The sequence below is a fragment of the Streptomyces litchfieldiae genome, assembly GCF_031845365.1.
Taxonomy (GTDB): domain Bacteria; phylum Actinomycetota; class Actinomycetes; order Streptomycetales; family Streptomycetaceae; genus Streptomyces; species Streptomyces litchfieldiae.
In genome coordinates this window covers 173014-230684 of record NZ_JAVREL010000006.1, presented here as the reverse complement: position 1 = coordinate 230684, position 57671 = coordinate 173014, and the positions used below count along the sequence as shown (strand labels likewise).

Annotated in this window: 46 protein-coding genes and 2 pseudogenes (3 of these 48 cut by a window edge); 27 read left to right on the top strand and 21 right to left on the bottom strand. The window is 72.7% G+C overall.

Annotation, left to right across the window (positions count from 1 at the left end; all coding sequences use genetic code 11):
• A protein-coding gene (locus RM590_RS13340) for a metallophosphoesterase family protein (protein WP_311704725.1) crosses the window boundary here: on the bottom strand, window positions 1-405 show its beginning. 480 nt of this gene lie to the left of the window's left edge; the window shows 405 of its 885 coding nt (coding positions 1-405); it begins with the start codon at window positions 403-405; the stop codon falls past the left edge of the window.
• 161 nt (window positions 406-566) lie between these two features.
• On the opposite strand from RM590_RS13340, the gene RM590_RS13335 reads away from it, so the two are divergent.
• Window positions 567-1118 (top strand): NUDIX hydrolase, encoded by a 552-nt coding sequence (locus RM590_RS13335; RefSeq protein WP_311704724.1) that lies wholly within the window; start codon window positions 567-569, stop codon window positions 1116-1118.
• Window positions 1119-1121: 3 nt separating this feature from the next.
• On the opposite strand, the gene RM590_RS13330 is transcribed toward RM590_RS13335, so the two are convergent.
• Together RM590_RS13330 and RM590_RS13325 are read right to left on the bottom strand one after the other, a co-directional pair.
• Window positions 1122-1532 carry a VOC family protein gene (locus tag RM590_RS13330; RefSeq protein ID WP_311704723.1) on the bottom strand — a complete coding sequence of 137 codons (411 nt, stop codon included), beginning with the start codon at window positions 1530-1532 and terminating at the stop codon, window positions 1122-1124.
• 81 nt (window positions 1533-1613) lie between these two features.
• Window positions 1614-2006: an AraC family transcriptional regulator gene (locus tag RM590_RS13325; RefSeq protein WP_311704722.1), complete on the bottom strand. Its 393-nt coding sequence runs from the start codon at window positions 2004-2006 to the stop codon at window positions 1614-1616.
• Between the two features lie 300 nt (window positions 2007-2306).
• Between RM590_RS13325 and RM590_RS13320 the strand changes: the two genes are divergently transcribed.
• Window positions 2307-3443, top strand: a complete 1137-nt coding sequence (locus RM590_RS13320) for a class I SAM-dependent methyltransferase (protein WP_311704721.1) — start codon at window positions 2307-2309, stop codon at window positions 3441-3443.
• 22 nt (window positions 3444-3465) lie between these two features.
• Here RM590_RS13320 and RM590_RS13315 read toward each other — a convergent pair whose 3' ends face one another.
• Complete coding sequence (locus RM590_RS13315) at window positions 3466-4119, bottom strand: class I SAM-dependent methyltransferase (protein WP_311704720.1); 654 nt, start codon at window positions 4117-4119, stop codon at window positions 3466-3468.
• A gap of 288 nt (window positions 4120-4407) precedes the next feature.
• Here RM590_RS13315 and RM590_RS13310 point away from each other — a divergent pair, with 288 nt between their 5' ends.
• The 6 genes from RM590_RS13310 to RM590_RS13285 all read left to right on the top strand — a co-directional run bounded on the left by RM590_RS13310 (window position 4408) and on the right by RM590_RS13285 (window position 11555).
• Window positions 4408-6105, top strand: coding sequence for a cellulase family glycosylhydrolase (locus RM590_RS13310; protein ID WP_311704719.1), 1698 nt, complete (start codon window positions 4408-4410; stop codon window positions 6103-6105).
• A 182-nt stretch (window positions 6106-6287) separates the two neighbouring features.
• Window positions 6288-6518, top strand: a complete 231-nt coding sequence (locus tag RM590_RS13305; protein ID WP_311704718.1) for a hypothetical protein — start codon at window positions 6288-6290, stop codon at window positions 6516-6518.
• Window positions 6519-6663: 145 nt separating this feature from the next.
• Window positions 6664-9126, top strand: a complete 2463-nt coding sequence (locus tag RM590_RS13300) for a molybdopterin oxidoreductase family protein (RefSeq protein ID WP_311704717.1) — start codon at window positions 6664-6666, stop codon at window positions 9124-9126.
• Window positions 9127-9130: 4 nt separating this feature from the next.
• Entirely contained in the window at window positions 9131-9610 is a 480-nt protein-coding gene (locus RM590_RS13295) for a hypothetical protein (protein WP_311704716.1), read from the top strand.
• A gap of 113 nt (window positions 9611-9723) precedes the next feature.
• Window positions 9724-10851 carry a baeRF2 domain-containing protein gene (locus RM590_RS13290; RefSeq protein ID WP_311704715.1) on the top strand — a complete coding sequence of 376 codons (1128 nt, stop codon included), beginning with the start codon at window positions 9724-9726 and terminating at the stop codon, window positions 10849-10851.
• The gene (locus tag RM590_RS13285) at window positions 10848-11555 is read left to right on the top strand and encodes a DUF2267 domain-containing protein (RefSeq protein ID WP_311704714.1); all 708 of its coding nucleotides are present in this window, start codon (window positions 10848-10850) and stop codon (window positions 11553-11555) included. Before RM590_RS13290 ends, RM590_RS13285 begins: the two co-directional genes overlap by 4 nt.
• Here RM590_RS13285 and RM590_RS13280 read toward each other — a convergent pair.
• Window positions 11552-11734, bottom strand: a complete 183-nt coding sequence (locus RM590_RS13280) for a hypothetical protein (protein WP_311704713.1) — start codon at window positions 11732-11734, stop codon at window positions 11552-11554. The genes RM590_RS13285 and RM590_RS13280 overlap by 4 nt on opposite strands.
• 33 nt (window positions 11735-11767) lie before the next feature.
• On the opposite strand from RM590_RS13280, the gene RM590_RS13275 reads away from it, so the two are divergent.
• Window positions 11768-12277 (top strand): ATP-binding protein, encoded by a 510-nt coding sequence (locus RM590_RS13275; RefSeq protein ID WP_311704712.1) that lies wholly within the window; start codon window positions 11768-11770, stop codon window positions 12275-12277.
• A gap of 370 nt (window positions 12278-12647) precedes the next feature.
• Window positions 12648-12851: a cold-shock protein gene (locus tag RM590_RS13270; RefSeq protein WP_010040284.1), complete on the top strand. Its 204-nt coding sequence runs from the start codon at window positions 12648-12650 to the stop codon at window positions 12849-12851.
• A 342-nt stretch (window positions 12852-13193) separates the two neighbouring features.
• Here RM590_RS13270 and RM590_RS13265 read toward each other — a convergent pair whose 3' ends face one another.
• The 3 genes from RM590_RS13265 to RM590_RS13255 form a co-directional block, all read right to left on the bottom strand.
• Window positions 13194-14411 (bottom strand): TerD family protein, encoded by a 1218-nt coding sequence (locus RM590_RS13265; protein WP_311704711.1) that lies wholly within the window; start codon window positions 14409-14411, stop codon window positions 13194-13196.
• Between the two features lie 94 nt (window positions 14412-14505).
• Complete coding sequence (locus tag RM590_RS13260; RefSeq protein WP_311704710.1) at window positions 14506-15246, bottom strand: class I SAM-dependent methyltransferase; 741 nt, start codon at window positions 15244-15246, stop codon at window positions 14506-14508.
• Between the two features lie 396 nt (window positions 15247-15642).
• Window positions 15643-16152 (bottom strand): MarR family winged helix-turn-helix transcriptional regulator, encoded by a 510-nt coding sequence (locus RM590_RS13255; protein ID WP_311704709.1) that lies wholly within the window; start codon window positions 16150-16152, stop codon window positions 15643-15645.
• A gap of 163 nt (window positions 16153-16315) precedes the next feature.
• On the opposite strand from RM590_RS13255, the gene RM590_RS13250 reads away from it, so the two are divergent.
• From RM590_RS13250 to RM590_RS13235, 4 genes are all read left to right on the top strand, one after another.
• The gene (locus RM590_RS13250) at window positions 16316-17746 is read left to right on the top strand and encodes an MFS transporter (protein ID WP_311704708.1); all 1431 of its coding nucleotides are present in this window, start codon (window positions 16316-16318) and stop codon (window positions 17744-17746) included.
• Between the two features lie 385 nt (window positions 17747-18131).
• Complete coding sequence (locus tag RM590_RS13245) at window positions 18132-19712, top strand: right-handed parallel beta-helix repeat-containing protein (RefSeq protein ID WP_311704707.1); 1581 nt, start codon at window positions 18132-18134, stop codon at window positions 19710-19712.
• 140 nt (window positions 19713-19852) lie between these two features.
• Complete coding sequence (locus RM590_RS13240) at window positions 19853-20263, top strand: SgcJ/EcaC family oxidoreductase (RefSeq protein WP_311704706.1); 411 nt, start codon at window positions 19853-19855, stop codon at window positions 20261-20263.
• Between the two features lie 283 nt (window positions 20264-20546).
• Complete coding sequence (locus RM590_RS13235; protein WP_449657243.1) at window positions 20547-26264, top strand: SDR family NAD(P)-dependent oxidoreductase; 5718 nt, start codon at window positions 20547-20549, stop codon at window positions 26262-26264.
• Here the strand turns inward: RM590_RS13235 and RM590_RS13230 are convergent.
• Both RM590_RS13230 and RM590_RS13225 read right to left on the bottom strand, forming a co-directional pair.
• The gene (locus RM590_RS13230; protein WP_311704704.1) at window positions 26261-26602 is read right to left on the bottom strand and encodes a glyoxalase superfamily protein; all 342 of its coding nucleotides are present in this window, start codon (window positions 26600-26602) and stop codon (window positions 26261-26263) included. The two genes, RM590_RS13235 and RM590_RS13230, sit on opposite strands and share 4 nt — an antisense overlap.
• 49 nt (window positions 26603-26651) lie before the next feature.
• The gene (locus RM590_RS13225; RefSeq protein ID WP_311704703.1) at window positions 26652-27836 is read right to left on the bottom strand and encodes a cytochrome P450; all 1185 of its coding nucleotides are present in this window, start codon (window positions 27834-27836) and stop codon (window positions 26652-26654) included.
• A gap of 172 nt (window positions 27837-28008) precedes the next feature.
• Here RM590_RS13225 and RM590_RS13220 point away from each other — a divergent pair, with 172 nt between their 5' ends.
• A complete protein-coding gene (locus RM590_RS13220; protein ID WP_311704702.1) occupies window positions 28009-30255 on the top strand; it encodes a catalase in 2247 nt (748 codons plus the stop codon).
• A gap of 23 nt (window positions 30256-30278) precedes the next feature.
• On the opposite strand, the gene RM590_RS13215 is transcribed toward RM590_RS13220, so the two are convergent.
• The 3 genes from RM590_RS13215 to RM590_RS13205 form a co-directional block, all read right to left on the bottom strand.
• Entirely contained in the window at window positions 30279-32804 is a 2526-nt protein-coding gene (locus tag RM590_RS13215) for a polysaccharide lyase family 8 super-sandwich domain-containing protein (protein ID WP_311704701.1), read from the bottom strand.
• Window positions 32805-32897: 93 nt separating this feature from the next.
• Window positions 32898-34217, bottom strand: a complete 1320-nt coding sequence (locus RM590_RS13210) for an SGNH/GDSL hydrolase family protein (protein ID WP_311704700.1) — start codon at window positions 34215-34217, stop codon at window positions 32898-32900.
• Between the two features lie 175 nt (window positions 34218-34392).
• The gene (locus tag RM590_RS13205; RefSeq protein ID WP_311704699.1) at window positions 34393-35139 is read right to left on the bottom strand and encodes an SAM-dependent methyltransferase; all 747 of its coding nucleotides are present in this window, start codon (window positions 35137-35139) and stop codon (window positions 34393-34395) included.
• A gap of 400 nt (window positions 35140-35539) precedes the next feature.
• Here RM590_RS13205 and RM590_RS13200 point away from each other — a divergent pair, with 400 nt between their 5' ends.
• Window positions 35540-37096: a PQQ-dependent sugar dehydrogenase gene (locus RM590_RS13200; protein WP_311704698.1), complete on the top strand. Its 1557-nt coding sequence runs from the start codon at window positions 35540-35542 to the stop codon at window positions 37094-37096.
• A gap of 35 nt (window positions 37097-37131) precedes the next feature.
• On the opposite strand, the gene RM590_RS13195 is transcribed toward RM590_RS13200, so the two are convergent.
• Together RM590_RS13195 and RM590_RS13190 are read right to left on the bottom strand one after the other, a co-directional pair.
• Entirely contained in the window at window positions 37132-38286 is a 1155-nt protein-coding gene (locus RM590_RS13195; protein ID WP_311704697.1) for an AAA family ATPase, read from the bottom strand.
• Between the two features lie 52 nt (window positions 38287-38338).
• Window positions 38339-39103: a FadR/GntR family transcriptional regulator gene (locus tag RM590_RS13190; RefSeq protein WP_311704696.1), complete on the bottom strand. Its 765-nt coding sequence runs from the start codon at window positions 39101-39103 to the stop codon at window positions 38339-38341.
• 209 nt (window positions 39104-39312) lie between these two features.
• On the opposite strand from RM590_RS13190, the gene RM590_RS13185 reads away from it, so the two are divergent.
• The 6 genes from RM590_RS13185 to RM590_RS13160 are packed head-to-tail and all read left to right on the top strand — an operon-like array spanning window position 39313 to window position 45429.
• Window positions 39313-40701, top strand: a complete 1389-nt coding sequence (locus RM590_RS13185; RefSeq protein ID WP_311704695.1) for an MFS transporter — start codon at window positions 39313-39315, stop codon at window positions 40699-40701.
• Complete coding sequence (locus RM590_RS13180) at window positions 40698-42458, top strand: dihydroxyacetone kinase family protein (RefSeq protein WP_311704694.1); 1761 nt, start codon at window positions 40698-40700, stop codon at window positions 42456-42458. Before RM590_RS13185 ends, RM590_RS13180 begins: the two co-directional genes overlap by 4 nt.
• 1 nt (window position 42459) lies before the next feature.
• Complete coding sequence (locus RM590_RS13175; RefSeq protein ID WP_311704693.1) at window positions 42460-42936, top strand: ribose-5-phosphate isomerase; 477 nt, start codon at window positions 42460-42462, stop codon at window positions 42934-42936.
• On the top strand, window positions 42936-43742 hold the full coding sequence (locus RM590_RS13170; RefSeq protein ID WP_311704692.1) for a triose-phosphate isomerase family protein: 807 nt from the start codon (window positions 42936-42938) through the stop codon (window positions 43740-43742). Before RM590_RS13175 ends, RM590_RS13170 begins: the two co-directional genes overlap by 1 nt.
• Window positions 43742-44545: a sugar phosphate isomerase/epimerase family protein gene (locus RM590_RS13165; RefSeq protein ID WP_311704691.1), complete on the top strand. Its 804-nt coding sequence runs from the start codon at window positions 43742-43744 to the stop codon at window positions 44543-44545. The genes RM590_RS13170 and RM590_RS13165 overlap by 1 nt, the downstream gene beginning before the upstream one ends.
• A complete protein-coding gene (locus tag RM590_RS13160) occupies window positions 44545-45429 on the top strand; it encodes a phosphogluconate dehydrogenase C-terminal domain-containing protein (protein ID WP_311704690.1) in 885 nt (294 codons plus the stop codon). The genes RM590_RS13165 and RM590_RS13160 overlap by 1 nt, the downstream gene beginning before the upstream one ends.
• 70 nt (window positions 45430-45499) lie before the next feature.
• On the opposite strand, the gene RM590_RS13155 is transcribed toward RM590_RS13160, so the two are convergent.
• From RM590_RS13155 to RM590_RS13140, 4 genes and pseudogenes are all read right to left on the bottom strand, one after another.
• A complete protein-coding gene (locus RM590_RS13155) occupies window positions 45500-46294 on the bottom strand; it encodes an SGNH/GDSL hydrolase family protein (RefSeq protein WP_311704689.1) in 795 nt (264 codons plus the stop codon).
• A 143-nt stretch (window positions 46295-46437) separates the two neighbouring features.
• On the bottom strand, window positions 46438-49308 hold the full coding sequence (locus tag RM590_RS13150; protein WP_311704688.1) for a DUF5682 family protein: 2871 nt from the start codon (window positions 49306-49308) through the stop codon (window positions 46438-46440).
• Window positions 49305-50421: pseudogene (locus tag RM590_RS13145) on the bottom strand (ATP-binding protein). The gene RM590_RS13150 and the pseudogene RM590_RS13145 overlap by 4 nt, the downstream one beginning before the upstream one ends.
• A gap of 11 nt (window positions 50422-50432) precedes the next feature.
• Window positions 50433-50780, bottom strand: a pseudogene (locus RM590_RS13140) (VWA domain-containing protein); the annotation flags it as partial.
• A gap of 296 nt (window positions 50781-51076) precedes the next feature.
• Between RM590_RS13140 and RM590_RS13135 the strand changes: the two are divergent.
• The 3 genes from RM590_RS13135 (at window position 51077) to RM590_RS13125 (ending at window position 54616) form a co-directional block, all read left to right on the top strand.
• Window positions 51077-51598 (top strand): GNAT family N-acetyltransferase, encoded by a 522-nt coding sequence (locus RM590_RS13135; protein ID WP_311704687.1) that lies wholly within the window; start codon window positions 51077-51079, stop codon window positions 51596-51598.
• A gap of 65 nt (window positions 51599-51663) precedes the next feature.
• Window positions 51664-52239 (top strand): TerD family protein, encoded by a 576-nt coding sequence (locus RM590_RS13130; protein ID WP_311704686.1) that lies wholly within the window; start codon window positions 51664-51666, stop codon window positions 52237-52239.
• A gap of 157 nt (window positions 52240-52396) precedes the next feature.
• Window positions 52397-54616 carry an NADP-dependent isocitrate dehydrogenase gene (locus RM590_RS13125; RefSeq protein ID WP_311704685.1) on the top strand — a complete coding sequence of 740 codons (2220 nt, stop codon included), beginning with the start codon at window positions 52397-52399 and terminating at the stop codon, window positions 54614-54616.
• A gap of 68 nt (window positions 54617-54684) precedes the next feature.
• Here RM590_RS13125 and RM590_RS13120 read toward each other — a convergent pair whose 3' ends face one another.
• Window positions 54685-55524, bottom strand: coding sequence for a LamG domain-containing protein (locus tag RM590_RS13120; RefSeq protein ID WP_311704684.1), 840 nt, complete (start codon window positions 55522-55524; stop codon window positions 54685-54687).
• A 123-nt stretch (window positions 55525-55647) separates the two neighbouring features.
• Between RM590_RS13120 and RM590_RS13115 the strand changes: the two genes are divergently transcribed.
• Window positions 55648-56865: an ROK family transcriptional regulator gene (locus tag RM590_RS13115; protein WP_311704683.1), complete on the top strand. Its 1218-nt coding sequence runs from the start codon at window positions 55648-55650 to the stop codon at window positions 56863-56865.
• A 60-nt stretch (window positions 56866-56925) separates the two neighbouring features.
• Window positions 56926-57671, top strand: the 5' portion of a protein-coding gene (locus RM590_RS13110) for a class I SAM-dependent methyltransferase (RefSeq protein WP_311704682.1). It continues 1 nt past the right edge of the window; 746 of the gene's 747 nt are visible here — the first part of the coding sequence; the start codon lies at window positions 56926-56928; the stop codon is cut by the window's right edge — 2 of its three bases fall inside, at window positions 57670-57671.
• On the bottom strand, window positions 57632-57671 hold the end of the coding sequence (locus RM590_RS13105; RefSeq protein WP_311704681.1) for a glycoside hydrolase family 2 protein. The gene runs 1670 nt beyond the window's last position; the window shows 40 of its 1710 coding nt (coding positions 1671-1710); its start codon lies off the right edge, out of view; its stop codon occupies window positions 57632-57634. The two genes, RM590_RS13110 and RM590_RS13105, sit on opposite strands and share 41 nt — an antisense overlap.

Sequence of the window (57671 nt, the reverse complement as noted above, 5' to 3'; positions counted from 1 at the left end):
GAGCGAGTCCAGCGTGATGATCCGGTGGCCGCCGACCGTGCTGACGGCCGCCCGCTCGCCCTCCCCGGACGGCACGAACGCCTCGGCCCGGTCGCCGCCGTCCGGCCCGAGGTGGCCATGGCCCAGCACCTTGGCGAACGCCCGGCGCTCATCGTGGTTGCCGGTGCTGTAGATGACCGGGGCGTTCCGCTCGGCGGCGAACGCTCCCAGGAGTTCACGGGCGGCGCCGTAGGCCTCCGGTGATCCGTCGTCGGCGATGTCGCCGCTGACGACGACGGCGTCGACGGCTCGCAGATGCCGCAGGTCGGCGAGTATCCGGCGCAGGGACTCGGTGGCGTTGACGCCGAACTTGTTGGGCGCGTCGTCGCGATCGAGGTGGGTGTCCGACAGGTGGAGGATCCGCATGCGCCAGAGGCTAGAAGAGGCGACCGCACGGAACCAGGGAATTGAGGCCGCGCTCCCCCGCCGCCGACGGACCCGGCCTCCCTGATCGCCGGCCTGCTCGATGTCGTCCACACGGCGGCCACCGGCGCCGCGGGCGACCGCTTGGCATAGCGTTGCCCACCATGGTGCCGACCGAGCGATTCACCTCACGGGTCCTGATCGTCGACGAGGACGACCGGCTGCTCCTGCTGTGCGGACGCGATCCGCGTGCCCCGGGGGCGCGTTGGTGGTTCACCGTGGGAGGCGGGGTGGAGGACGGTGAGGACTACGCCGGGGCCGCGCTGCGGGAGATACACGAGGAGACCCGGCTCCGTCTGCCGGCCTCCCGCCTCGGCCCGGTGGCCTGGACCCGGCAGACGCTGTTCAGCGTTGACGGCCACCGGTTCGACCAGTACGAGGAATACCGTCTGGCTCGCGTCACCACGGCGGAGGTGAGCGCCATGCGCGTCGACAACCGGGAGGCTCGTTACGGCCACGCCTGGTGGACGGCTGCCGCGCTGGCCGCCACCACCGAAACGGTGCGGCCGAAGAGGATGGGCGCCCTGCTGCCCGCCGTGCTGGCCGGCGGGCCCGTTGAACGGCCGCTGCATCTCGGCGACTTCGACGAGGACACCGATCCGGACTGGGGCCCGTCCGTGTCGTCCGACGGGCCCGCCACCGGGTCGTTCCGCTGAGCCTCAGTCCTTCGGCTGGGTGAGGCGGATGCTGTTGCCGAAGGGGTCGCGGAGGCCGCAATCGATGCCGTACGGACGGTCGGTGGGCTCCTCGGTGAACTCGACGCCCCGGCTCAGCAGCGTCTCGTACGTCTTGCGGCAGTCGTCCGTGCTGAGGATGAGCGAGCCGCCCATCGCGCCCTTGGTGACCAGTTCGCGGACCTGGCGCGCCGTGTCCTCGGACATCGCCGGCGGGCCCGGCTTCTCCAGCAGGATCTGGCGCTCCGGGTGGCCGGGGACGCTGACCGTGAGCCAGCGCATGAAGCCCAGGTCGACGTCCGCGCCGACCTCCAGCCCCAGCTTGCCGACGTAGAAGTCGAGGGCCTCGTCCTGGTCGAGGACGTATATCTGCGAGTGCGTGATGGCGGTGAACATGTGCATCACGCTACTGGTCCGGCCGGACGAAAACTTATCCAGAACTGCTCAGTCGACGGGCGGTTCCGACAGCCCGAACGGTCAGGCGCTCGGCCGCGTCCAGGCCTTCGTGAAGCACGTCGGAACGCGGGTGGCCGCGGCCTCCCTGGCGTACTCCCTCGGCGACCGGCCGACGATGTCGCGGAACGTGCGGCTGAAGGTGCCCAGGCTGCCGAAGCCGACCTCGAAGCAGATGTCCGTCACGCTGCGGTCGGTCTCCCGCAGCAGGAACATCGCGCGCTCGACGCGGCGGCGCTGGAGGTAGCGGTGCGGTGTCTCGCCGAACGTGGCCCGGAAGGTCCGCGTGAAGTGCGCCTCCGACACATGGGCGATCCGGGCCAGGGCCGGGATGTCCAGCGGCTGCGCGTAGGCGCGGTCCATGGCGTCCCGTGCCCGCAGCATGCGGCGGTTGCTGTCTTCCACGGCGCGGCTCACGGCGTCATCACACCACAGTTCGCCGCCCGCCGGGCAGTGGCAATGGTCTCCCGCCGAGCGGAACTTGGCCGCGTTTGCGGACGAGCGGACGACTGTGCGAACCTCATGGCCCACCTTCTGGAAAGGGCTGGTCGTGACGCTCGGCATGGTTCTCGGCGACTTCTCCTCTCGCGCTTCGACGCGGGAGCGGTAGCCCGGCCTGCCCTGATCCGCGCCCGTACCGCGGTACGGGCCGTTTCCCCTGCTCCTCGTTCGAAGTGCTCTTCGTGCCCCGCACGTTCGATCACGAGGAGTACCCCGGTGTCCACGATCCACTGGACCGAAGCCCGCACCACCCGATCCGCCCTGTGGCGTTCCGAGAGCGCGACACCGCCGCCCGCGCGGGTGGTCGTCGCGGACGACCGCGTGAAGGCGGCCACCGCCCACCGGCTGGCCCGCGAGGGCACCGCCCTGCTGTGGCGGGGCGACTTCCACAACGCGCGTCAGCTTCTGCACGCCATGCGCCGCCGCATCGACCGGACGGCCCCGCGCCCGGCGGGCGGCCCGGCCGAGACCTTCCGTCTGCACCGCCGGGCCCGAGGCCACCGGGCGCGCGTGCTGGGCAGGCTTCTGGTCCTGCTCGAGGCCGACTACTCGCTGGCCCTGCGCAGAGCTCCCGATGTGCGCCGGGCCTGCGCCGAGGCCTACGGTCCGCCGCCGCGCGAGCCGCTGGCGGTCTCGCTGACGGAGCTGCTGGGGGTGATCGGAGCCCGGCAGTGGCGCGAGAAGGGCGTGGACGTTCCGGCCCTCGGCGCGCGCGTTCACCCGCACTACGGCGTGTTCTCCCCGGTGCGGGGCGAGTACGTCGACCTGGTCGCACAGGCACCGCTCCCGCCGCGGGCGGGCCACGGCGCCGGTCGCCGCACCGCGTTCGACCTGGGCACGGGAACGGGGGTGCTCGCCGCCGTCCTGGCGCGCCGGGGGTTCGAGCGGGTCGTGGCGACCGACATCAGCCCGCGCGCGCTGTGCTGCGCCCGCGAGAACGTCCGCCGGCTGGGCGTGGCCGGACGCGTCGAGGTGGCGGGCCCCGCCCTGTTCCCCGAGGGCCGCGCCGGGCTCGTCGTCTGCAACCCGCCGTGGATTCCCGCCCGGCCGACCTCCGCCGTCGAGCGGGGCGTCTACGACCCGGGCAGCGGCATGCTCACCGGCTTCCTGAACGGGCTCGCCGCCCATCTCCAACCGGGCGCCGAGGGATGGCTCATCCTGTCGGACATCGCCGAGCACCTCGGGCTCAGAACGCGCCGCGAGCTGCTGGCCATGATCGAGGCGGCGGGCCTGCGCGTGCGCGGCAGGATCGACACCCGGCCCCGGCATCCGCGGGCCGGGGACACGGCCGACCCGCTCCACGCCGCGCGCGCCGCGGAGGTCACCTCGCTGTGGCGCCTCGCCACCGCCTGAACTCGCCCGCCCGGGCCGGGCTTCAGACGCGCGCGATCAGGGCGTACCGCTCGTCCGTGACCGGGCCGCCCCACAGGTCGGCGTGGTCGCCGAGGTCCTCGACGCGCAGGCCGGTCACCAGCGGGCGCAGCTCGGCGGCCAGATCGTCGGCGGCTATGCCCCCGTGCCAGGGCAGCGCCTCGGCCCCGGCCACATACGGTGCCGCGCTCCGGCCGGCCTCGCGCCACCGGCCCTCGACGAGGATCAGGATGCCGCCCGGCCGCAGCCGCCCGGTCCACTCCCGCAGCGCGGCGCGTGGATCGGGCAGCGTCCACACGAGGTGCCGGGAGAGCAGGACGTCGAAACGCCGGTCGCCGGTGGGCGGCGCCGCCGCGTCACCCACGAGGAACCGGCCCGCGAGCCCGGCCGCCGTCAGCTTGGCCCGGGCCAGCTCCACCATGCGCGGCGCGAGGTCCACGCCGGTGACCCGGTGTCCGGCCGCGGCCAGCAGCGCGGAGAGCGAACCGGTGCCGCAGCCGACGTCCAGCACGTCCGCCGGGCCGGGCGGCACCCAGGAGGCCAGCAGTCCGGCCCACGCCTCGCGGGTGGGTGCGGCCCGCAGACCGTGGTCCGGCTCGTCGTCGAAGGCGGGGGCGGCGGCGTTCCAGTAGGCGGCGATGGCGGCGGAGTCGGTCATGGGTTCGACCCTCTCACCCGGCACTGACAGCGCCCGCCGCACGGCTCCTTATGCGAACAACATTCGACAGTTAGCATCTGCGACACGCACCCCGGGAGTGCTCACTCTTACTTTTCCTCACCCTCACACCACCGCTTCGACCAGCGGCACGCCCAGTTCCGCATACCGGTGAAAAGTTCGGCGGCGGGGGACAGCACGGCGAACTGTCCGCGATGGGATGCCCATCGCTCCTGTCCGGAACAGACTCGAAAAGAAGGGACGACTGTGAAGAGCCGTTCACGAAGATTCTTGACCGCCCTGGTGATTTTCCTGGGGCTGGCGCTCATACCGCCCGGCGCCCTCGCCGCCGACGCCGGGTCGGCCGGGGGCCGGGGCGGGTCCGCGCCGTCCGCGTCCTCCGCACAGGCCACGGTCGCGGCCATGCAGCCCGGCTGGAACCTCGGCAACACCCTCGACTCCACCGGCTCCGACGAGACGTCGTGGGGGAACCCGCGGGTCACCCGGGACCTGCTGCGCAACATCCGCGCCCAGGGCTACAACAGCGTCCGGATCCCGGTGACCTGGAGCCAGCACCAGGGCCCGGCGCCCTCGTACACCATCGACCCGGCCTACCTGACCCGCGTCAAGGAAGTGGTGGACTGGGCGCTCGCCGAGGGCCTCTACGTCCTGATCAACGTCCACCACGACTCGTGGCAGTGGGTCATGAACCTGCCCACGCAGCACGACGCCGTGCTGGCCCGCTACACCGCGACCTGGAACCAGATCGCCTCCACCTTCCGCAACTCGTCGCGGAAGCTGCTCTTCGAGAGCATCAACGAACCGTTCTTCGAGGGCAGTTCCGGCGACGCGCAGAACGCCCAGCTCATGCACGAGCTCAACACCACGTTCCACTCGCTCGTACGCCGCTCCGGCGGCAACAACGCCACGCGCTACCTGGTCCTGCCGAGCGTGCGCTCCTCGCCCGAGCAGGCCCGGGTGGACGAGCTGGCCGACACGTTCGCCGCGCTGAACGACCCCAATCTGGTGGCCACCATCCACTACTACGGCTTCTGGCCGTTCAGCGTGAACGTCGCCGGCTACACCCGGTTCGACGCGACGACCCAGCAGGATCTGACCGACACCTTCGACCGTCTGCACGAGGTGTTCGTCGCCAGGGGCATCCCGGTGATCATCGGTGAATACGGACTGCTCGGTTTCGACCGCAGCACCAGCACCATCGAGCAGGGCGAGAAGCTGAAGTTCTTCGAATACCTGGGCAACCAGGCGCGTCTCCGGCAGCTCACCACGATGCTGTGGGACAACGGCCAGCACTTCAACCGCACATCGTTCCGCTGGAACGACCCCAGCCTGTACCGGCAGATGAGGTCGAGCTGGACCGTGGCCTCGGGCACCGCGGCCACCGACCAGATCTTCGTCCGCCGGGGGCAGACGCCGTCGGCCGCGACGATCAGGCTGAACCTCAATGGCAACAGCCTGAATTCGGTCGTGCACGGCTCGCGGACGCTGGTGCGCGGCCAGGACTACACGGTCAGCGGCGATCAGCTCACGATCTCGGCCGTCACGCTGGCCCGCCTGACCGCCTCCCAGCAGTACGGCGTCAACGCCGTCCTGTCGCTCCGGTTCTCCGCCGGAGTGCCGTGGGACGTGAACGTCATCACCCATGACACGCCCGTGCTGCGGAACGCCACCGGCAGCACCGGCTCCCTGGTGATCCCGACCGCGTTCAACGGTGACCAGTTGGCCACCATGGAGGCGGTCTACGCCGACGGCACCTACGCCGGCCCGCACAACTGGACGTCGTACAAGGAGTTCGGCGCCGCGTTCTCGCCGAACTACTCCTCCGGCGACATCACGCTGCCCTCGGCGTTCTTCAACGAGGTCAGGGACAATTCCACGGTGACGCTGACGTTCCACTTCTGGAGCGGCGCCACCCTGAAATACACCCTGACGAGGTCCGGCACCACCGTCACCGGCACCGTCGGCTGACCCACCGCCCGGGACCCGGCCGCCGCGCCGGGTCCCGGAGCGGACGCTCACGCGTTCGCGGCCGGGAACGGACACCCGGCCGGGTGAGACACCCGCCGGGGTCCACCGCATCCGTCGCCGCCCTCCCGCAGGCTGATGCTGTCAGCGCACGCCCGCGCCCTCACGTTCAGGAGACGACGGTCATGGCCATGGACCTGCTCGCCCACTTCCTGCGGCAGCTCAGCCCGGACAACCGGCAGTGGCTGGAGAGCCAGCCGCCGGACAAACAGCAGGCCATCGCCGAGCAGTGGCGGGCGACCGAGGGCAAGGCGGCGTCTCTGCTCAGCTCCGTCGACCTCGTCCCCGATCTGGTGGACGAGGGTGCTTCCGCGAACGCCTTCATCCGGAACGTGCGCGACGCCGAGAACTGGTGAGCGCGCCCGTGCGGGCGCGGCGCGCCTGCCCCGGCGGGGAGCGCGCCCCGGCTAGTTTGACGGCCCGTCGGCCGGCGGCGCCCGGGCTTCGCCGGCTCCCGCCCGGGGTACGCGGCAGGGCCCGTGCCGGAGGAGAGGCGAAGCGATGAACGACCGTATCGCGGACATCTGGGGCACCCGCACCCCGCATGGCAGCGGCACCGCCTGGCCGGCCCGCGTGGACAGTCACCTCGATCCCTCGGTGCGCGCGGACGAGGTCGACCGATGGGTGCCGTCGGCGTGTGTCCTGTGCAGCAACGGCTGCGGCTGCGAGATCGCGGTCAAGGACGGCCGGATGGTGGGCGTCCGGGGACGGGCCGACGACCCGGTCAACCGCGGCCGGCTCGGGCCCAAGGGGCTGTACGGCTCCTGGCAGTGGGAGCACGCCGACCGGCTCGGCCGCCCGCTGGTCCGCGACGCCCGGGGGGAACTGGCCGAGAGCGACTGGGACACCGCGATGGGCCGCGTCGCCGAACGGTCCCGGCGGCTGCTGGAGAGCGAGGCCGGCGGGCTCAGCCACGGCTTCTACACCAGTGGCCAGCTCTTCCTGGAGGAGTACTACACCCTCGCGGTGATCGGGAAGGCCGGGATCGGCACCCCCCACATGGACGGCAACACCCGGCTGTGCACGGCGACGGCCGCCGCCGCGCTGAAGGAGAGCTTCGGCTCCGACGGGCAGCCGGGCAGTTACCGCGACCTGGAGTCCGCCGACGCGGTGTTCCTGTACGGGCACAACATGGCCGAGACGCAGACCGTCCTGTGGGCTCGCGTCCTGGACCGGATCGAGGGCTCGGACCCGCCGCGCATCGTGGCCGTCGACCCGCGCCTCACCCAGGTGGCCGAGGCGGCCCGGCGGACCGGTGGGGTGCACCTGGCGCCGCTGCCGGGCACCAATCACGCGCTGATGAACGCGCTGACCCGCGAACTCGTCGTCCACGGCCGGCTCGACGAGGACTACATCGCCCGGCACACCCTCGGGTTCGACGACCTCAGGGCGACCGTCGAGCCCTACACCCCCGAGCACGTCGCGGACATCTGCCGCGTGCCCGCCGCCGACATCCGCCGGGCGGCGGAGATCTTCGGCACCAGCGACCGGGTGGTCTCGACCGTGCTCCAGGGCTTCTACCAGTCCCACCAGGCCACCGCCGCGTCCTGCGCGGTCAACAACCTCCATCTGCTGCGCGGGCTCCTGGGCCGGCCGGGCTGCGGCATCCTCCAGATGAACGGCCAGCCCACGGCCCAGAACACCCGCGAGTGCGGCGCCGACGGCGACCTGCCGGCCTTCCGCAACTGGAACAACCCCGATCATGTCCGGGAGTTGGCGGGGCTGTGGAACGTCGATCCCCTGACCATCCCGCACTGGGCCCCGCCGACCCACGCGATGCAGATCTGGCGGTACTGCGAGCAGGGATCGATCCGGCTGTTGTGGATCTCCGGCACCAACCCGGCCGTCTCGCTGCCCGAGTTGGACCGCGTCCGGAACATCCTGAGGCAGGAGTCCCTGTTCGTGATCGTCCAGGACGGTTTCCTGACCGAGACCGCCCGTTACGCCGATGTCGTGCTGCCCGCGGCCCTGTGGGGCGAGAAGCAGGGCACGTTCACCAACGCCAGCCGCACGGTCCACCTCTCGGACCGGGCCGTCGAGCCGCCCGGCCAGGCCCGCAGCGACCTGGACATCTGGCTGGACTACGCCCGGCGGATGGACTTCCGGGACCGGGACGGCGCCCCGCTGATCAAGTGGACCGATCCGCGGGGCGCGTTCGACGCGTGGCGGGAGTGCACCCGCGGCCGGCCGGTCGACTACACGGGGCTGTCCTACGACAAGCTGCGCGGCGGCGGCATCCCGTGGCCGGTCAACGAGCGGGCGCCGGAGGGCACCGAACGCCTCTACGGCGACGGCCGGTTCCCCACCGCCCCCGACGAGTGCGAGACCTACGGCCACGACCTGCTCACCGGAGGCGCGGTCGGCCCGGCTACCTACCGCGCGCTGCGACCCGACGGACGGGCGTTCCTCAAGAGCGCGCCCTATGTGCCGCCCCCGCAGCCGCCGGACGAGGTCCACCCCTATGTCCTGACCACCGGCCGGACCGCGTACCACTTCCACACCCGCACCAAGACGGGTCGGTCCCGGCCGCTGCGGCGCGCCGCGCCGGACGCGTGGGTGGAGCTGTCCGTCCCCGACGCCGCGCGGCTCGGCGTGACCGAGGGCGACATCGTGCGGGTGGAGTCCCCGCAGGGCGCCCTGGAAGCCCCCGCGCGGCTCGGCAGGGGCCGGGAGGGCGTGGTCTTCGTGCCCTTCCACTACGGCTACGGGGACCAGCCGGGCACCGACGGGGCCGTGCCGAACGGACACCCACGGGCCGCCAACGAGCTGACCCCAACGGAGTGGGACCCGGTCTCCAAACAGCCGGTCTACAAGATGACCGCCGCCCGGGTGGCCAAGGTCCGCGACGGATCGGGGCCGGCCCCCGCGCCCACCACCACGGCCTCCGCACCGGCGGATCCGTCGGGCGTCCCCGCGACCGCGGGCACCGCCGGTGACGAGGTCACCGAACGGATCGAGGACTGATCACATGCACCTCCCTCGCTACCTCGGCCTCCAGCACGACGCGTCCCGCACCCTGGCCGACTCCTTCCGCCGGGTCGGGGACGGACACGCCGCGGAGCCGGACGTCAACGTGCTGTGCCATCTCCTCGCGGGCATGAGCGACCGCCACGTCGAGCGGCTCGGCCCGTTGATCGGCCGGTACGGCGAACTCCAGGACCCGGAGCCGGAGCGCCTCCGCGCCCAGGGCCTCGCCGAGACCCGCTCCGGGCCGGTCGGGCTGCTCCGGGACCTGCAGGACCTCCACACCCTCGCCGGTTTCGTCGACATGACGTGGACCGTGCTGGGCCAGGCGGCACAGGGCCTGCGCGACCGGGAGCTCCTCGGCACGGTCACCGCCTGCCAGAAGGACACGAGCCGGCAGATGCTCTGGCTCACCACGCACATCAAACAGGCGGCGCCCCAGGCCCTCATCGCCGCCGGAGCCGCCGGAGCCTCCACCGGGTGAACGACGGATGTCCATTTAAGGAAGGAATGCAAGCGTTTCCGCCTATACGCACCGGGAACTCGCTCGCAGGACCGGCACCGACCGACCCCGACACAGGAGCACCGGGACCGTTCGTGAAGCTTTCCTTCCTTGATCCGTTGTACGCGAGCCCCGGCCCGTACGCCTCGGTCTATCTGGACACCTCCGGCGACATCGGCGATCCGGAGAAGGCGATCGAGCTGCGCTGGCGGCACGTGCGCGACGATCTCACCGGCCAGGGAGCCGACGCCGCGACCATTCAGGCCCTGGCCGAGGCGATGGGCGGCGACGCGGCCCGGCCCGGGCGGCACGGCCAGGCGCTGTTCGCCGCGCGGGGCCGGCTCCTGCTCGTGGCGGAACTGCCCGAGCCGCCGGCCCGCGAGGTGGCCCGGTTCGGCCCGCTGCCCGAGGCGATGCCACTGGTCTTCCAGCGCGCCCCCGACATCCCGTACGCGGCCGTCGTCATTCAGCGGCCGGGCCCGGAGGAGATCGCCGCCGGGCCCGGCGAGCTGCACGTGGAGCTGGAGATCGGCCGCTGGCCGACCAGCAGGGTGACACCGGGCCCGCGCGTCCGCCGGTTCTTCCCGCCCCAGACCTGGCGGGAGGGCGCGTCCCAGGTCGTCGACGACCTCGCCGACCGGTCCGCCGGACACCCACCGCCCGACGTGGTCGTCGTGTGCGGACCCGTGGAGGAACGCGGGATCCTGGTCAATCAGCTCCCCGCCGCGCTGCGCCCGCACGTCATCGCGCTGGACCCCGGGACCGAGGGCACCGACGAGGAGGCCACCGACCCGGGCCAGGCCCTGCTGGAACGGCGGCTGAGCGCCCGGTTCCGGGACCGGCTGAGCGCACGGGACGCGACGCAGACGGACCTGTTCCTCGCGCAACGCGCCCGCGCCCCCGGCGAGTCGGAAGGGATCGTCGCCACCGTCGGCGCGTTGCAGCGGGCCCAGGCGCGGGCGCTGCTGGTCAACCCCTCCGCGGATCTGACGGTGCGGCTGTGGATCGGCGCGGAGCCGACCGAGATCGGGCTGGCGGCCGCGGAGCTCGCGCAGTTCGGGGTCCGCTCCGCCGAGGAGCGGACCGCCGGCGCCGCGCTGCTCCGCGCCGCCGCCCGCACCGGGGCGGAACTGGTCGTCGTACCCGAGGAGAAGTTCACGATGGACGGCCGACTCGGCGTCCTGCTGCGCTACACCGAACCCCGAGAGGAGAGAGCGCCGTGATCACCCACGAACGACTCGTGGAGACCGTCGCCGACGAGGCCGGCCTGGGCGCCGCCGACGAGGCCGCCCGGGTGGCCAGAGTCGTCCTCGCCGACCTCAGCGTCCGCCTGGACATGCCGCGGCGGCAGCGCCTGCGGCAGGCGCTGCCCGCCCCAGAGGGCGACGCGGCCTACGCCATCGTTCCCGCGCGGGGGGACGGGGCGCCGGACTTCGTCCGCGACATCGGCCAGCACCTGAGCGCCCCGCCCGAGCGGGCCCGCTATCTGGCCCGGGCAGTGCTGTCCTCGATCCGCGCCGCCGACCCCCAACTGGCCGACGACATCAGCCGGGACCTGCCGCCCGACATCTCCGAGCTGTTCGCCCCGTCCGAAGGCGACCCGGCGCGGCGGCACCCCGGCACTCCCTCCCCCGCTCCCCTGACCGAGGAGGAGCTGACGGCGGCGCTGCGCGCGCGGCCGGCCTGGACCGGGACCACGCGGCGGCTGGAGCGGACGGTGGGCCTGCCGTCGGTCCGCGTCGAACCGCTGCTGCGCCGCGTGCGGCAGGACACGCGCGACATGGAGCAGAGCTTCGGCCACCGCATCGGCGAGGACGAGATCACCTTCATCCTGTACACCGGTTCGGTGGACGCGGTCACGGAGGCCGACCTGCTGCTGGCCGACGCGATCGACGCGACGGTCAGCGGGTTCGGGTCGGGCGGCTAGCGGGACTCGCCCTCGAAGTCGTCCGGGGTGACATCGGCCTCGTCCAGCGCCTCGGGCATCGTGGTGCTCTCCGGCGCCTCGGTCCGGTCCTTCTCGCGCGCCTCCCGGAAACGGTCGGGGCGCGTGACGGTGTCGTCCGTCTTCTTGCTCTTCCGGCGGTTCTCCTCGGGAACGGTCATGGCCAGTGCTCCTCTCATCCTCGGCCCGGTCGCGTGAGCGAGTACCCCGGCGCCCCTCTCGACTCGCCGGCCCCACGGCCGGAGCTGGTGGTGCTCGTGGGACTCCAGGCGTCGGGCAAGTCGACGTTCTGCGCCCAGGCGTTCTCCGGCACCCATGTCCTGGTCAGCAAGGACCTGTTCCCCCGGGCCCGGCCGCGACAGCGACAGCAGATGCGGCTGATCACACAGGCGCTGGCCGAGGGACGGTCGGTCGTAGTGGACAACACGAATCCGGGCCCGGACGAGTGGCGGCCGCTGATCGCCGCGGGCCGGGCGTACGGGGCGCGGGTCGTGGCGTACTGGTTCCCGCCGGACCTGCCCGGGACGTTGCGGCGCAACGCGCTGCGGGAGGGCCGCCGGCGGGTGCCCGACGTGGGCGTGTACGCCACGTTCCGGAACCTCCGCAGGCCGAGCGAGGCGGACGGCTTCGACGCGGTGCGCGAGGTGCGGTTCGACGGCCTCGGCGGCTTCACGGTGCGGCCGGTCGCGGACGTCCGGCATTGAGGGACGCCCCTGACCGACACATTGCGCCGTTCACCCGGAAGGGGGAGTTCGCACACGTCGATTTCCCGGCGCGACAGAGCTCTTCGGGTTCCGGGCGCCCGTTCGAGCGCATGCGGGGTCTCGCTTGCGGGCCCAGGACGTCCGGGGACGGCGGGCCGAACCCGCCCTCGCCGGGGCGTCGATGATCGGCCGCGTCGGTGGCCGGGGTGCGGGGGCCGGTGTAGCGTCGTGGCACAGCAGTCGTGGTTCCGAAGTTCTGTGCGCCGTGACCACGTCATGAGCGCTCTTGCTGTTCAGCGCCTCTCCGGACCAGGGCGATCACCTCCCGGACCCGCACGGTGCGGGTCCGCTTCCCTCGAAGGAGAAGAGCATGGCCAAGGGCACTGTGAAGTGGTTCAACAGTGAGAAGGGCTTCGGGTTCATCGAGCAGGAGGGCGGCGGGCCGGACGTCTTCGCCCACTACTCCAACATCGCGGCGCAGGGATACCGCGAGTTGCAGGAAGGCCAGAAGGTCGAGTTCGACGTGACGCAGGGCCAGAAGGGCCCGCAGGCGGAGAACATCCGCCCGGCCTGACCGCCGCCCGTACCGGCACCCGGTTCACCGACCGGGTGCCCGGCTCGCACGGGCGCGGCGCGGCCCGGGGCATGGCCGCCACCGCACCGCGCCGCTAGGGCCCGTCTTCAAAGAGGCCGCCCTGCCCACGCCGCTCCCCCGCAAGCGGGAGGTACCCCCAGGCACGCACACTCGCTGCTCCCCCAGCTAACGCTGGGAGGTGCCCCCAGCCGAATCGCGCGAGTACGTCCCCCAGCCCGGCGGCTGGGAGGTGCCCCCATCCGTACGAGTGGCGATCCGGCGCCTTGCGATCGCACGCACCAGACGACGCGGGCGGACGGACGCCCCCTTTGAAGACGGACCCTAGTCCCAGTCCTTGAACTCCACCGGACCGCGGTCCATCTCGAACACGCCGTCGGCGTAGAGCATCGGACGGTTCTCGGAGTGGCGCTTGCTGTACTTCTCCACCTGGCTGATCCGCACCCCCTCGGGGACGGTGAAGTCGGCCAGGGCGATGGCCACCCAGTAGGCGTTGTCGTTGTCGGAGTACAGCGGCACCGTGACGGTGGAGCCGCGGCCGTCGCTGACGACCGCCTTCGCCCCGAAGCTCCGGAAGCTTCCCGTCCCGTTCTCCACCGCGCTGTAGGCGCAGATCAGGACGAAGCCGTGCTGGTCGGGGCGCTGGATGCGCACCACCTCGCGGCCGGGCACCCGGGCGTCGCCGTCCAGCATGAGATGGGGCGCCTGGCGCAGATCGCCGAGATTGTTCCAGTAGACGGCACCGGCCTTGGGCGTTTCCTGGCTGGCCGCGTCCGCGGCCTTGCGCTCCTTGCCGGTGAGCGGGGGCCGCACGGCGTGCGCCGGGACGAACAACGCGTACAGGTCGAGGTCCGCGGCGTCGTCGCCGCGGCTGCCGCCGTCCCACTCCAGGGCGGCGGTGACCACCAGCTCGGGGTCGCCCTTGTTGAGACTGATCGTCGCCGCGCCGGACTTGGTCAGCTCGATCTTGCCCAGCGCCCCGGCGGGCGGCGCTGACGGCACGGCCGCCTCCGGCATGGCCGCCACCGCGGGCTCCTCCTCCGCGTCGTCGACCACGATCCCGAAGTCCGTTGCCAGACCGGCGAGTCCGGTCGCGTAGCCCTGCCCCAGGGCCCGCACCTTCCACGCGTCGGCGCGGCGGTAGAACTCGACCAGCAGCAGCACCGTCTCCCCGCCGGTCAACGGCGGTGGCGCGAACGTGAGATCCGTCCCCTCGCAGGACACCGTCACGCGCGGTGTGGAGCCCGCGTCGAACGCCGCGCCGGGCTCGGCCACATCGATGCTCGCCACGCACGCCACGCTGGCCACCTCGGCCGGGACGCGCGCGAGATCGACGTGGACGCTGCGCCCGTCGACCCGAACGCCGTCCTGCTCAGGGTGGTTGAAGAAGACCAGGTCGCTGTCGCCGCGCACCTTGCCCTCCGAGGTGAGCAGCAGTGCCGACACGTCGATGCCCGCCGACGTGGTCACCTCCACGCTCACCCGGTCCCCGGCAAGTGCTCTGTTGCCGCCCTTGCTCAGCTCCCCGCCATTCGCTGCCATGATCCGCCCCACGATTTCGTTCCGAGATGACTCCTCAGTGTGCGTCTGTCCAGGGCTGGGACGGAAGTCGGGGTCCGCGAATCGCCGTGGTGGCTCAGGCGGGCCGCTGCCCCAGGAACAGGGTGCGGTCGTGTCCGCCGCTCTCCCGCACCGTGGAGACCCGGAACCCGGCCGCGCCGAGCAGCCGTTCCCAGTCGGCGACCGGGAACAGGCCGGTGAGGTGCGTCTCGTGCACGGTCCGGATGCTCCCGTCGGACTCCCGGAGGGTGAACGTGTATTCCGTGCGCACCGTCGTCGCGCCCGGCTCCGGCGGCAGGCTCCATTCCAGGTAACGGACTCCGCTGCCGTCGTTCGCGTCGCTGCCGCCGCAGTCGGTGACCGGTTCGAACGTGTCGGCGACGTGGTCGGGGAAGAACACCGCGACGCCGCCCGGACGGCAGTGCGTGAAGGCCGTGCGGAAGGCGGCGGACAGGTCCTGAGCGGTGGTCATGTAGTCGATCGCGTCGTGCACCAGCACCGCGTCGAACGTGCGGCCGAGCCGCACGTCGCGCATGTCGCCCGGCAGGTGCTCGACGTTCGGGTTGAGCTCGCGGGACACGGCGAGCATCTCCGGCGAGAGGTCGACGAGCGTCATGGCGTACCGCGACCGCAGGTGGTAGGCGGTGTGCCCGCCACCGCTGCCCAGTTCGAGCACGTCGCGCACGGGATGCTCGGCCAGACCGAACAGCTCGGTGGCGATCCCCGCGTCCCCCTCGTACACGTCGACCGGGGAGATCAGCGGCCACCAGCGGGCGAGGTCACCGTACAGCCGCGCGGCCGCGTGGGGAATGGTCATGCCGTCCTGCTCTCCCGTCGCCGGCCGACGCTCCCGTTCCCGGACGCCGCCGACGACGAACCGGGCGCCCAGCCCAAGATCGTAGGCCCCGCGCCCGGCCCGCCACGCGCCGGTCCGGCGCGCCGGCCGCGCCGTGGAACAGGTCCTGGGCGCCGACGGGTGAGAAATGCCCGCGCCGCGCGGGAAGGCGCACCAGCCCGGTGCGCGAATCGACTTGCTGGCGCCGAGAGAAAGCGCTTTCCCCAATCAGCCGCCGTATCGGCGCGGCGTCAGACAAACAGAAAAGGTGTGGAACATAGCGCTCACCGTGTGGACTTTGACGCGGAATCGGCGACGAGAAGCACCGACGCGTTTTCGCGACCGGAACCCGGGGCGGGCCGCCGCGGCGCCCACGCGTCAGGCCGGGTGCCGGTCGCCCGCGCCGTCACTCTCGGCGGCGTAGGCGAGGAAGTCGTCGACCATCCGGTGGAACAGCGTGGCCAACTGCCGCAACTCCTCCGGCGACCAGTCCGACAGGGCCGCCTGCATCCCGCGGCGGCTCGCCTCGCGGACGCGGTCGATCGCCTCCCGGCCGGACGGCGTGAGCTCGATGCGCTGGGCGCGCCGGTCCTCCGGATCCGGGACGCGGGTGACATAGCCGGCCCTCTGGAGCCGCTGCACCTGCCGGGTAATGTGCGACGCCTCCACGCCGAGCCGGACCGCGAGCTCACCGGGGCGCAGGGACTCGGACTCGGCGATCTGCCGCAGGAGCACCACGGCGGCGCGATCCAGCGGCACACCGGCCGAGGCCATCAGCCGCTCGTGCTGCCGGGCCCGGCTCGCCAGATAGGCGACACGACTGAGGGCCCGCTCGATCTCTGTCACGTCCGCCGAGACGGCGGCGGCTTCTGGCAGCGATGTGGACATGCTTCCACCCTACCAGGGTGATTGCCTGACTCAAGCAACTTGCATTCGCTTGCTTGACTCAAGTAATCTCGTTGAATTGCTTGCCTGACTCAAGTAAGCAAAGCGTGGGTCCGCCGCGCGCGTGGCCGGCCGGACCGTCCCCGCAGAACCGCAGGAGTTCTTCATGACAGACACCACCACCCTGGTGGCCGGACAAGGACCCGCCGGTCCGCGCACGGCGGCCAGGCCGGGTCTCACCCTGCTGGCGCTGGGCATCGCCGGCCTGGTCGTCTCCCTCCAGCAGACGCTGGTCCTGCCGCTGCTCCCCCGGCTGATGCAGACCTTCGACACCTCGGTGTCCTCGGTCGCGTGGGTGTTCACCGCCACGCTGCTGGCCGGAGCCGTCGCCACGCCGCTGCTGTCCCGGTTCGGCGACATGTACGGCAAGAAAAAGATGATCACGGCCACGATGGCGCTGCTGGTCGCCGGCTCGGTGATATGCGCGCTCGCCGACTCGCTCACCCTGATGATCGTGGGCCGCGCGCTCCAGGGCGCGGCGGCCGCGGTGATCCCGCTGGCCATCGGCATGATCCGGGACACGTTCCCGCGCGAGCGGGTCACCACCGCGATCGGTGTGGTCAGCGCCACCATGGGCGTGGGCGGCGCCCTCGGCATGCTGGTCACCGGAGTCATCGCCGACCGCACCGACACCCACCACCCGGTGTTCTGGATCTCGGCCGCGATGGCCGCGCTGGGCCTGGTCTTCGTCCTCATGTTCACCACGGAGGCGGGCAAGCGCACCGGCGGCCGGCCCGACCTCGTCGGCGCCCTCGTTCTGGCGGCCTGGCTGGTCAGCCTGCTGCTGGCCGTCAGCCAGGGCAACGCGTGGGGCTGGGGCGACGCGCGGATCGTCGGCCTGTTCGCGGCGGCGGTGCTCCTGTGCGCGCTGTGGGTCGCCGTCGAGACGCACGTGCGCGAGCCCCTGGTCCGGCTGCGCCTGCTGGTGGGGCCGAAGTCGCTGACGGCCAACATGGCGTCGCTGCTGCTCGGCTTCGCGATGTTCGCGGCGTTCACCCTGGTCTCCAACTTCATCCAGACCCCCGAGGACCAGGTCGGCTACGGCCTGAGCGGCTCGGTGCTGGACGTCGGCCTGTTCATGCTGCCGAGCACGGTCACCATGCTGGTGTTCTCCGCCCTGGCCGGCCGGTTCGAGGCGCGGCTTGGCGCGGCGTGGACCCTGGCCACCGGATCGGCCGTCGCCGGACTCGCCTACGTCTGGCTGGCGTTGAACCACGACAGCGCGGCCGACGTGATGATCTTCAGCGGCGTCCAGGGCGTGGGCATCGGCATCGCCTACGCGGCGCTCGGCACGCTCGCGGTGCAGCATGTGCCGATGGACCAGAGCGGCATCGCCAGCGGCATCAACTCGCTGGTCCGCACGGCCGGCGGCAGTGTGGCCAGCGCGGCGACGTCGGCGATCCTCGCGTCCAGCGTCATCGGGAACACCTCGGTGCCGACGGTGGACGGCTACGTCCTCTGCTTCGTCCTCGCCGGCGTCGCGGCCGGGGTGACCGCGATCGTCGCCGCGGTCCACGGCCTTCGGTACCGGTCGTGACGACGGCCTGATCGATCACGAGGAGCCGGCGGGCCCACGGTCGACGTGCCGTGGGCCCGCGTGCCGTCTCGCCGGACCGTCCGGACGCGAAGGTCGCGTTGGCGGAGCGAGCGAACGGGTTCGCCTTGGGGGGCAGTTCGGCGCGAATTTCATGGAAGCACTCCCAGAAGTCATTGACGTGGGCATGCCCTAACGCTTACCATCTCCCCGTTTCAGAAAGCGCTTTCCACAAATCCTGGCGCCCGGGACGGCACCAGGTATTCATCAGGCAGGTGGCCCTCAAGTGGCGCGCCGAAATGTCGGCGTGCCGGCCATTGCCTCGCGTCACCTCCCCACCGCGTGAACCGACGGACGACCACGGAGGAGAACGATGAAGCAAAGAGCGATGAAGCTGAAGCCCCTCATCGCGTGCGCTGCCCTGCTGGCATGCGCCGCCGCCGTGCTGCCCGCCGCCTCGGCGGCGGCCGCGACGACCCGCTACGAGGCCGAGGCGGCGCCGGCGACCTGCGCCGGCACCATCGACTCGAACTACGCCGGCTATTCCGGCAGCGGGTTCTGCAACGGCACCAACGCCGTGAACGCGGCGGCCCAGTTCACGGCGAACGCGGCGACGGCCGGTACCGCGACGGTCTCCGTCCGCTTCGCCAACGGGACGACGACCGCCCGGCCGGTGGACGTCGTGGTGAACGGCTCGGCGGTGCAGTCGATGTCGTTCGAGGGGACCGGGTCCTGGGCGACGTGGACCACGAAGACGTTCACGGTCCAGGTGAACTCGGGCAGCAACACGATCCGTTTCAGCCCGACCGGCTCAGGCGGCCTGCCCAACGTCGACTATCTGGACCTGGCGCAGGACGGCGGCCCGCTGGCCACGGCGCTGTATGTGGCGACCAACGGCAACGACAGCAGCGCGGGCACGCTCGCCGAGCCGCTGCTGACGATCCAGCGCGCGGTGGACCTGGCCGAGCCGGGCACCACCATCTACCTCAGGGGCGGCACCTACGCGCCGAGCACCAACATCCAGCTGCTCAAGAGCGGTACGGCGAGCCAGCCCATCGCCATCAGCAACTACAACGGTGAGCGGGCCGTCGTCGACGGCGAGAACATGCCGCACACGCCGGCGCCCGTGGACGGCAGCATCCCGCGCCCCGAGCGCGGCGCGATCCACATCGAGGGCGAGTACTGGCGGATCACCGGGCTGGAGATCATCAACGGCCCGTACGGCATCTTCGGCCTGGACACCAGCCACAACGTCTTCGACCGTCTCGTCACCAGGGACAACTACGAGAGCGGGCTGCACCTCCAGGGGGCGTCGAGCAACAACCAGATCCTCAACCTGGACAGTTACAACAACCGCGACCCGCGCAAAAACGGGGAGAGCGCGGACGGCCTGGCCATCAAGGAGGGCTCCGGCACCGGCAACGTGGTGCGCGGCGCGCGGCTGTGGAACAACTCCGACGACGGCTTCGACGCCTGGGAGTTCCTCTCCCCGGTGACCATCGAGAACAGTCTGGCCTGGGGCAACGGGTACAACCGGTGGAACCTGCCCGACTACACCGGCGACGGCAACGGCTTCAAGATGGGCGGCGGGGACGAGGACCTGCCGGCCGCGCACGTCACCCGCAACAGCATGGCCTGGGACAACTCCGCCGGCGGGTTCATCGACAACGCCAACCCGGGCGCGCTGGTGGCCGATCACTGCACCGCCTGGCGCAACGGCGGAACCGGGTTCGACTACGCCGACGCGGACGGCACGCTGACGAGGAACCTCGCGGTCTCCAACGGCACCAATGTGTCGCTGGGTTCGAACTCCGGCGGCAGCGGCAACTCGTGGGATCTCGGCGGCTCGTGGAGCTTCACCAGCACCGACCAGAGCACGATCACCGGCCCGCGGCAGGCGAACGGCTCGATCCCGTCGTCCACCTTCCTGCGACCCGCCAACGGCGCGGACGTGGGAGCGCGGTTCTGACCGGCCCCCTCCGGCGGTCATGACACGGTGAGGCTCCCGGCGGCCGGCCGGGAGCCTCACCCGTCGCTCGGCTCGGCTCAACCCGGCCCGAGTTGACTCGACTTGACTTCAAGGTAGCTTGAAGTTCCAGGATCGTCCGCATGGATACAGCGGAAAGTGCGCGCCAGACCGACATCGAGGCCATCACGCAGGTGGTGGCCACGCTGGAGCACGCGCAGCAGAACGAGCTCCCCGACGAGTTCGTCGGCCTCTTCCGGGCCGACGCCATCTGGACCACGGGGCATGGCCGGCGCCTCTTCGGCCGCGAGGAGATCTCGGCCTTCACCCACCGGGTGCTCCCCGGCGCGATGAAGGACTCCACGGCCACCTACGAGGTGGAGTACGTGTTGTTCATCCGGCCCGATGTCGCCGCCGTCAAGGCCCGGGCGCGGTACTGGACGCACGACGGCGAGCCGGTCGGGAACGCGGGCAGCCCGCTCTACGTGATGGCCAAGGAGGACGGGCACTGGCGCCTGGTCGCCTGCCAGAACACCGAGGTGATCGACGTGTAGCGGGCGGCCACCGACCGGCGCTCCCCTCGGACCCGGGGCGGGGTTGTGGACCCGGTGTGGCCGCCTCGCGGAATTCTTGGAATTCTACGGAGATTACGCACAGAACACCCGCAATCTTCTTCGCAACGGAATTCACGCGCTGTTTACCGGCTAATTCGACAACCTCGTTCCCCTCCGCTTAGGGTGGCAACTCCGCAGGTCACAGGGGCAGTTGAGCCTCACCGTCGGCTATGCGCAGGAATTTGCATGCCCGCCACGAACCTCCCGGGGGGAATTCGCCATGCTGGCCACCGAGGAAATGTGGAGCAATCGGCTCACCGCCCTGCCGGACTCGGCATGGCAGGAGGCGCTCCTCGCCCTGATAGCCAGTCAGGTGGCCGCGGCCACCGGTGGCGGGGAGACGGCCACGCTGGATCCGGCGGCGCCCTGGCGGCGGCTCGGCGTGTACCGCGAGGTGGCCGGTGCGCTGCGCGACGGGCTGGCCGAGGCGACCGGCCTGAACCTGCCCGCCACGCTGTTCTTCGACCACCCCACCCCGGGGGCGGTCGCCGCGTATCTGCGGTCCCGGCTGCTGGGCACGCCCGCCGCGGCGGAGCCCGAGGCCCCGGCCACGCCCGTCCCGGCCGGGGCCAGAACGGCGCGGGAGCCGATCGTCATCGTGGGCGCCGCCTGCCGGCTGCCCGGCGGCGCCGACTCCCCCGAGGCCCTGTGGCGGCTGGTCGACGAGGGCCGGGACGCCATCGGCGGGCTTCCCGGCGACCGCGGCTGGGATCTGGACGCCCTCTACGACCCGGACCCGGAGCGCCACGGCACCGCCTACACCCGGCACGGCGGCTTCCTGCCGGGCATCGACCAGTTCGACCCGGCCTTCTTCGGCATCAGCCCGCGGGAGGCCAAGGCCCTCGATCCCCAGCAGCGGCTCCTCCTGGAGGTCTCCTGGGAGGCGATGGAGCGCGCCGGGATCGACCCGCACGCGCTGCGCGGCTCGCGGACCGGTGTCTTCGCCGGCGTCTCCCTCCAGGACTACGGACCCGCCTGGCACGAGGCGCCCGAGGAGGCCCAGGGGCAGATGCTCACCGGGAACGCCCTGGGCGTCATGGCCGGCCGGGTCGCCTACACGTTCGGCTTCGAGGGGCCGGCCCTCACCGTCGACACCCAGTGCTCCTCGTCGCTGGTCGCGATGCATCTGGCCGCGCAGGCGCTGCGCGCCGACGAGGCCGACCTGGTGCTCGCCGGCGGCGTCACCCTGATGTCCACGCCGGGCATGCTGCTGGAGTTCAGCAGGAAGCGCGGTCTGGCGCCGGACGGGCGCTGCAAGGCGTTCTCGGCGGACGCCGACGGCACCGGCTGGGCCGAGGGCGCCGGGATGCTCCTGCTCGAACGGCTCTCCGACGCCCGCCGCCATGGCCACCGGATCCTGGCGGTGGTGCGCGGCACCGCCATCAACCAGGACGGCGCGAGCAACGGCCTGACCGCGCCCAACGGCCCCTCCCAGCAGCGGCTGATACGCCAGGCGCTGTCCAACGCCGGGCTGGGGCCGGCCGATGTGGACGCCGTCGAGGCGCACGGCACGGGCACGGCGCTGGGCGACCCGATAGAGGCGCAGGCCCTGATGGCCGCCTACGGCCAGCACCGGCCCGCCGGCCGCCCGCTGTACCTCGGCTCGCTCAAGTCCAACATCGGCCACCCGCAGGCCGCGGCGGGCGTCGCCGGGGTCATCAAGATGGTGGAGGCCATGCGGCACGGGGTGCTGCCCCGGACCCTGCACGTCCGGGAGCCCTCCCCCCACGTCGACTGGTCGGCCGGCGACGTCCGGCTGCTCACCGACCCGGTGCCGTGGCCCCGTTCGGGCCGCCCGCGCCGCGCGGCCGTGTCCGCCTTCGGCGTCAGCGGCACCAACGCCCATGTGGTGCTGGAGGAGGCGCCCGCCGCCGAGCCGCCCGCCGCGGCGGCCGTGCCCGTGGTGCTCTCCGCCCGCACCGGGGACGCGCTGCGCCACCAGGCGGAACGGATCGGCGCGGAGCTGGCCGCCCGGCCCGAACTGACGCCGCTGGACGTCGGCTTCACCCTCGCCGGCCGCTCCCGTTTCGAGCACCGTGCCGTCGCCGTCGCGGCCGACCGTGAGGGGCTGTCCCGCGCCCTGGCCGCGCTGGCCGCCGGGCGTTCGGCCTCGGGCCTGGTCAGCGGCTCGGTGCGGCCCGCGCTGCGGCACGGCGGGCCCCGGGGCAGGCTGGCCGTGCTCTTCACCGGCCAGGGCAGTCAGCGGCCGGGCATGGGACGGGAACTCCACGCCGCGCACCCGGTGTTCGCCGCCGCGCTGGACGAGATCTGCGCGCGCATGGACCCGCACCTGGAACGCCCGCTGCGGGACGTCATGTTCGCGCCCGAGGGCTCCCCCGACGCCGCGCTGCTGAACCACACCGCCTATACACAGACCGCGCTGTTCGCCCATGAGACGGCACTGTTCCGGCTCGGTGAGTCCTGGGGCCTGGCCCCCGACCTGCTGGCCGGGCACTCCATCGGGGAGCTGACGGCCGCCCATGTCGCCGGCGTCTGGTCCCTGGACGACGCCTGTGAACTCGTCGCCGCGCGTGGCCTGTTGATGCAGTCGTGCCGGTCCGGCGGCGCGATGGCCGCGCTGGAGGCCGGTATGGAGGAGGTGCGTGAGTCGCTGGCCGGGACGGCGGGGCGGGTCACCGTGGCCGCCGTGAACGGGCCGCGGGCCACGGTGATCGCCGGCGACGCCGACGAGGTGGAGCGGATCGCCGCCGACTGGGCGGCGGCCGGCCGCAAGACCCGGCGGCTGGGCGTCAGTCACGCCTTCCACTCCCCGCACATGGACGAGATGCTGGACGCGTTCCGGGACGCCGCCCGGCGTGTCACCTACCGGCCGCCGGTCCTGCCGATCGTCTCCACGCTGACCGGCGAGCCGGCCGGCGAGCGGGAGTTGTGCTCACCCGAGTACTGGGTGCGGCAGGTCCGCGAGCCGGTCCGGTTCCTCGACGGGATGCGCCGCCTGCACCAGGAGGGCGCGGGCGCCTATCTCGAACTGGGCCCCGACGCCGTGCTCAGCGCCATGGGCCCCGGCTGTCTCCCGGAGGACGCCGACGCGGACGCCGTCGTGATGGCCGCCGCCGCGCGCGCCGGGCGGCCGGAGACCGTCACGTTCCTCACCGCGCTGGCCCAACTGCATGTGCACGGCGTCCCGTTGGACCTGCGCGCGCCCTACGAGGGCTCCGGCGCGACACACGTCGACCTGCCCACCTACGCCTTCCAGCGCAAGCGCTACTGGCTCGACCGCCCCGCCACCGCGCCGGCCGCCGCGCGCCGCACGCGCCGCCCGGCCGATCCCGTCGCCCTGCGCTACCGCACCGAGTGGCGGCCCCTGGAGACGGTGCCCACGGCGACCGGGGCGCTCACCGGCGTCTGGCCGCTGCTGACCCCGCCCGCCGGCGCCGACGACGAACTGGTCAACCGCGTCTCCTGGGTCGTCGAACGCCTCGGCGGCGAGGTGCTGCGGCTGCCGCTGGCCGCCGAGGACGCCGACCGCGCCCGGCTGGCCGAGGTCCTGGAGAAGCACGTGCTGGCCGAGGGCCGCGCCATCGGCGGCGTGCTCTCGCTCCTCGCCCTCGACACCACCGCGCACCCCGAGCACCGGGCGCTGCCCCGGGGCCTGTTCCTCACCTGCGCGCTCGCCCAGGCGCTGGCCGACCTCGACATCGCCGCGCCCCTGTGGTGCGCCACGCGCGGCGCGGTGCCCGCGGACGACGCCGCGGCCGCGCCCGATCCCCGGCAGGTCCTGGTGTGGGGCCTGGGCCGCACCGTGGCGCTGGAACGCCCCGGCGGCTGGGGCGGGCTGATCGACTTCCCGGCCGAGCTCGACGACGAGTCGCTGGCCTGGTTCGGCGCGGCGCTCACCGCGCCCGACGGGGAGGACCAGTTCGCGGCCCGGCCCGCCGGACTGCTGGTGCCGCGGCTGGTCGAGGCCGGCCCGGCGCCGCGGCCGGCCGGGGAGCCCTGGCGGCCGCGCGGCACCGTCCTGATCACGGGCGGCACCGGGGCACTCGGCGCGGAGGCCGCCCGCTGGCTGGCCGCCAACGGAGCGCGGCGGCTGGTGCTCGCCAGCCGCCACGGGGTGAACGCGCCGGGCGCGCAGGAACTGCTCGCCGAGCTCAGCGGCTCGGGCATCCAGATCGCCATCGCCGCCTGCGACGTGTCGGACCGGGCCCGGCTGGCGGAGCTGCTCGACGCCCTGCCCGAGGAGGAGCCGCTGACCGCCGTCGTGCACGCGGCCGGTGTCAGCGGCCGGCTCGCGCCGCTGACCGAGGTCGAGCCCGGCGAGTTCGCCGACACCGTCGCCGGAAAGGTCGCCGGCGCCGTGCACCTGGACGAGCTGCTGGCCGAACGCGGCATCCGGCTGGACGCGTTCGTCCTGCTCTCCTCGGTCTCCGGGGTGTGGGGCAGCGGCGGCCAGGCGGCCTACGGCGCGGGCAACGCCTTCCTGGACGCCCTCGCCCACCACCGCGGGGCCCGCGGCCTGCCGGCCACCGCCGTCTCCTTCGGCCCGTGGGCCGAGGCCGGCATGGGCGCCGAGCCCGAGCTGCGCGACTTCCTGCGCAGCCGCGGCCTGGCGCCGCTGGCCCCGGCCACCGCGGGCGCCCTGCTGTGGGAGTCGGTGGCCGCCGGCGAGACCGCGATCACCGTGGCGGACGTGGACTGGGACCGCTTCCTGCCGCTGTTCACCGCCGCCCGCCCGGGCCGCCTCTTCGCCGACCTGCGCCCGGAGCCGATGCCCGGCGACGAACCCGCCGCGGACGGCGGGGACGGCGGCCGACGGCCGGGACTCGCGGGCCTGGATGCCCTGCCCGAGGCGGAACGCGCCCGCCGGCTGCTCGGCCTGGTGCGCGAGGAGGCCGCCGCGGTGCTGGGCCACGCCTCGCCCGACGAGGTGGACCCCGAACGACGTTTCCTGGAGCTGGGCTTCGACTCGCTGGCCTCCGTGGAGCTCCGCAAGCGCCTGGTCGCCGCCACCGGCCTCACGCTGTCCACCCCGGTCGTCTTCGAGCACCCCACCGCCGCCGAACTGGCCCGGCACATCGGCGAACTGGCCCTGCGGGCCGCGAGCCGGCCCCCGGCGGACGAGCGGCCGGACCGGCCGTCGTTCGGCGTCCGCGACCTGTACCGCCAGGCGTGCGAGATGGGCAAGTTCGCCGAGGGCGTCCGGCTGCTCCAGGCCGCCGCCAAGCTGCGGCCCGTCTTCCACAGCGCCGAGGAGTTCGGCAAGCGCCAGGAAGTGGTGCGCCTGGCCACCGGCCCGGCCGGGCCCGCGCTGGTCTGCCTGCCCTCCATGGTCGCCCCCTCCGGGCCGCACAACTTCGCCCGCCTGGCGCTGCACCTGCACGGCCTCCGGGACGTGCACGCCCTCCCGCACCCGGGTTTCGGCGACGACGAACTACTGCCCGCCACCAGCGATCTGGTCATCGAGATGCACGCCGACGCGATCCTGCGCGACTTCCCCGACGCCCCTGTCGCGCTGGCCGGCTACTCCTCCGGCGGTTGGCTGGCCCACGCCGTCGCAGCCCGGCTGGAGGCCCGCGGCGCCTCACCCGGCGCCGTGGTGCTGCTCGACACATGGTTCCCCAAGGACGGGATACCCGAGGAGCACATCGAGGGGCAGCTCCGCGGCATCGCGGTCAACGACCAGGCGTACGCGCTGATGACGGAGGCCCAGGTCACCGCGCAGGGCGCGTATCTCGACCTCTTCGAGGGCTGGCAGCCCGAAAGGGTGGAGGCGCCTGTCGTGCTCGTCCGGGCCGTCGAGCGCATGCCGCAGGTCCCCGCCGAGCAGTCCCCGGACGAGGGGCGCTGGACCACGGCCTGGCAGGTGGAGCACGAGACGCTGGAGGCCGCGGGCAACCACCAGACGATGATGAACGAACACGCCGAGTCCACCGCGCACGCGCTGCACACCTGGCTGGCCGAACTCGGCCCGCACTCCTAGCCGCCGGCAGGCGTGGGGGTGCCCACGCGCAGGCGGTTGCCGTCGGGATCGCGCAGCTCTGTCTCCCGCGCCCAGGGAGCGGACCGCACCGGCACCCCGAACTCGGCGGCGACCGCGTCGACATCGGCCACGCGCAGATACACCAGCGTGTCCGGGCGGGCGTCGCCGGTGTGCTCCGACAGGAACAGCCGCACCTGCCCACGGGCGACCTCGACGAACGCGGGGAATCCCGGCTCGAAACGGTGCTCCCACAGCGTGACAAAGCCCAGACGCCGGTACCAGCCGGCCGCCGCGGCGGCGTCGTCGACGCGGAGGATGGGAATCACTTCTTCGTTCATGACGGCAGCGTGCCAGACGGCACTGACAATTCGCCGGGGCCGGCTCGCGTCAGGCCGTCACGGGGAGCGTCCGCAGGCCGCGGATCACGAACTCGTCGCGCCGCACCGGCTCTTCGGCCAGCCGCAGCCCGGGCAGCCGGGTGACCAGGGCCTCCAGCGCGGCGGCGATCTCCACGCGGGCGAGGGGCGCGCCGACGCAGTAGTGGATGCCCGCGCCGAAGCCGAGGTGGGGGTTCGGCGAGCGGCCGATGTCCAGCCTGTCGGGCTCGTCGAACACGGCCGGGTCGCGGGCGGCGGCGCCGAGGAGCGCCGCGATCCGGTCCCCGGCCGCCAGCTCGTGGCCCGCCACGGAGGTCGCCTCGGTGGCGGTGCGTTCGAAGAGCTGAAGTGGCGCGTCGAACCTGATCAGTTCCTCGACGGCGGTCGGCAGCAGCGCCGGGTCCGCCACCAGCCGGTCCCACTGCTCGCGGTGCCGCAGCAGCGCCAGCACCCCGTTGCCGATCACGTTCACCGTCGCCTCGTGCCCGGCCATCAGCAACAGCACGGCGGTGCCGACCAGTTCGTCGTCGGAGAGCCGGTCGGTGCCGTCGCGCACGGCCACCAGGTCGCTGATCAGGTCGTCGCCCGGCTCGCGGGAACGGGCCGCGGCCAGGGCGCGCAGGTAGTCGACGAACTCGCCGGCCGCCCGTTCGGCCACCGCCGCGCCCTCCGGCGGCAGCCCGTATTCGTACATCTTCACAATGGAGTTGGACCACGGCTGGAGCCGCGGCCGGTCGGCCGCCGGAACGCCGAGCAGTTCCGCGATCACCTCCACGGGCAGCGGCGCGGCCAGGTGCGTGAGCAGATCGGCCGATTCGTCGGCGGCGATGGCGGCGGCGAGTCCGTCGGCCATCTCGCCGGCCACGGAACGGATCCACGGCCGGAGCCGGGCGGTGTGCCCGCGGCCGAACGCCGCCGAGATCAGCCGGCGCAGCCGGGTGTGCCGGGGCGGCTCGGACTCCAGCAGCGAGTTGCGGTGCAGCAGATTGAACGCGGGGAACGCCGAGACGGGCGTCTTGTCCGTCCAGATGCGGCCGGCCGAGCGGTCGCGCAGCACCTCGAAGCACGCCGCGTGCGACACCGCCACCGCGAGCCCGAGGCTGTCGTGCCAGTGCACCGGCGCCCGCTGCCGCAGGTCCGCGAACACCGGGTACGGGTCGGACAGGAACGCCGGGTCGTTGGGGTCGAACACCACGGGGGGACGGTACCGCGCCGCGGCGGCCGGCGGAACGACGGGCGCTGTCAGCCCGGCGGGGGTGTGTCTGTCCGCCGGACGGCCCCGAGGCTGTTTCGGCGGCGGGGCGCGGGGTCACACCGGGCTGCGTATCCCCGCCCGGACCCGCCTCGACACCTTCGGAGGACCCACGATGGCACCGGACCAGCAGGACAGGCAGACGCGCGACCTTCCGGGGCGCCCGGCGAGTGCGGCGCCTTCGCCGGAGGAGCCCACCGAGCCCCGGGAGCCGCTGCCGCCCAAGGAGGACCAGGCGGCGCCGGCCGACGTCTCGGCCACCGGCCGGGACTGGCACGAGGCACGTCACCCCCGGGCCCAGGGCGGCGCCCACCACACCACGGCGCAGGGGCTGCGGCTGCCGGACACCGACCACTCGCTCAAGGCGGGTGTCCGGGGGCCGGTGCTGCTTCAGGACCATCATCTGCGGGAGAAGATCACCCACTTCGACCACGAGCGCATTCCGGAGCGGGTGGTGCACGCACGGGGCGCGGGCGCGCACGGGGTGTTCACCGGCTATGGCACGGCCTCCCACATCTGCCGGGCGGCGTTCCTGGCGAAGGACGCGGAGACGCCGGTCTTCGTGCGGTTCTCCACGGTGGTCGGCTCGCGCGGCTCGGCCGACACGGTCCGGGACACGCGGGGGTTCGCGACCAAGTTCTATACGAGCGAGGGGGTGTTCGACCTGGTGGGGAACAACATCCCGGTGTTCTTCATCCAGGACGCCGTGAAGTTCCCCGATGTGGTCCACGCGGCCAAGCCGCACCCGGACCGGGAGATTCCGCAGGCCCAGAGCGCGCATGACACGTTCTGGGACTTCGTGTCCCTGCACACCGAGGCGACCTTCCACACGATGATGTTCATGAGCGACCGCGGCATTCCGCGGTCCTTCCGGATGATGGAGGGCTTCGGGGTCCACACGTTCCGGCTGGTCGGCCCGGACGGCGGCACGACGCTGGCGAAGTTCCACTGGAAGCCCCGGGCGGGCGTGCACTCCCTGGTGTGGGAGGAGGCCCAGATCATCAACGGCGTGGATCCCGACTTCCACCGCCGGGACCTGGCCGACGCGATCGAGGCGGGTGCTCATCCGCAGTGGGAGCTGGGCGTCCAGACGTTCCCGGACACCCCGGAGCAGACCTTCCAGGGCATCGATCTGCTGGATCCCACCAAGATCGTCCCGGAGGAGATGGCGCCGGTGCAGCCCGTCGGACTGCTCACCCTCAACGCCAACCCCAGCAACTTCTTCGCCGAGACCGAGCAGGTCGCCTTCCACCCCGGCCATCTGGTGCCGGGTGTGGACCTCACCGACGACGCCCTGCTCGCCGGGCGGCTCTTCTCCTACCTCGACACCCAGATCAGCCGGCTGGGCGGCCCCAACTTCGCGCAGTTGCCGATCAACCGGCCGCACGTGCCGGTCAACGACATGCACCGCGACGGCATGCACCAGACCGCCGTTCACGAGGGGGTCGCGCCCTACCGCCCCAACTCCCTCGACGGCGGCTGCCCGTTCGCCGCGGGGGCGGGCGCCGGCGGCTATCTGGAGACCCCGGTCGCGGTGCCCGCCGCGACGAAGCAGCGGCGGGCGCCGGCGTCGTTCCTGGACCATACGAGTCAGCCGCGCATGTTCTGGCTGAGCCTGTCTCCCGTCGAGCGCGAACACCTCATCGCCGCCTACACCTTCGAGCTCGGCAAGTGCTACGAGAACGCCGTCAAGGAGCGGGTGCTCGGCGTTCTGGCGGACATCGACGGGGAGTTGTGCGAGGCGGTCGCCGAGGGGCTGGGGCTGCCCGCGCCGGCGCCCTCCGGCCCGCTGCCGTCGGTACCGGCGAGCCCCGCGCTGTCCCAGGTCGGCGGGACGTGGCCGGCCGCGGGCCGGATCATCGGGATCGTCGCCGACGACAAGGGCGACCTCGACGGGGTGCGCGCGGCACGCGAGAAGATCCTGGCCGGCGGCATGGTGCCGCTGGTGGTCGCCCCCGCCGGCGGCACGCTCGGCGACGGCGGCGGCGAGCCGATCGTGGTGCAGCGCACCCTGGCCGCGGCCCGGTCGGTCGAGTTCGACGCCCTGCTGCTGGCGGGCCGGCTCGCGCCCGCGCCGGACTCCTATGGGGCGCGGGACGCCAAGGCGGGGGTGGCCGACCCGGCGGAGAGCACGGTGGATCCGCGTGCCGCGCTGCTCGCCGGGGAGGCGTTCCGGCACGCGAAGCCCATTGGCGGCTGGTCCGGTGCCGAGGAGGTGCTGGCCGCCGCCGGCTGTCCCGTGTCCGCGCCCGGTGTGCTGCTGAACGGCCCGGTCGACACGGTGGTCGCGGGCGTCGTGAACCTGCTGGCGGGGCACCGGGTGTGGGAGCGTTTCCCGGCCCGGGCGGGGCTCGGCGGCTGAGCGGCGGCCCCGGCGCGTCGCGGTCAGGGCCGCAGCCTCGCCGTGAAGCTGCGGCCGTAGGAGTGCCAGGTGTCCACGTCCACGCGGGTGCCGCCGGGCACCGGGCTGACGCGGACGCCGTCGTCCACCGCGTCGGCCCGCAGGGTCCGGCCGCGCAGGGTGACCGAGACGGTGTGCCGGAGCGTCGTCGGGTCGGCGACGGCGATGTCGGTGGTGCCGTCGCGCGACTCGCGCAGGAGCACCGAGGCCGGGCCGTCGATCGCCAGGCGTCCGGCGCGGTGGGTGCCGCGCGCGAACGTGTTGGCGGCGGTCAGGCCCAGGCCCGTGTGCCGCACCGCCTGGAGGCGCACGCCGTTGGCCAGGACGGACACCGGGCCGTCGGCGTAGGTCCGCAGCCGTTCCTCGGTGGCGTGGGGAACGAGGGCGTGGGCCAGCGCGGCGGCGGGCCGTTCGACGGACAGGGAGAACACTTTCTTGCTGACCGGCGTGTCGGGGTTGGCGGCGCGGACGACGCGGCGGCTGCGGGTCACGGTGTCGAGGGCGACGGTGGGCCGGGGCCCGTCCAGCAGGACGTAGCCGACCGCCGTGCCCTGGGCGGCGTTGGCGTACCGCAGCCAGGCCAGGGGGGCGGTGCCGGTGCCCGACCAGGCCGTGCCGTCGCGGAGTTCGCCGGTGACGTCGATGTCGTCGGAGGGGTCGGCGATCCGGGTGTCGATCGTCGTCACCACCGCGCGGCCGGCCGGGTCGCCGACTCCGGCGGCGAGGACGACGATCTCGTCGTCGAACATGAACCACGACTTGGTGGCCTCGGCGTTGCGGTAGGCGACGAAGTCGTCGGGCAGGGTGCCCGCCTGCTTCGCGGCGTAGGCGGCGTCGTCGGCCTGGACGAGCCCGGCCGCGCCGTACGCGCCGAGGCTGGCGCCGCCGGAGAACGCGTTGGTGCCGCGCGGGAAGTAGACGTACGTGTTCTGTGCCTCGGAGGAGGAGGTGAAGCCGGCCTCGGGGTTGTCGTACCAGAGGGTGCCGTACAGCTCGGGGATCGTCCGCCGGGTCTCGACGGGGGCGGTGACGCCGGCGAGGCGGTAGGGGGAGACCGCCGTGTAGTAGTCGACGCCGAAGGCGCGGGTCTGGTCCTGGCCGGAGAGGTAGAGGTAGTGGGCCCCGTCGCCCTGGAACCAGGGCATGAGGTTCTCGCCGTTCATGTACTCGTACTTGCTGACGCGGGTGGAGCTGCGGGCCAGGGCGAAGGCGTAGCCGGGACGCCGGTGGACGGTCTTGTCCATGGCGTTGAACGCGACGTTGCGGCTCTCCGCGTTGAGGTCGGCCGCCGGGACGGAGGCGTCGGCCAGGATGTCGGCGTGGCGGACGACCGTCACCGGGGAGACGAAACCGGCCGGGTCGGGGGCCGCGGCGGAGGTCTCCTTCAGGAACTTGACGTAGCCCTTGAGGGCGGTGGCGTCGGCGCCGGCCATGTGGGCGGAGAGATCGGTGACGGCCTCGACGACGGTGGCGGCCGCGGCGTAGCCGGTGGTGGTCCGGGACACCGCGCGGCCCCGGACGATGTCCATCATCCAGCCCTCGAAGATCAGCGGCGCGAAGCCGTTGACGACCCAGTCGCGGACGACGCCGGCGAGGTCGCGGTCCTGGAGGTGGTCGGTGCCCTCGAAGATCTTGAGGGTCTGGACGACGCGGGCGAGCAGCGCCGTTCCGTAGGAGCCGGTGTAGGCGACCGAGGCGTGCTGGATGAAGGATCCGTCGGCGTAGAAGCCGTCGGTGACGCCGTGCCGGAGCTGGTACGGGTCGATGGTCCGGTAGACGGTCAACTGGTCGGCGACGGCCTTGCGGACGCGGGCGTCGTCGCCGAGGACGGCTCCCTGGAGGACCCGGTTCATCGTGATGTCGGCGAGGTTGGCGCCGGTGTGGAAGCGTGAGTCGAGGTCGACGTCGCCGTTCTCGCCGTTGCGCAGGTAGGCGTCCATGGTGGCGACGTAGGTGGGGGCGAGGTCGGGCCGGGTGGCCGCGAGGTCGTCGGCGAGCAGGACGAGGGTCCTGCTGACGTGGGAGGAGATGCCTATCTCCCAGTTGAACCAGTTGCCGTAGTAGCCCCGCGCCGGGTCGCCGTAGTACGTGTCGTGGAGCCATGACAGGCCGTCGATGACGCGCCGGCGGACGGTGGCGTTGCCGTGGAGGCCGGACTCCGGGCCGCCGGAGGCGCGTGTCGCGAGGGCGATTTCGTAGAGGTACTGGAACGACGCGTTGAGGTTGCTGTCGCTGGTGCCGAGCGGCAGGCCGCGGAAGAGCTCGCCCTGCCCGGCGCCGTCCAGCGCGGCCAGCCGGGTGCCGGCGGTGGCGTCGATGGCCGCCAGCTTGGCGGCGGCCTCGGGCCGGGCGTTGGACTCCGGGGTACCGGCGAACACCGCGACGGTGTTGGCCAGCAGCCGGGCGTGGCCGGCGGGGGCGGCGGCCGCCGCCCCGGCGGGGGGCAGGGCCGCCGCCAGCAGGGGGGCGGTGGGGAACAGCGACAAGAGGGCGCGACGCGAGATCCGCACGGGGACGCTCCAAGGTTCGACCGCTCGGCGTTGGAGGCATCCAACCAACCGCGCGTCCCCTTGTCACCAGGTGCAACGTGCCGGTGTTTCCCGTCAGTTGGCGAACCCGGGCCGGAAGGCGGCCAGCGGCACGGCGGTCGCGAGGGCGGCGTTGCCCGCGTCGTTCAGGTGCAGGTGGTCGCCGCTGTCGTAGGCGGGGTTCAGACGGTCGGGCTGGGCCGGGTCACGGACGGCGGCGTCGAAGTCGGCGACCGCGTCGTAGGCGCCGCTGGTGCGGATCCAGGCGTTGACCTGCTGGCGCACCACCTCGTTCTCGGGGCTGTAGAAGCCGAGGGTGTCGTCCCGGAACGGGGTGATCGTGCCGCCGATGACCTCGATGCCGTGGGCGTGGGCGCGGGCGATCAGCCGCCGGTGGCCGTCGATGACCTCGGCGGCGGTGACGCGTTCGGACGCGGGCGCGGAGACCGTGCCGGGCTGGCCGATGTCGTTGATGCCGAGGAGCACGATGACGGAGCGGACGCCGGGCTGGGCGAGGACATCCCGGTCGAACCGCTTGAGGCCGCTCTCGCCGAAGTACGCCGCGTAACCCTGGGCGGGGGAATCGGCCGGGGGGTTGGGGTCGCGCAGCAGGCGGTTGCCGCTGATGCCCGCGTTGAGGACGCCGGTGTCCGGCAGGCCGCGCGCGTCGCGCAGCCGCTGCGCGAGGTGGTCGGACCAGCGGTGGTTGGTGCTGACCGAGGAGCCGGCGGTCAGGGAGTCGCCGAGGGTGACCACGGCGGCGGTGGGGCCGGGCCGGGTGAGCACGCTGACGCCGGTGAGGAAGTACCAGCGGTCGGTGGTGGCGGTGGGGGTGATGTCGGTGCGGCGGGTGACGTTGCCGTCGGCGAGGTAGTTCTCCTCGGCGGAGAACGCGTTGACGGTGCTGCCGCGCGTGGATTCGGGCAGGTAGACGCTGATCAGCAGGTCGGCGGCCTCGGGCAGGCGCAGCGGGACGGGGTCGCTGAGCAGCGGCTCGCCGGGCGGCACGGTGACGCGGGTCCGGCCGCCGAACGTCAGCGGCCGGTCGGTGCCCGGCATGGCGCGCGAGCCGGGGCCGTCGCTGGCCTGCCGGGCGACGCGGGCCTCGCCGATGACCAGCGGCGCGGTGCCGAACTCGTTGGAGAACCGGATCCGCAGCGCGTCGCCGCCGATGCTGGCGTGCACGACCTGCCGGATCGTCTGGTCCCGGAATGTGGTGGTGTCGCCGGCCGGCACGGTGGTCGGGGCGGTGGACCAGGTGCCCGTCCAGTTGCCGGTGCCGCCTCCGGCGCCGAGTCCGGCGGCCAAGGCGGTGGGCGCGGACAGCAGCAGGGCGCCGGTGAGCAGTGTCAGGACGCCGGCCAGGAGCCGGCTCAGGGGTGTGACAGGCTTCAACGCAGTTCCTCCGCGGGATGGCCGGCGCCCGGCTGGGACCGGATCACCGCAGCACGGTGCCACGCGGCGGCGGGGCCGGGCATCCGACGCGCGTCGGGCAGCGGGCGGGTGGCGTCCGACGCGCGGCCGTGGGCGGGCCCGGCGGCTGGACTGCCGGGCCCGCCCACGGTGTTGATCAGCGGCTCATGAGCGCGAAGACGCCCCAGCCGAGATACTCACGCTGGTGCCGGGCGTAGCGGGCGGGCTCGGTGGTGAGCTCGGCGCGCAGCTCGGCGGCCAGTTCGTCGCCGGGGTTGGCGTCGAGCCAGCGGCGGATGTTGAGCCATTGCGCCGCGCGGTACCGGTCCCAGCCGTTCCGGTCGGCGACCACCATCTCGACGACGTCGTAGCCGAGTTCGCCGAACCGCTCGATCAGTCCGGCCAGCGGCAGGAGGTCGTCCTTGCTCCGCATGTGACACCCCTCGACGGTGTCCTGGTCCGGCGGCTCCTGGTTCCAGTACGGCTCGCCGATCAGCATCATGCCGCCCGGCCGGAGGCTCTGCCGCAGCAGCCGTACGGTGCCGGGCAGTCCGTCGCCGATCCACGTGGCGCCGACGCAGGCGACGAGATCGACCGGCTCGTCGGCGACATACCCCGACGCGTCGCCGTGGATGAACTCGACCTGCCCGGCGACGCCCAGTTCGGCGGCACGGGCCCGGGCCTTCTCGGTGAACACCGTGCTGATGTCCACGCCGGTGCCGGTGATGCCGTGGGCACTCGCCCAGGTGCAGAGCATCTCGCCGCTTCCGCTGGCGAGATCGAGCGCGCGCGTCCCGGGTGCCAGGCGCAGCGCCCGTCCCAGCACGGCGAGTTGGTCGAGGGTGAACGGATTGTGAATGCGGTGGCTGCTTTCACGGATGGTGAAACTACGTGCCAGGTCCACTTCGGAGATTCCCTGTGTTCGATGAGGTCATGGTGACGGTGTCGGGCGGCCGGCCGTAGCCCGCCGCGATGGCCTGAACGCTCATCAAACGCACCTCCCGAGATCGTGACCTGGCTAGACCCAGGTGACGCTAGGACACCAACTGCCGTGGCGTCCACCGCATTTGCCGGCCGTCGCCGGGGCGGACGCGGGCGCGTCGGGCCAGGGATGTTGCGCAGGCAATCTGGTGTGGAAGGAGAGGAGCCGCTACGGTCCCGTCAGGCGCGTTGCAGTACAGGATTCAACCGGAACCGAGCCGACTTACCCACGTTACCGAATGAACTTGGCTGCATACGCCCTGAATTGATCGAAGTCCGAACGCGCCCCACCCCCCCGGCAACCCCTCGCTCCAGGAGTCGATATGTCACGACGCCGCTGGACCGGTCCCTTGCTGCTCGCGCTCTCGCTGACCGTGATCGCCCCCTTAGCCGCGTCCGCGTCCCCGCCCGACACCGCGTCCCCCGCCGCCGCGCCCGCCGCCGAGTCGTCGGCGGCCGAGACCGCCGACGTGCCGCTGGGCGACATCACCGCGAGCGCCACCCAGGTCGCCTCCGGCCTGCGGCGCCCCGTCGCCATAGCCGCGCCCGACGACGGGACGGACCGGCTGTTCATCGTGGAGAAGCGCGGCACCGTCCGCGTCTACCACCCCGACACCGGCCTCGCGCCGGACCCGATCATCAACATCACGTCCTCGGTGGACGAGTCGGGCAACGAGCGCGGCCTGCTCGGCATCGCGCTCGCCCCCGACTTCGCCACCAGCCAGGACCTCTACCTGGCCTACACGGCGCTGCCCGACGGCGCGGTGACGCTGGCCCGGTACAACCTCGGCGACGCAAGCCTCCAGCCGCTGCTGTCCCAGGAGCACGCCGAGTACAACAACCACAACGGCGGCCAGCTCACCTTCGGCCCCGACGGCTACCTGTACTGGAGCATCGGCGACGGCGGCGGGTCCGGCGACCCGTTCGACACCGGGCAGCGGGTGGACACCCTGCTCGGCAAGATCCTGCGCCTGGACGTCAGCCGGACCTGTGGCGACCTCCTCTACTGCATCCCCGAGGACAACCCGTTCGTCGGCGTCGAGGGCGCCCGTGAGGAGATCTGGGTCTACGGGCTGCGCAACCCCTGGCGGTTCTCCTTCGACGAGGCCGACGGCTCGCTGTGGATCGGCGACGTCGGGCAGGGCCGCTGGGAGGAGATCGACCACCTGTCCCCCGCCGAGCAGCCCGGGGCGAACCTCGGCTGGTCCTGCCGCGAGGGGCTGGTGGAGTTCGACGCGGCCCAGTGCTCGCCGACGGCCGAGCTCACCGACCCCGTCTTCACCTACCCGCTGTCCGGCGGCGGCTGCGCCGTCATCGGCGGACGGGTGTACCACGGTTCGGAGTTCGCCGACATCGTCGGGGGCACCTACATCGCCACCGACTACTGCTCGTCGCGGGTGTACGCGCTGCGCCCCGACGGCGCGGGCGGCTACGACCAGGCCGAGATCGGGGAGTTCCCGACCCAGGTGACCGCGTTCGGCGAAACGGTGGACGGCGAGTTCTACGTCGTCAACGACCTGCCGGGCGGCCTGCACCGCGTCACCTTCGAGGCGGCCGAGCCCACCTGCCGCGTCGACCTCAGGGCGAGCACCTGGAACACCGGCATGACCGTCGACATCACCATCACCAACACCGGCGACACCCCGGTCGAGGGCTGGGAGCTGGCCTTCCCGCTGGCCGCGGGACAGAACATCGTCTCCGACTGGAACGGCACGTTCACCCAGTCCGGCAGCAACGTCACCGCGACCAACAACGAATACAACGGGACGATCGCGCCGGGCGCGAGCGTCACCGCCGGATTCCTGGCCAGCCACACCGGTAACGCCTCACTGCCGAGCCGCTTCACCCTCAACGACGGCTCCTGCACCGTCAACGGCTGAGGTCCGCCCGCCCGGACCGGACGGGCCGGCCCAACTCAGGGCTCCGGCCACCCGGTCCGGGCGGCGATCTCGTCGGCGACCCGAGCGGCGTCGCGCCCGTCGGTGTCGACGCGCAGGTCGCCGACGCCCGCGCGGTCCAGGGCCGCCGCCTGCGCCACCGCGCCCTCGGCGACCCCGAGCAGATGCTCGTCGGACCGCCCCCGCAGCGGGTCGCCCGGCTGCGCCCAGCTTCCGCCCCGGGCCCGGCCCAGGATCCGCCGCGTCAGCTCCTCGCGCCCGGCGTGCAGGCGGCACAGCGTCACCCCGGCGCCCGCCAGCGCGTCGGCGTACCCGGCGGCGAACGCGCCCTCCCCGGCCGGGCCGACCAGCACCAGGCGCCGGGCCCCGGCCGCGCGGTAGGTCTCCCACACGGCGGCGAGGTTACGGGCCCTGACCCGGTGGTTTCCCGGGTCGTCGGCCGGCGCCGGCCCGAGGAACCCAAGCTGGTCGAGGTCGAGATACGCCGCGGCGTGCCCGGCGCGCAGGGTCCGCAGATAGAGGTCGAAGCCGACCGTCGAGGTGCCGACGCCGGTCGCTCCGCACAGCCACAGGACCGGCCCGCCGGGGCCGGCCGCGGCGCGCGCCTCCGGGCGGGCCGCGCGGGACGGCCGGCGGGGGCCGTTCGGCGCGGGCCAGTCCCCCGCGGCCTCCCGCACCCGCCGCGCCACCTCGGCCACGGGCAGGCCGCTGGTGTCGACGCACACGTCGGCGAAGTCGCTCGCCTCCAACGCGGCGGCGTCCTCCAGCGCGTCCTCCACCGAGACCCAGCTCCCCTGCCGCCCGGTCAGCCGCCGCGTCAGCTCCTCGGGGCCGGTGCGCAGCCGGCACACCGTCAGCGCGGCGCCCGGGATCCGGTCGTCGTGAATGCCGCGGGCGGCGTCCACGACGCCGGACACGACGACGCAACGGGCGCCCGCCGCCCGGAAGTTGGCCACCACGGAGCCGAGGTTCTCCGCCTGCATGCGGTGCCGCCCCGGATCGCCGGCGGGCTCGGGGTAGCAGATGCCGAGCTGGTCGATGTCGACGTAGCCGGCCCCGGTGCCGGACCGCCGGAGCCGGGAGTAGATCTCCCAGCCGACGGCGGTCTTCCCGACCCCGGGCGGACCGCACAGCCACAGAACGGGAACCGCGGTCGCGGCGGGGGCAGTCATGGCGCGGATTGTGGCGGACGGCGGTCGCGCGCGTCGAGCGAATTGACGGTGGCTAGCCGACCCGGCCGGGCTCGGCGGGCTCCTGGTCGGCGCCGAGGGAGGACTGGAGCCGCTCGCTGGCCAGCCGCATGTGCTCGGCCATGGCGCGGTCGGCGGCCTCCGGGTCCCGGTTGCGGATGGCCTCCAGGATCGTGCCGTGCTCGTGCAGGGTGCCGCTGACCGTTCCCTCGACGTCCCCGGCCCGTTCCATCCAGACCTGGAGCAGGGCGCGGATGCTGTGCAGGATGTCGTTGAGAACGGTGTTGCCCGCGGCGTTCGCCGTCTCCAGGTGGAAGGCGATGTCGGCCTCGATGAAGGCGGTGACGTCCCCGGCGGCCTCGCGCATCCGCTCCAGGTGGCCGCCGAGCCGGGCGATGTCGTCGTCCTCGGCGCGCTCGGCGGCGAGCCGGGCGGACATCCGCTCCATGAAGGTGCGCACCTCGACCAGGTCCTGGGTGCGGCGCTGGCCGAGCATCAGGCCCCAGTTGATCGCGCGCGGCAGGAACTCGGAGGTGCCCGCGCGGACATACGAGCCGGAGCCGGGCTTGATCTCGATGATGCCGAGCACATCGAGGGCCGACAGGGCGCCGCGCACGCTGGACCGGGCGACGCCCAGGGCCTCGGCGAGCTGCCGCTCGGCGGGCAGCCGGGTGCCCGGTCTGAGGTTCCCTTCGGAGAGATGGTCGAGGAGGCGCTTGGCGACCTCGCTCACCGACGACTCCCGTACGACGGGCCGCAGGAGCGAGACGAAGTCCGGCTGATCGGTCTGGGCAGTCACCGGTCAAGTACATCAGACCCCGGGTGAACAACGTCACGGCCCACCCCCGCAAGACGGACATAGGGTGGAAAAAATGTGCGAAACCTTTTGGTAAATTGGTAACCAATCCTCTTTGGTAAATTGGTAACCAGTGTTAGCGTGAGCGCTCCCGACCCCCCAGCCGGGCGGCAGCAATCGGACAGAGCTGTCCGAACCAGCAAGGAGTGACCATGGGAGCCGCTACCCCGTCCCACACCTCGACCGGCCAGGCCGTGGAGGCCATAGAGAGATCGGCCATCAGGAAGATCTCCGTCCGGCTCGTCCCCTTCGTGGCCCTGATGTTCTTCGTGAACTATCTGGACCGCACCGCCGTGTCGTTCGCCGAGCCCAACGGCATGGGCGACGACCTGGCCCTGACCGCCGCGCAGTTCGGCTTCGCCTCCGGCGTCTTCTTCATCGGCTACATCGTGCTGGAAGTCCCCAGCAACATGGCCCTGCACCGGTTCGGCGCGCGCCGCTGGCTCGCCCGCATCATGGTCACCTGGGGCGTCGTGGCGCTCCTGTTCACCTGGGTGCAGAACAGCGAGCAGCTCTATGTGCTGCGGTTCCTGCTCGGCGTCGCCGAGGCCGGGTTCTTCCCCGGCGCGATCCTCTACCTCAGCCAGTGGGTCCCCACCCGCCACCGGACCAAGATCCTCGCGCTCTTCTACCTCGCCCAGCCGCTGACCACGGTGATCGGCGCCCCGCTGGCCGGCCAGCTCATCAACCAGCACGGGCTCTTCGGCCTGGAAGGCTGGCGCGTGATGTTCCTGGGCGTCTCCCTGCCGGCGATCCTGCTGGGCATCGTCGCCTGGTTCTACCTGATCGACCGGCCCAGCCAGGCCCGCTGGCTGACCCAGGAGGAGAAGGACTGGCTGGTCCGCGAGCTGGCCGCCGAGGACGCCGGCAAGACCGGCGCCGTCACCGAGAGCCATGGCCGCGAGGCGCTGCGCGCCGCGTTCACCAGCGGCCGGGTGTGGACGCTGTCGATCATCTACTTCGGCTTCATCTACGGCCTCTACGCGCTGGCGTTCTTCCTGCCCACGATCATCGAGGGCTTCGAGGAGCAGTTCGACACGAGCTTCAGCGTCATGGACAAGGCGCTGATCACCGCGGTGCCGTATCTGCCGGCCGCCGTCGCGCTGTTCTTCTGGTCCCGGCACGCCACCCGCCACGGCACCCGCGCCTGGCACGTGGCCGGCCCGGCGATCGCCGGCGGCGTCTCCATCCCGGTCGCCCTCTACATGAACGCGCCGTCCACGACCATCGCCGTCATCACCGTCACCGCCTGTTCGATCTTCGCCGCGCTGCCGGTGTTCTGGTCGCTGCCCTCCCGGTTCCTGACCGGCGCCGCGGCGGCCGCGGGCATCGCGCTGATCAACACCGCGGGCAACGTCGCCGGCTTCGCGGCCGGCTACGTCACCGGCTGGCTGAAGGACTTCAGCGGCGGCTACCACCTTCCCCTGTTCCTCGTCGGCGGCTTCATGCTCATGTCCGCCGCGCTGATGCTGTGGCTCGCCGCCCGGCCCGAGGCCGCGCCCGGCCGGCCGGAGACGGAGCTCGTGGAGGCCCACCGATGACCCACCTCGTCAACGACCCCGCGGCCTTCGCCGACGAGGCACTGGCCGGCTTCGCAGCGGCGCACCGGCGCTGGGTGCGCGCCGTGCCCGGCGGCGTCGTGCGCCGCGTCCCCACCGCGCCCGGCCACGTCGCCGTCGTCATCGGCGGCGGCAGCGGCCACTACCCCGCGTTCTCCGGCCTGGTCGGGCCGGGCCTGGCGCACGGCGCCGCCGTCGGCAACGTCTTCGCCTCCCCCTCGGCCCGGCAGATCCGCGATGTCGCGCGGGCCGCCGAGGCCGGCGGCGGGGTGCTGCTGACCTTCGGCAACTACGCGGGTGACGTCCTGCACTTCGGGCAGGCCGCCGAGCGGCTGAGCGCCGAGGGCATCCCCGTGGCCACGCTCGCCGTCACCGACGACATATCCAGCGCGGCCACCGCCGAGCGCGACAAGCGCCGGGGCGTGGCCGGTGACCTGGCGGTGTTCAAGGCCGCCGGCGCCGCCGCCGAGCAGGGGCTGCCGCTGGCCGAGGTGACGCGGCTGGCCCAACTGGCCAACGCCCGCACCCGCTCGTTCGGCATCGCGTTCAGCGGCTGCACCCTGCCCGGCGCCGGGCGGGCGCTGTTCGAGGTGCCGGCCGGCCGGATGGCCGTCGGGCTCGGCATCCACGGCGAGCCCGGCATGGGCGAACGGCCCGTGCCCAGCGCCGACGAGGCCGCCGCGCTGCTCGTCGAAACGCTCCTCGGTGAGCTGCCCGACGGCCTGGACACCCCGCGCGGACAGCGCGCCGGGGTGATCCTCAACGGCCTGGGCGCGGTGAAGTACGAGGAGCTGTTCGTCGTCTACCGCACGGTGGCGCGGCTGCTGGCCGAGGCCGGCGTGGAGATCGTCGACCCCGAGGTCGGCGAGCTGGTCACCAGCTTCGACATGGCCGGTGTCTCCCTCACCCTGTGCTGGCTGGACGACGAACTGGCCCCGCTGTGGACCGCGCCGGCCGACACCCCCGCGTTCCGCAAGGGCGGCGTTCCGGAGCGGGGAGCGTCCGGCACCGGGCCGGAGGACACCGGCCCGCTGTCCGACGAGACGCCCGCGGCGGCCGTTCCCCAGGCGAGCGACGCCTCCCGCGCCACCGCCGTCACCGTGCTGGCCGCGCTGCGCGCCGTGCGGGACACGATGGCCGCCCACGCCGACGAGCTCGGCGACATCGACGCGGTGGCCGGCGACGGCGACCACGGCATCGGCATGCGGCGCGGCTCCGCCGCCGCCTACGAGGCGGCGGCCGAGGCCGCCGGGCGCGGCGCGGGGGCCGGCACGCTGCTCGGCCGCGCCGCCGACGCCTGGGCGGACCGGGCCGGCGGCACCTCAGGCGCGCTGTGGGGAGTCATCCTGCACGCGATCGGCGCCGAGCTGGACGACACCGAACGCCCCACCGCGCCCGTCGTGGCGGCGGGCGTCGCCGCGGCGGCCACCGGCGTGCGCCGGCTCGGCAAGGCGGAGGTCGGCGACAGGACGATGGTCGACGCGCTGGTGCCGTTCGCCGACGTCCTCGGCGAGGGCGTCGCGGCCGGCCGCCGGCTGGCCGACGCCTGGGGACCGGCCGCGACCGCCGCCGAGGCCGCGGCCAAGGCCACCGCCCACCTGCTGCCGCGCCTGGGACGCGCCCGTCCGCACGCCGAGAAGAGCCTCGGCACCCCGGACGCCGGCGCCCACTCCCTCGCCCTGATCGTCCGCGCCGTCCAGCACACCCTCGCCGACGCGCCCCAGCACAAGGAAGGTTGAGATGAGCGACAAGCTGCGCATCGTCGTCGGCTCCGACGACGCCGGCCACGCCTACAAGGAGGTCCTGAAGAAGGACCTGGAGAACAGCGACCTGGTCGCCGCCGTCACCGACGTGGGCGTCGACGCCGACGGGCACACCCCCTACCCGACGATCGCCATCGCCGCCGCCGAACTCGTCGCCGCCGGCGAGGCCGACCGGGCGCTGCTGGTGTGCGGCACCGGCCTCGGCGTGGCCATCAGCGCCAACAAGGTGCGGGGCATCCGGGCCGTCACCGCGCACGACTCGTTCTCCGTGGAGCGCGCCGTCCTGTCCAACAACGCGCAGGTGCTCACCTTCGGCCAGCGCGTCATCGGCCTGGAGCTGGCCCGCCGGCTGGCCGCCGAGTGGCTGACCTACCGGTTCGACGAGACGTCGCCCTCGGCCGGCAAGGTCCGCGTCATCGGCGACTACGAGAACAGTTGCTCCGGGGCCGCCTGATGCGCACCGCCGCGCCCCCGGCCGTCACGGTCGGGATCAGCCTGAAGATGTACTTCGGGCACCATCAGACGCTCAACTGGTGCCGCCGCGTCGCCGAGATCGCCGGCCGACACCCCGCGGTCACCGGCGGGGTGGCGGAGCTGTTCGTCCTGCCCTCCTTCCCCACCCTGGTGCCCGCCGGGATCGTCCTGGCCGGCTCCTCGGTGCGCACCGGCGCCCAGGACCTCGCGGCCGAGGACGCCGGGCCCTACACCGGCGAGGTCAGCGGCGCCCAGCTCAAGGAGATCGGCTGCGCGTACGCGGAGGTCGGACACGCCGAACGGCGGCGCCTGTTCGGCGAGGGCGACACCGTGATCGCCGCCAAGACGGCCGCCGCGCTGCGCCACGGGCTCACCCCGGTGCTGTGCGTCGGCGAGCTCGACCGCACCTCCCCGGCCGAGGCCGCGAGCCGCACCGTCGCCGAGCTCGGCCGGCTGCTCGCCACCGCCGCGCAGGACGCCGGCCCGACCCCGGTCGTCGTGGCCTACGAACCCCAGTGGGCGATCGGCGCCCCCGAGCCGGCCTCGGCCGACCACATCCGCACGGTCTGCGCGGAACTGACGCGGTGGCTGGCCGGCCGGCCGCGGTTCGCCGGCAGCCGCGTCATCTACGGCGGCAGCGCCGGCCCCGGCCTGCTCACCGGCCTGGGCGGGGACGTCGGCGGCCTGTTCCTGGGCCGGTTCGCCCACGACCCGGCCGCCGTGGAGCGCATCCTCGACGAGGCGTACGCCCTGCACGCCGCCCGGGAACCGGAAGGAGCGCGGTGATGGCGTACGGACTGAGCACCTACGCGTTCTTCTGGCGCGTCTCCGAGCGCGCCCCGAAGCCACTGACGCCCGAGGAGATGCTGACCCGGACCCGCGAACTGGGCGGCGACGTCTTCCAGTTCTGCGACTACCCGCTGATCGGGACGCTGGGCGACGCCCGGCTGGCCGCCATCCGCGCGCAGGCCGACGAGGCGGGCATCGCCCTGGAGCTGGGCACCCGCGGGGTGCGCCCCGGCCACCTGCGGCGCTACCTGGAACTCGCCGACCGGCTCGGCGCCCGCTTCGTGCGGACCATGCTGAACACCGCCGACCACCGGCCGACCGTCGCCGAGGCCGTCGCGCTGCTGGCCGAGACGGTGCCCCGGTACGCCGAACGCGGCGTCACCCTGGGCCTGGAGACGTATGAACAGGTCGCCACCGCCGACCTGCTGGCCGTGGTCCGGGGCGTCGGCAGCCCGCACCTGGGCGTCTGCCTGGACCCCGCCAACAGCGTCGCCCGGCTGGAGCGGCCCGCCGATGTCATCGACGCCACCGCGCCCTACGTGGTCAACATCCACGTCAAGGACTTCGCGTTCACCCGCCGCGACGGCTGGGTCGGCTTCACCCTGGCCGGCTGCCCGCTGGGCGAGGGCCTCCTGGACTACCGCCACCTGATCACCGCCGTCCGCCCGGCCGACAAGGGCATCAGCCAGATCGTCGAGCACTGGCTGCCCTGGCAGGGGGACTACGCGAGCACCGCCGAGCTGGAGGCCCGGTGGACCGAACACAGCATCAACACCCTCACGAGGAGCAGGAGCAACTGATGGCCACCGCCACCAACCCGGCCGAGCCGGCCACCGGCACCACCACCGTCGCCGTCATCGGGGCCGCCGGCAAGATGGGCCAGCGCGTGTCGAACAACCTGGTCAAGAGCGACTTCCGCACCCTGTTCAGCGAGAACTCCCCGCAGGGCCAGGAGTTGCTGCGCGGGCTCGGCCGCGACATCACCGAGGGCACCGCCGCCGCGGCCGAGGCGGACGTCGTCATCCTCGCCGTCCCCGACGTCGTGCTGGGCACCGTGTCGGAGGCCCTGGTCCCGGTCATGAAGCCGGGCGCCGTCCTGCTCACGCTCGACCCGGCCGCCGCCTACGCCGGGCTGCTGGCCCGCCGCGACGACATCCACAACGCCGTCGCCCACCCGTGCCACCCGTCCGTCTTCCTGGAGCGCACCACCAAGGAGGAGTGGGCCGACACCTTCGGCGGCGTCGCCGCCCCGCAGGAGGTCGTCGCCTCCTTCGAGGGCGCCGACGAGGCCGCCAAGTCCCTGGCCGAGTCGGTCATCCGCACCATGTACGCCCCGGTCGTCGACGTCCACTGGGTGACGGTCAAGCAGCTCGCGGTCCTGGAGCCGACGCTGGTGGAGACGATCGCCTGCATGGTCGGCGCCCTGCTGACCGAGGCGCTGCACGAGACCGTTCACACGGTCGGCGTCCCGGAGAAGGCCGCCCGCGCGATGCTGCTGGGCCACACCCAGGTCGCGCTGGCCAACACCCTCAAGGGTGACAACCCGTTCTCCGACGCCTGTCTGATCGCGATGGACTACGGGCGCGAGTCCATCGTCCGCGACGACTGGAAGAAGGTCTTCGACGACGCGGAGCTGGACAGCGTGATCACGCGCATGCTGCGCATCAAGGAGATCAAGCGCTGAGCGGTCCCCGTCGCGGGGCGGACCGGCCGGGGACCGTGGTCCCCGGCCGGTCGCGTCAGTCCCGGTCGGGTCAGTCCCGGGCGTTGAGCACGGGGAGGTAGCCGCTGGCGTGGCCGCGTGCCGTGGGGTGGTACGACTCCCACACGGGCACCGCCAGGTCGTGCAGCCAGTCGTCGCCGGAGCACAGCTCGTGGCCGTCGAAGACGGGACGTACGTCGCCGAAGACGAAGCCGTGGGCCGAAGCTCGGCCGGAGATGACCGAGTTGAGCAGGTCGGCGGCGTCGTTGATGGCCTCGCGCTTGGTCTCGCCGAGACCGACGCACCACCAGGACGGCTCGATGTACATCCGGGGGTAGCCCAGCACGACGACACGCGCGTTGGGCGCCCGCGAACGGATCGCGCTGTACACGGTGTTGAGGCGGCCCGGCAGCGTGTTGCTGATGTAACTGCGGGCCGTGGCCAGACGGTTGAGGCAGGTGCTCTCGGAGCCGGTCACACAGGTGGTCATGGCGTCGGCGAAGCCGGCGTCGTTACCGCCGATGGTGATGGTGACCAGTCCGGTGGACGAGTTCAGCGAGCCGAGCTGCCTGTTCGTCACATCGGTGGTCACGGCGCCCGAGCAGGCTACGAAGGCGAAGGATGACGGGCTGTTGGCGGCGGCCCAGCGCGCGGGGTACGCGTTGTTGCTGCGGTGGCAGTCACCACTGGAACTGATGTAGCTGCCGGCGCCGTTGCCCGAGGAATAGGAATCCCCCAGGGCCACATAGGCGGGTCCGGCTGCCTGGGCCGGACCCGCGCCCGTCAGGGCGAGTAGGAAGGCGAAGATCAGGACGGATACGGCTGACAACGACCGGGTCGGTCTCACGGAACCTCCATCGGCAAGATCCTTGCGGGACCGTTGTACCAAGCTACGCGCGTTGACGGAAGTGTCCATGCCAATACAGCGATGCCAACATCTGGTGTGCCGCGGGTGTCCGGCGCCCCGCCGTGCCGGGGCGCCGGACCTGGCTAACCGGCCGGCCGGAACGTGAGCAACTCCGCGACGGCGCCCGCCGTTTCGGGATGCCGGGCCAGCAGCGCGCCGGCCTCCGGGTGACCGGCGCCGCCGGGCGCGGGCCCGGCCGCCCGCCACTCGCCGCCCAGGCCGAGCAGTCCGGCCACGGCGTCGCACGTCGCCGGCCGGGCGGCCAGCAGCTCCGCCACCGGTCCGGCCGGGGCCGGGGCGGTCACCGGCCGGGGCGCCGCGGCGGACGTCGCCCACGGCGGGACCCAGGAGTCGACGGCGGACAGCGCGGCGGGGAACGTGCGGCCGGCCTCGCGCACGAGCACCGGCACCAACTCCCGCGCCTCGCCGCGCAGTGCGGTGATCAGCCGGGGCAGCCACGGCAGCAGCACCGAGTCCGGCAGCCGCCCGAACGCCTTGGACAGCAGCTCGACCACGAAGGGCGCCAGCGCCGGAACCGGCTCCAGGGCCTGGACGAACCCGCTCAGGTAGCGCGGGAAGGAGGGGACGACCAGCGGGTTGGCCAGCAGTTCGTCGCACCGCGCCCGCAGCTCGGCCGTGGACATCAGGCCGAGCTGGGACTTGGCCGCCCACAGCAGGGCGACCTTGTCCGGCGCCTCGGGATGCGACTGCCGTACGGCCAGCTCCAGTTGCGTGTGGTCGCAGCCGAGCGAGAGCGCGAAGCTCTCCATGCCGAACAGGAACCCGAGCATTGCGGCCACCTGGCGGACCTCGCTGTCCTCCGCCACGAACGCGGTCGGCAGCAGCGTGCAGTAGTGCGCGTAACCGGCCGTGACGAACGCCTCGCACCACCGCGGCAGGCCCTCTTCGGTGGCGCGGTAGTGGGCCAGCAGCCGGCGCATCTGGCGCAGCACGCGCGGCGCGCCGTCCACGGTGCGCTCGGCGGCCAGCAACTCCACGGCGCGCGTCCCGAGACCGTCGCCGAGCCGGCGGCCGCCCAGGTAGAGCAGCGCCTCCTCCACCGCCTCCAGCGCGGTCGCCGCAGTGGCCTCGGGTGCCCAGGCCTCGCGGCGCAGCCGTTGCTCCAGGACCTGTTCGACGGTGACGCCCTCGTAGCCGAGCTCGACGATGGCGCGCTGGTTGCGGCCGATCGCCAGGCCCCAGCTCTCCTGGATCGACCGCTCCCCCAGCCGGCGGGTGCCCATGATGGGGCGGGCCACGTCGCCCAGCAGGCGGCGCAGGATCCACAACAGGTCGGAGCAGGGCCGCAGTTCGGGGTCGGCGTCCAGGTCGAGCAGGGCGCGCTGGTTGGTGCGGGCGCCGAGGTTGAGCCCGAGGGGCGCCAGCCGGTCCAGCACGTCGCGGGCCAGTGGCGGCAGCGCGTCGTAGCCGACGGTGCCGACGCGGTCGCCGCCGAGCAGGATCTCGCACAGCCGGCGCACATCGCGGCGGCCGGGCACGGTGTCCTTCTCGATGCAGGTGACCGCGGCGTCCTCGAAGTCGTACGCCGTGGGACGGCGGCGGCCGCGCATCCCCGCCAGCAGGACGGCGGTCTCGAACACCGCGATGGCGTCCACGGTGCTGGCGGCGTATCCGTTGCGGCGGGCGAGCCTGACGATGTCGACGCACCATCCGAGCAGTTCGCTCTCGTCGAGGTCGTCGGGCTCGGGCGGGGTGGCCAGGAAGCCGGACAGCCGGTCGGTGGCCGGCGCGGGCCCGCCCGGTGCCGGGCCGGCGGCGGCCGACCGCTTGCGTCCGGACCGCGCGGGCCGCCGGGCCGGGCCGGTCCCGCCCGCGCCGCTCCCGGACCTGAGCCGGAACGGCGTGGCACCGCTCTGCTTCAGCGCCTTGGTCCAGGTCGCCGCTGCGATGGACACCGAGCCGGGCGCCAGCCCGAACTGTGCCTCGATGGCGGAGTGGCTGGACGGGATGAGGCCGTACATCCAGCGCGTGGCCGTGCGGGGGGTGATCTCGTACGGCTCCGCCGGTGTGGCCAGCCCGAACTGCTCGACGCGGCTGGCCGCGTGGAAGGCGCCGCAGACGTACAGGCACTGGGCCGGGTCGGCGCCCGACGCGGCGAGGTGTTCCCGCATCCGCGTCCACATGTGGCGCTCGCGGTCCTCGTCCCGGGCGTGGCGGGCGTCGCGCTCGGGGCGCAGCCGCCGGAACAGACTGCCGATCATGACCATGACCTGGCGGTAGGTGTCGTAGTCGGCGCCGACCAGGGGCTGTTCGACGTACTGGTCCCACCACTCGGACCAGTGCCGGACCTTGCCGTGGTGAAGCAGGTACTCCTCCAGCTCGGCGAAGCGCGGGCGCAGGTCGCCGATCTCGACGCCGACCGCGTCGCCGTGCAGACCGGCCTCGTCCCGGGGCGCCTCCTCGGCGGCCGGCGCCGGTCCGGACGGCTCGGTCGCCGCCCACTGGAAGACGTGGTCGCTGGACCGGTCGACCAGGACGAGCTCCACGCCCGGGGTGTCCAGGGCGTAGGCGATGGCCTGGTATTCGGCCGACGCCTCGGAGATCGGGGCGACGACGCTGAGCGGCGCCTGCTCGGCCGGGAAGCCGTCGATCTCGGTGGCGAACGCCTGCAACGCCACCGGGAGGCGGCAGTTGCGCAGCTCGTCGACCAGCGGCCGCAGGTCCTCGCACAGCTCCAGGTAGATGACCTTGGGCTGCTTCTCGGCGAGCCGGCGGACCATGGCCAGGGCCGAGGCCGGTGAGTGGTGGCATACCGGGAAGATCTCCAGGGCCTCGCCCAGCGCCCGGCCGACGTCGTCGACCATGCCCGACAGGATGCCGGGCACCCCGCCGCCGGCGCCCGCGAAGGCGTCGGCGGCGGCGCGCAGTTGCTCGCGGAGGGCGCCGAACGGGCCGGGCGCGCCCGCGGGTGCCGCGTTCTCCTGGGTCCTCATGACAGCGTGGCGATCGCGTCGCGGCCGCCCTCCAGGAACTCCTGCCAGGGGCCGGCGCCGCCCTTCTTGCTGCGCGGCTCGATGACGCCGTGCCAGAACTTGTTGAGGATGGCCAGGTCCTCGGGGCTGCGCCGGGCCAGGGAGCCCACCAGCGAGCCGGCGAGCGTGCGGGCGCCGAGCACGCGGTCGCCGAAGAACTGGCTGTGCAGGATGGCGTCCTCCAGCACGCCGATCTGCTCCGCGGTGGACAGCGCGGACTCCAGCTTCTCGTCGTCGCTGGTGGCCGCCGTGGCGGCGGCCCGCAGGTCGGCGAAGCTCTGCAACAGGATGTCGAGCAGCGAGGGCGGCACCTCCAGCTCGATCCGGTGGCGGCGCAGCAGTTCGCCGGTGCGGAAGCGGACGATCTCCGCTTCGCTGCGCTTGTTGGTGACGACCGGGATGCGGACGAAGTTGAACCGCCGCTTCAGGGCGGAGGACAGGTCGTTGACGCCGCGGTCGCGGCTGTTGGCGGTGGCGATGATCGAGAATCCGGGCTGGGCGAAAACGATGTTGTCGTCGTCCAGCTCGGGGATGGACACGTACTTCTCGGACAGGATGGAGATGAGCGCGTCCTGGACGTCGCTGGTGGACCGGGTCAGCTCCTCGAAGCGGCCGATCACGCCCCGTTCCATCGCCGTCATGATCGGCGAGGGGATCATCGACTGGCGTGACTGCCTTGGCGATCACCATCGAGACGTTCCACGAGTACTTGATGTGGTCCTCGGTGGTGCCGGCCGTGCCCTGGACGACGAGCGTGGAGTTGCGGCAGATGGCGGCCGAGAGCAGCTCGGCGAGCCAGCTCTTGCCGGTGCCGGGGTCGCCGATCAGCAGCAGGCCGCGGTCGGAGGCGAGGGTCACGATGCTGCGCTCGACGAAGCTGCGGTCGCCGAACCACTTCTGCGGGATCTCGCGGTCGAGCCCGTCGGCGCGCTCGGAGCCGAGTATGAACAGCCGCACCATCTTGGGGCTGAGCCGCCACGAGAACGGCTTGGGGCCGTCGTCGACGGACTCCAGCCAGTCCAGCTCCTCGGCGTACTTCACCTCGGCCGGCGCGCGCAGCATGTTGTCGGTCATTCGTCGGTCTCCTAAGCGAGGAAGTTCTTGAGCTCGAACACGAGCTTGCGGATGTGGCCGGAAATCACGGGCGTGCCCAGGTCCTTGAGGCGCTGGCGGAACCACGGGTCCACGCTGCCGCGCCCCGAGCTGTTCACCGAGCCGACGGGGATGAGCTTCACCCCGGAACGGTGTATGGCCTGGAAGTCGGTCATCAGCGCCCGGTTGCCGTAGAAGTCGGAGATCCACACCAGCACCGTGTTGCGCGGATCGGCGATCTTCGGGCGGGCGAGGGCCATCGCGGCGGTGCCGTCGGTGCCGCCGCCGAGCCGGGTGCGCAGCAGCACCTCGAACGGGTCGTGCACCCAGGGCGTCAGGTCATCTCGACCTGGACGGCGTTCAGCGTGTTGGTCTCGATGTCCAGGTGGAACCGCGGCGCGTCGTCGACCGACTGGACGGCGGCGACCAGGCCGGGCAGCGCCCCGTGCAGCACGGTGAACTGCTCCTCGCCGCGACGGGTTGGGCGGGAACGCCCAGGGCCGCGGACCAGAAGGCCGCCGCCTGGGGCGCCTCGGCCTCGGGGGTGTCGATGAGAATGGCCTAGACACGGCTTCGATGCATGCGCGGCACAGTACCGATGGGCCGGCCCGCGCGGCCGGGGTTTAGGCTCCCGTTCATGGTGACGGTGAGACTGGAGCGGCTCAACGAGAACCACGCGCCCGCCCTCTTGGCCTTCGAGCGCGCGAACCGGGCGTACTTCACGCGCTCCATACCGGACCGCGGGGACGCGCACTTCGCCGATTTCGCCGCCATCCACCGCGAGCGGCTGGCCGAACAGGACGCCGGAACGTGCCATTTCCACGTCATCCTGGACGAGTCCGGGGAGTTGATCGGCCGGGTCAATCTGGTGGATGTGGAGGAGGGCGCCGCCGAGCTGGGTTACCGCGTCGGCGAACGGGCCGCGGGGCGGGGCGTGGCGACGGCCGCCGCACGGGAGGCGTGCCGGCTGGCCGCCGCCGAGTACGGGCTCAGGGAGCTGACGGCCGTCACCACCCTGGACAACGAGGCGTCCCGGGCCGTGCTCGCGCGGGCCGGGTTCGGCGTGGTGGGGGACGTCGACATCGACGGCCGCCCGGGGCTGCGGTTCCTGCGCCGGCTCGACCCGCCTCCTTCCTCAACTGTCCGGGCCGTGCCGTAGATTCGTGACCCTGTCCTAACGGCGCCGGGGACTGGCCGGCGCCGCCGAGAGTCCTGGGAGACTTCATGGCTGTATCTCTGTCCAAAGGCGGAAATGTCTCGCTCACCAAGGAGGCGCCGGGTCTCACCGCCGTCTCCGTCGGGCTCGGCTGGGATGTCCGGACCACCACCGGCACCGACTTCGACCTCGACGCGAGCGCCATCGCCGTGAACACGAGCGGCAAGGTGTACTCCGACAGCCACTTCGTCTTCTTCAACAACAAGCAGACCCCGGACCAGACGATCGTGCACGCCGGCGACAACCGCACCGGCGAGGGCCAGGGCGACGACGAGGTGATCAACGTCAACCTGGCGGCCCTGCCGGCCGACATCGACAAGATCGTCTTCCCGGTCTCCATCTACGCCGCCGACGCCCGCCAGCAGAACTTCGGCCAGGTTCGCAACGCGTACATCCGCATCGTCAACCAGGCCGGCGGCGCCGAGATCGCGCGCTACGACCTGAGCGAGGACGCGGCCACGGAGACCGCGATGATCTTCGGCGAGCTGTACCGGAACGGGGCCGAGTGGAAGTTCCGCGCCGTGGGCCAGGGGTACGCCGCCGGCCTGGAGGGCATCGCCCGGGACTTCGGCGTGGCCATCTGATCGGAGTCACCGGCCTCGGCCGCACCCGCGAGTCCGGCGGCTCGTGGGTGCGCCGACGCGGCACGGGGGCCGGTCGGGCGGAGCCCTGTCGAGCGGGGATGCATCACAAGATATCTTGATGTCGAGCAATGTTGCACCCACGTGAGCGGAGCACCCGGTGACTGACTCGACCATCATCTATACCCACACTGATGAGGCCCCGGCCCTGGCGACGTATTCGTTCCTGCCTGTGGTCGAGGCCTACGCCTCGACGGCCGGGGTGCGTGTGGAGAGCCGCGACATCTCGCTGTCGGGGCGGATCATCGCCAGTTTCCCCGAGCGTCTCAAGGACGGCCAGCGCATCGACGACGCCCTGGCCGAGCTGGGCGAGCTGGCCCGGACTCCCGAGGCGAACATCATCAAGCTGCCGAACATCTCGGCCTCGATTCCGCAGCTCAAGGCGGCGATCGCCGAGCTCCAGCAGCAGGGCTACGCGCTGCCGGACTACCCGGACGACCCGAAGACCGACGAGGAGCGGGACATCCGCGCCCGTTACGACAAGGTCAAGGGCAGCGCCGTCAACCCGGTGCTGCGCGAGGGCAACTCCGACCGCCGCGCCCCCGCCTCGGTGAAGAACTACGCCCGGACGCATCCGCACCGGATGGGCGCCTGGTCGGCCGACTCCAAGACGAACGTGGCGCACATGGACGCCGACGACTTCCGCTCCACCGAGAAGTCCGCGGTCGTCGCCGAGGCCGGCTCACTGCGCATCGAGCTGGCCGGGGACGACGGCAGCACCACCGTCCTGCGGGAGTCCGTACCGGTGCTCGCGGGCGAGGTCGTGGACGCGTCGGTGCTGCGGGTGGCGGCGCTGCGCGAGTTCCTCGCGGCGCAGGTGGCCCGGGCCAAGGCCGAGGGCGTGCTGTTCTCGGTGCACCTGAAGGCCACGATGATGAAGGTCTCCGACCCGATCATCTTCGGTCATGTGGTGCGGGCGTTCTTCCCGAAGACGTTCGCCGCGCACGGCGAGACGCTGGCCGCCGCGGGCCTGACCCCAAACGACGGCCTCGGCGGCATCCTGAAGGGCCTGGAGGCGCTGCCCGAGGGCGAGGAGATCAAGGCGTCCTTCGACGCCGAGCTGGCCGAGGGCCCGGCGCTCGCGATGGTCGACTCCGACCGCGGCATCACCAACCTGCACGTCCCCAGCGACGTCATCGTCGACGCCTCCATGCCGGCCATGATCCGGACCTCGGGCCACATGTGGGGCCCCGACGGCAACGAGGCCGACGCCCTCGCGGTCATCCCGGACAGCAGCTACGCCGGCATCTACCAGGCCGTCATCGACGACTGCCGCGCGAACGGCGCCTTCGACCCGGCGACGATGGGCTCGGTGCCGAACGTCGGCCTGATGGCGCAGAAGGCCGAGGAGTACGGCAGCCACGACAAGACGTTCGAGATCCCGGTCACCGGAACGGTGCGGGTCGTCGACGGCGGCGGGCAGACCGTGCTGGAGCACGCGGTGAGCGCGGGCGACATCTGGCGCATGTGCCAGACCAAGGACGCGCCGATCAGGGACTGGGTCAGGCTGGCCGTCTCCCGTGCCCGCGCGACGGGCGACCCGGCCGTGTTCTGGCTGGACGAGGGCCGCGCGCACGACGCGAGCCTGATCGCCAAGGTCGAGCAGTACCTGCCCGAGCACGACACCGAGGGCCTGCGGATCGATATCAAGTCGCCGGTCGACGCGATCACGTTCTCCCTGGAGCGCATCCGGCGCGGCGAGAACACCATCTCGGTCACCGGCAACGTGCTGCGCGACTACCTGACCGACCTGTTCCCGATCCTGGAGCTGGGCACCAGCGCCAAGATGCTGTCGGTCGTCCCGCTGATGAACGGCGGCGGGCTGTTCGAGACGGGCGCCGGCGGCTCCGCGCCCAAGCACGTCCAGCAGTTGGTCAAGGAGAACTACCTGCGCTGGGACAGCCTGGGCGAGTTCCTGGCGCTGGCGGTCAGCTTCGAGCACCTGGCGCAGCGGACGGGTAACGCGCGGGCCCAGGTGCTCGCCGACACCCTGGACCGCGCGACGGCCACCTTCCTCAACGAGGACAAGTCGCCGAGCCGGCGGCTGGGCGGCATCGACAACCGCGGCAGCCACTTCTACCTGGCGCTGTACTGGGCGCAGGAGCTGGCGAAGCAGACCGATGACGCGGAGCTGGCGGGGGCCTTCGCCGCCCTGGCCAAGACGCTGGGCGAGCAGGAGCGCACGATCGTCGACGAGCTGATCGCGGTGCAGGGCTCGCCGGCGGAGATCGGCGGCTACTACCGGCCCGACCCGGCGAAGGCGGCGGCGGTCATGCGTCCGTCGGCGACCTTCAACCAGGCCTTGGCAACGCTGGGCTGACGCGCCGGCCGCGCAGGCCGAAGGAGAGGGGTGGGTCCCGCGCCGGGGACCCACCCCTCTCCCCCGTGTCAGGGCCGGCTGCGCGCGACGTAGAGGCCGCGGGCGCGGTAGTACGTGTCCGTCTCCGGTCCCGGGGTGCCGGAGGAGCCCTCCATCTGGAGGTTGATGATGATCCACATGGCTCTGCCGACGAAGTCGGCGCCGCGGTGCGTGCCCATCAGCTCCCCGTCGAGGTAGTAGCGGATCTCCACGTCCGTGGCGCTCACCTTGGTGAGCACGGCCCGGTAGCTGTGCCAGCGCTCCGGGCGGTCCACGGCGATGATGCTGCTGGACCATTCGCCGTCGGGGTTCTGGTAGGTGTTGAACCAGTTGTCCGCGGTGCCCTTGTACTCCAGGATGTCGCTCTCCGGCGGCCAACTGTCCACGCCGGTGATCCAGAACGCCGGCCAGGTGCCGTGCCCGGAGGGCGCCTGGAACTCGCCCCGCAGGTCCCACACCGGCCAGGTGTCGTCGACGAGCACCTGGTCCTTCGCGTGCACGGCGCCGGAGTGGTAGCGGATGGGCAGGTTCCACGGCGGCATGGAGGTGCCGTCGTCATCGGTGACCCGGGTGGCCTTCAGCGTCAGGACGCCGTCGGACAGGGAGATGTGCCGGTGGTCGTCGGGCCCGCCGACCATGCGGACGGAACCGTTGTGCGTGTCGCCCCAGGGATAGTGGTAGTTCCAGGTGTTCTCGAACCGGCGGTAGTTGCGGAACGAGGACGGGGCGATGAGCACGTCGGTGCGGGCCGGGCGGTCGTGGCCGCGCGCCGCGGCGGGGGTGGCCGGGAGGGTGGCGGCGGCGGTGGCGAGGAGTCCGGCGCCGAGCGTTCCGATGACGTGGCGGCGCGCCAGGGGGCGGTCGGTCATGTTCTCTCCTTGAGCTGTCGGTCCGTCGGGTCCGCTGCGTGAGGCCCCCGAGCTTCACCCTCCACCGGAAAGCGTGTCAAGACTCTTGATGCTCTTTCGCAATAGCCGGGTAATCTTGGCGTCATGAGCCAGAAGTCCGGAGGCGCACTGCGAGCGTTGCGGCGCGCGAACCAGGAGCAGTTGCTCTCGCTGCTGCTCGCCCATGGCCCCCTGCACCGCGCCGAGTTGGCGCGCCGGGGAGGTGTCTCGCGCACGACGGTCTCCACGCTCGTCCAGGATTTGCTGGCGCGCGGCCTGATCGTCCAGGCCGACGAGGAGCCCGGCGCGGAGGTCGACGGGCGGGCCCGCGACCTGCTCTCGGTCAACCCGGGCGCGGCGGCGGTGGCCGGGATGAACCACACGTTCAACAGCGTCTGGGTGCACCTCAGCGACCTGGGGTTCCGGGAGATCGCGAGCGCGGGCACCGCGCTGGACCCCGCCTGCGGGCCGGCCGAACGCATCACCGCGGGCACCAAGCTGCTGCAACAGCAGCTTGACGAGCACGGTCTGCGCCCCGATCAGGTCATCGGCGTGGGGGTCGGGGTGCCCGGCCCGATCGACCGCACCACCGGCGTGGTCGGGGTGTCCCTGCCCGGGGAGCCCTGGTCGCACGTGCGCGCCGCCGAGGAGTTCGGCCGCGTGCTCGGCCTGCCGGTCACGGTCGAGAACAACACCCGCCTGGAGGCCGTCGCCGAGGCCCGCTGGGGCGCCGGGCGCGGCGTGCGGGACCTGCTGTACTTCGGGCTTTCCAGCGGCATCGGCTCGGGTCTGATCCTGGACGGGCGGCTGTACCGCGGGGCCGTCGGCGCCGCCGGCGAGCTGGGCCATGTCTCGGTGAGCCGGGACGGCCCGCCCTGCCGGTGCGGCAACCGCGGCTGTCTCGTCCTCTACGCGGGGATCCCGGCCGTACTCGCCGCGCTGCGCCCGGTGTTCGGCGCGACGACGGGCCTGGAGGAGATGCTGACCCGGACCGCGGCCGGCGAACGGGCGGGCGAGGGCGTGTTCGCCGACATCGGCGCGGCCGTCGGCCAGGTGCTGGCCAACCTCTGCAATCTCCTCAACCCCGAACGCATCGTGGTGGGCGGCGAGTTGTCCCAGGCCGGGGAGGCGCTGCTCGGCCCGATGCGGACGGCCATCCGCCGCTACGCCCTCTCCCTGGTCCGCGACGTGGACGTGGTGGGCGCCGAGCTGGGGCTGGGCGCCCGGGTGGGCGCGCGCGGCGGCGCGGCGCTCATCCTCGGCGAGACCCCCGATCTGGCCGCCACGCTCAATCGCATCACCGTCAACAGGACGGCGCCATGACCGGGCGACCACCCCCATAACGGGATGCCACCGGGCCGCGCGGCTGCCAGACTCCGCCCCATGGGCTTTGACGAACTGATCGCCGAGGGACTGACAAAGCCGTTCGTGGGCTGGGACATGGGGGTCTTCCGGGGGCGCTTCACGGAGAACGCGCACGCGGTGCCGTGGAGTTACGAGAAGCTGGTGCGGGAGCGGCTGCCCGGCGCCGCTTCGCTGCTCGACCTCGGCACGGGAGGCGGCGAGCTGCTCGCCTCGCTGGCCCCGCTGCCGCCGCGCACGGCCGCCACCGAGGGGTACGAGCCGAACGTGCCGGTCGCCCGGGAGCGCCTGGAGCCGCTGGGCGTCGAGGTGACCGAGGTGACCGACGACCGACTCCCGTTCCCGGACGGCTCGTTCTCCCTCGTCACCAGCCGCCACGCCGCCTACGACGCGCGGGAGCTGCGCCGCGTGCTGACCGCGGACGGCGTCTTCGTCACCCAGCAGGTCGGCGGGCGCGATGTCGAGGAGATCAACGAGGCGCTGGGCGCGCCCCCGCACGGCTACCGCGGCTTCGACCTGGCCTCCGCCGCCGGGGAGCTGACGGCGGCCGGGTTCGACGTCGTCTGGCAGGCGGAGTGCCGCGTCCCGGCCGCGTTCCACGACCTGGGCGCGCTGGTGCTGTTCCTGCGGATCACGCCCTGGCACGTGCCCGGCTTCACGGTCGACCGGTACGAGGCGGCGCTGCGGGCCCTGCACGAGCGGATGGCGGGCGGCGAGCCGTTCCGGGTCACCTGCCACCGCTTCGCGCTGATCGCCCGGCCGTCCTG

Coding starts and splice junctions, on each gene's coding strand:
- RM590_RS13185 (WP_311704695.1), top strand. CDS start 39,313: ATGGGAGCCGCTACCCCGTCCCACACCTCGACCGGCCAGGCCGTGGAG.
- RM590_RS13260 (WP_311704710.1), bottom strand. CDS start 15,246: ATGACCATTCCCCACGCGGCCGCGCGGCTGTACGGTGACCTCGCCCGC.
- RM590_RS13240 (WP_311704706.1), top strand. CDS start 19,853: ATGGATACAGCGGAAAGTGCGCGCCAGACCGACATCGAGGCCATCACG.
- RM590_RS13245 (WP_311704707.1), top strand. CDS start 18,132: ATGAAGCTGAAGCCCCTCATCGCGTGCGCTGCCCTGCTGGCATGCGCC.
- RM590_RS13180 (WP_311704694.1), top strand. CDS start 40,698: ATGACCCACCTCGTCAACGACCCCGCGGCCTTCGCCGACGAGGCACTG.
- RM590_RS13230 (WP_311704704.1), bottom strand. CDS start 26,602: ATGAACGAAGAAGTGATTCCCATCCTCCGCGTCGACGACGCCGCCGCG.
- RM590_RS13175 (WP_311704693.1), top strand. CDS start 42,460: ATGAGCGACAAGCTGCGCATCGTCGTCGGCTCCGACGACGCCGGCCAC.
- RM590_RS13135 (WP_311704687.1), top strand. CDS start 51,077: ATGGTGACGGTGAGACTGGAGCGGCTCAACGAGAACCACGCGCCCGCC.
- RM590_RS13160 (WP_311704690.1), top strand. CDS start 44,545: ATGGCCACCGCCACCAACCCGGCCGAGCCGGCCACCGGCACCACCACC.
- RM590_RS13280 (WP_311704713.1), bottom strand. CDS start 11,734: ATGACCGTTCCCGAGGAGAACCGCCGGAAGAGCAAGAAGACGGACGAC.
- RM590_RS13300 (WP_311704717.1), top strand. CDS start 6,664: ATGAACGACCGTATCGCGGACATCTGGGGCACCCGCACCCCGCATGGC.
- RM590_RS13270 (WP_010040284.1), top strand. CDS start 12,648: ATGGCCAAGGGCACTGTGAAGTGGTTCAACAGTGAGAAGGGCTTCGGG.
- RM590_RS13130 (WP_311704686.1), top strand. CDS start 51,664: ATGGCTGTATCTCTGTCCAAAGGCGGAAATGTCTCGCTCACCAAGGAG.
- RM590_RS13150 (WP_311704688.1), bottom strand. CDS start 49,308: ATGAGGACCCAGGAGAACGCGGCACCCGCGGGCGCGCCCGGCCCGTTC.
- RM590_RS13170 (WP_311704692.1), top strand. CDS start 42,936: ATGCGCACCGCCGCGCCCCCGGCCGTCACGGTCGGGATCAGCCTGAAG.
- RM590_RS13220 (WP_311704702.1), top strand. CDS start 28,009: ATGGCACCGGACCAGCAGGACAGGCAGACGCGCGACCTTCCGGGGCGC.
- RM590_RS13200 (WP_311704698.1), top strand. CDS start 35,540: ATGTCACGACGCCGCTGGACCGGTCCCTTGCTGCTCGCGCTCTCGCTG.
- RM590_RS13295 (WP_311704716.1), top strand. CDS start 9,131: ATGCACCTCCCTCGCTACCTCGGCCTCCAGCACGACGCGTCCCGCACC.
- RM590_RS13195 (WP_311704697.1), bottom strand. CDS start 38,286: ATGACTGCCCCCGCCGCGACCGCGGTTCCCGTTCTGTGGCTGTGCGGT.
- RM590_RS13330 (WP_311704723.1), bottom strand. CDS start 1,532: ATGTTCACCGCCATCACGCACTCGCAGATATACGTCCTCGACCAGGAC.
- RM590_RS13250 (WP_311704708.1), top strand. CDS start 16,316: ATGACAGACACCACCACCCTGGTGGCCGGACAAGGACCCGCCGGTCCG.
- RM590_RS13255 (WP_311704709.1), bottom strand. CDS start 16,152: ATGTCCACATCGCTGCCAGAAGCCGCCGCCGTCTCGGCGGACGTGACA.
- RM590_RS13305 (WP_311704718.1), top strand. CDS start 6,288: ATGGCCATGGACCTGCTCGCCCACTTCCTGCGGCAGCTCAGCCCGGAC.
- RM590_RS13335 (WP_311704724.1), top strand. CDS start 567: ATGGTGCCGACCGAGCGATTCACCTCACGGGTCCTGATCGTCGACGAG.
- RM590_RS13120 (WP_311704684.1), bottom strand. CDS start 55,524: ATGACCGACCGCCCCCTGGCGCGCCGCCACGTCATCGGAACGCTCGGC.
- RM590_RS13265 (WP_311704711.1), bottom strand. CDS start 14,411: ATGGCAGCGAATGGCGGGGAGCTGAGCAAGGGCGGCAACAGAGCACTT.
- RM590_RS13315 (WP_311704720.1), bottom strand. CDS start 4,119: ATGACCGACTCCGCCGCCATCGCCGCCTACTGGAACGCCGCCGCCCCC.
- RM590_RS13115 (WP_311704683.1), top strand. CDS start 55,648: ATGAGCCAGAAGTCCGGAGGCGCACTGCGAGCGTTGCGGCGCGCGAAC.
- RM590_RS13165 (WP_311704691.1), top strand. CDS start 43,742: ATGGCGTACGGACTGAGCACCTACGCGTTCTTCTGGCGCGTCTCCGAG.